We start from the raw sequence: 56720 nt of genomic DNA on the forward strand, positions 1-56720 counted from the left end.
CCGACGACGCCGACGCCGTGGCGTGGCTGCGCTCCTGCGTCTGGCCCGAGCAGACCGACCGGCTGGCCCGCTTGGACGCCGCGCTCGCGGAGGCGGCCCCGGCCGGCGTCCGGCTGGTCGCCGGCGACTCCGTCGACGCGCTGCCCGGCCTGCTCGCCGAGGTGCCCGCCGGCGCGGTGCCGGTGGTGTTCGCCTCGCATGCGCTCACCTATCTGGCGCCGTCCCGGCGGGCCGAACTCGTGGCGCTGCTGGCCGCCGAGGGCGCCCGACGCGACCTAGCCATGATCGTCAACGAGAGCGACTGCTGCGGCGTCGACCTGTTCGCCGCCACCCCGTCGACCCGGGACACGGCCGCGCGCACCTCCGCCACCCTGGCCACGGCCACCTGGCAGGCGGGCCGCCCGACAGTGACGGCGCTGGCGGTGACCGGCCCGCACGGGGCGTGGCTCGCCTGGGCACCGCGCCCGGTGCCCGCCGCCGCGGGGTTGTAGCCGGCGAAAGGCCAGTTACGTGCGGAATTGGGCGTCGGAATTCCGCAGATTTGGTCAAGAACGTCGACAGCACGGGCGGTGACCTGGCACCGGGCCGCTACTCTCGGGGACCGGACCGGGGGAGATGGGGCGCATGGACGGGATCACCACCACGTTTCTCGTCATCGGTGGCGTCGGTGTCGCCGTGCTCGCGATCTCCCTGTTCGTCGGTGACGTGCTGCACTTCGGGCACCCCGACCTCGACGGGCCGTTCTCGGTGCCGGCGGTGGCCGGTTTCGTGGGCGCGTTCGGGTTCGCCGGCGCGATCGCGGCCGACCTGGTCGGCGGGTCGGTCGGCACGCTCGGCGGCGTGCTCGCCGCCATCGTCATCGGCACACTGGCCGCGATCCCGACGGCGTGGCTGGCGATCCGGTTCGCCCGGGCCGCGAGCCGGATGCGCACCGACGCGACGCCCACGCAGGCCGACCTCGTGGGGCGGCTCGGCGTGGTCGTCACCCCCATCAACCCCGGCGGGTACGGGGAGGTGCGCGTACAGCTGGGCGGCCAGCCCGTGAAGCTGAACGCGCGCGCCGACCGCCCGCTGCCCCTGGGCGCACAGGTCTTCGTGGTCGAGACGATCAGCGACACGAGCGTCGTCGTCGAGGAGACCGCAGCCCTGCCGGGCGCCTGAATTTCCGCAGTTCCACCCCCACCTCTTCCCGGAAAGAAGGGTCGATGCAACCTCTCTTCATCGCCATCGGCGGCGGCGTTCTCCTCGTCGTACTCCTGGTGATCTTTATCCTGAGCCGGATCAAGGTCGCCGGGCCGAACGAGGCGTTCATCGTCACCGGCCGCAAGGGCAAGTCGGTGCAGAGCGCCGAGGGCGTCCGGTCCACGGACCTGTCCGGCCAGAAGGTCGTCATGGGCGCGTCCGTGTTCGTGATGCCGGTCGTGCAGAAGCTGCAGTCGCTCGACCTGTCCAGCCGCCGCATCCACGTGGAGATCCAGGGCGCGGTGACCAAGCAGGGCATCCGGGCCAACCTGCAGGGCGTGGCGATCGTCAAGGTCGGCGGCACCGAGAACGCGATCCGCGCGGCCGCGCAGCGCTTCCTCGGTCAGCAGTCCGGCATCGACCAGTTCACCTCGGAGGTCCTCGCCGGCGCGCTGCGCTCCATCGTCGGCCGGCTCACCGTCGAGGAGATCATCCGGGACCGGACGGCGTTCGCCTCGGCGGTCGCGGAGGAGGCCGAGCACTCGCTGACCAACCAGGGCCTGGTGCTGGACACGTTCCAGCTGCAGGACATCCTGGCCGAGGGCTCGTACCTGCAGGACCTGGGCCGGCCGGAGGCCGCCCGGGTGCTCAAGGAGGCCGCCATCGCCGAGGCCCGCGCCCGGCAGGCCGCCGAGCAGGAGCGGCTGCTCGCCGAGGAGGCGATCGCCGTGGCCAACCGCAACCTGGCCCTCAAGCAGGCCGCCATCCAGGCCGAGATCGACGCCGCCAAGGCGACGTCGGCCGCGGCCGGCCCGCTGGCCGAGGCCGAGCGCCAGCAGGTCATCCTCGCCGAGCAGCAGAAGGTCGCCGAGCGCAACGCGGAGCTCAAGGAGCGCCAGCTCGACACGGAGGTCCGCAAGCCCGCCGACGCCGCCCGCTACAAGGTGGAGCAGGAGGCCGAGGCGGCCCGCAACGCGGCCGTCCTGGAGGCCGACGCCCGTCGGCAGGCCACCATCGCCGCCGCGCAGGCGAAGGCCGAGCAGGACCGGCTCACGGGTGAGGGCGAGCGCGCCCGCCGCGCCGCGCTGGCCGAGGCCAACGCGATCGAGGGCGCCAAGCAGGGTGAGGCCGAGCAGAAGCGGCGTACCGCGATCGCGGAGGCCACCGAGCGCGAGGGCGCCGCGGAGGCGGCCGCCATCCTGGCCCGCGGCCAGGCGGAGGCCGAGGCGATGGGCAAGAAGGCCGAGGCCTTCGGCGAGTACGGCGAGGCCGCCATCCTGGACCTGCTCGTGAAGGTCCTGCCGCAGGTCGTGGCGGCGGCGTCGGCCCCGATGAGCTCGATCGACAAGATGACCGTCATCTCGACGGACGGCGCCTCGTCGCTCACGAAGAGCGTCTCGTCGAACGTGGCCCAGGGCCTGCAACTGGGCTCGGACCTGACCGGCATCGACCTGGCCGGCCTGCTGGCCCGCCTGGGCGGCGCGGCCGGCGAGTCGGCCGCGGCCCGCGCGGCGGCGACCAAGAACGGCGGCTCCGCCGCCATCGAAAGCTGATCCGCTAACGGGGCTGTGGCGAATGTGGACCGCGTAGCGACCCACATTCGCCACAGCCCTCTTGGGGTCTGGCTCGGCCGATTGGGGTCGGGACCGATAGCGCCTGGCAGGCGGCCTTGGTGGCCGTCGGGATGGTCACCAGGCCGCCGATCAGCCGGAACGTCCGCCTATTGGCGCCATCGCCATGGAATGCGGGCGCGGAATCCATGGCTGTGGCGCCGTTAGCCGGTTCACGCCCGCTGCCACGGCGATCAGCCGGGTGGGGCCGAGGAGTCGCGGACGATCAGGGTCGGGGCGAAGCGGATCTCCGTGTGGCGGTGGCCGTCCGCGGCCTCGTCGAGGAGCATGCCGGCCGCCGCGCGGCCCAGCTCGCGGACCGGGGTGCGCACGCTCGTCAGCGCCGGGTGCAGCAGCGCGGCGAAGTCCAGGTCGTCGTAGCCGACCACCGACACGTCCTCCGGCACGCGCCGGCCGCGCCGGGCGAGCCCGCGCATGACGCCCAGCGCGGCCAGGTCGTTGACACAGGCGATCGCGGTGGGCGGGTCGCGCCGGTCGAGGATCTCGTCGACGATCCGGTCGGCGTCCTCGACCAGCCGCGACGCGGGCGATATGCGCACCTCGACCAGCGCCTCCGCCGGGTCGAGACCGCTGGTCCGCAGCGCCGCGTGGAGGCCGGCCAACCGGTCGGTCGCCGGCACGACCTCGGGCGTGGCCCGCACGTAGGCGAGGCGGCGGTGGCCGAGGCCGGCCAGGTGCGCACCGACCAGCTCGCCGCCCAGGCGGTGGTCGACCGTGACGGCGCACGCGCCCGCACAGCCGTGCGGGCCGTCGACCAGCACGACCGGGGTGCCGCGCCGGCCGACCTCCAGGATGCCGGTGACGTCGTGGCTGGTCGGCGTGACGAGGATGCCGCGGACGGCCTGTTCCTCGAGGATGCGCAGGACCCGGGTCTCCTTGTCGGGGCGCACGTCGGTGCTGCAGGTGAGCGTCACGCAGCCCACCTCGGCGAGACCGTCCTCGATGCCCCGGTTGAGCGCCGCGTAGAACGGGTTGCCCTGGTCGAGCGTGACGACGCCGACCAGCTGCGAGGGCAGGCCGCGCAGTTGCCGGGCCGGGCCGCTGCGGACGAAGCCGACCCGCGCGATGACCTCCTCGACCCGGCGGCGGGTGTCCTCGGCGACCAGGCCGGGGTTGTTGAGGACGTTGGCGACGGTGCTGACCGACACGCCCGCGAGCTGCGCCACCTGCCGCATGCCGCCGCCCCGGCCCGACCGGCCCGCCCCTGTCATTGTGTGGACCTCCCCAGCGAATCCGGTCCACGATACCGACGCGGAACGCGCTTACCTATCGCACTCAGTCAATCCACAGCCGCGTGTGCTATCGTCAATTGATCATGAACGAAGGTAGCAGTACCGGGCCGGGCGGTGCCCGGCTTCCCGAGTGGGCCAGCCGCCGAAGGTGGCCCGCGCCATGTTGATCGTGGTCGGACTGCTGGCGATCGTCGCGCTGACGGTCGCTACGGGCTATTTCGTGGCCCAGGAGTTCGCCTTCGTCGCGGTGGACCGCGGCCGCCTGCGCGCGCAGGCCGAGCAGGGCGATGCCGCCGCCGCGCGGGCGCTCAAGGTCACCGCCCGGCTCTCCTTCATGCTCTCCGGCGCCCAGCTGGGCATCACCCTCACCGCGCTGCTCACCGGTTACGTCGCCGAGCCGTACCTCGGCGAGGGCCTCGCCCACCTGCTCGGCCTGGCCGGCGTGCCGCGGGCCGCCAGCCTGTCGATCGCGGTGGCCGTCGCGCTTTTGCTGGCCACCGCGATCCAGATGGTCCTCGGCGAGCTGGCCCCCAAGAACCTCGCCATCGCGCGCCCCGAGCTCCTCGCGACAAAGCTGGCGCGGTCGACGTTGATCTACCTCGCGATCGCCGGGCCGCTCATCCGGCTGTTCGACGCGACGTCCAACCGGCTGCTGCGCCGCGTCGGCATCGAGCCGATCGAGGAACTGCCGCACGGCGCGACCGCCGAGGATCTGGACCGGATCATCGACGAGTCGGTCAACCAGGGCGTCCTCGACGAGGACACGTCCAAGCTGCTGGCCCGCGGCCTGCATTTCCGCGAGCGTACGGCCGGCGAGGTCATGATCCCGCGCGTCGACGTGGTCACCATCGCCGCCCGCGAGCCGGCCACCCGGGTCGTGGACCTGCTCGACACGGGCCACAGCCGGTTCCCCGTGACGGGCACGGGCGTCGACGACGTCATCGGCATCGTCTCCATCGCCGAGGTGCGCGACCTGGCGCCCGACCGACGGACCGGCACCAGTGTCGCCGACATCGCCACGCCGCCGCTGCTCGTGCCGGAGAGCGCCGCGCTGCCCCGGGTGCTCGACCGGCTGCGCGCCGAGCGGCGCCAGATGGCCTGCGTCATGGACGAGTACGGGGGCTTCGCGGGCGTACTCACGCTTGAGGATGTTGCTGAGGAGCTCGTCGGGGACATCCGCGACGAGGATGACCTCGCCTCCCCCGCGCCCGTGCGGGACGCGGCGGGCTCGTGGCTGCTGCCGGGCCGCTGGCGGCCCGACGAGATCGAGGACACCACCGGGGTACGGCTGCCCGACAGCGACCGCTACGACACCGTGGCCGGGCTGGTGCTGGCCACGCTGGGCCGGGTCGCCGAGGTCGGGGACCAGGTGACGGTCGGCGACGCCACCCTCACGGTCGAGCAGGTGCGCCGACGGGTGCCGCACCTGGTGCGGATGGTCACGCGATGAGCGCGTGGGTCGTGCTGTTCTCCGTCGCCCTGCTGGCGCTCAACGGGTTCTTCGTGGCGGCCGAGTTCGCGCTCGTGGCCGCCAAACGGCACCGCCTGGAGCAGGCGGCCGCGACCGGCAACCGTGCCGCGCAGGCCGCGCTGGCCGGCAGCCGGGAGCTGTCCATGATGCTGGCCGGCGCGCAGCTCGGCATCACGCTGTGCACGCTGGGCCTGGGCGCGCTCGCCAAGCCGGCGGTGGCGCGCCTGCTCACGCCCGCGCTGGACGCGGCCGGGCTGCCGCACGACGTGGCGTACGCGGTGGCGTTCATCCTGGCCGTCATGGTGGTCGGCTTCCTGCACGTGGTGGTCGGCGAGATGGCGCCCAAGTCGTGGGCGATCAGCCATCCCGAGGACTCGGCGCTGATGGTGGCGCGGCCGTTCCGGGCCTTCACCCGGCTCACCCGCCCGGCCCTGACCGCGCTCAACGCCCTGGCGAACGCCTGCCTGCGGCTGGTGAAGGTAACCCCGCAGGACGAGCTGGCCCAGGCGCACGGCCCACAGGAGCTGCGCCTGCTGCTCGACTCGTCCCGCGAGCACGGCACCCTCGCCGCCGCGGAACACGAGCTGCTCACCGCGATGCTGAAGATCCAGCAGAGTACGGTCGAAAAGATCACGATCGGGCTGGCTGACGTGGTGGGGGTCCCTTCGGGTGCGTCCGCCGCCGACGTGGAACGGGTGAGCCGCGAATCCGGCCGCTCCCGGCTGTTCGTCGTCGACGCCGGTGGCGCGATCGTGGGGCTGGTCCACGTCCGGGACGCGGTTCGGGCGACGACCGCGGGGGTGCCGGCGAGCGCCGGTGACCTGGCGGCCGCGCCGTTCACGGTGCCGGCGCGCGCGCCGGTCGCGGGCGCGGTGCGGGCGATGCGCGAGGCGCGGGCGCAGCTGGCCGTGGTGGTGGACGACGCCGGGGCGCCGGTGGGCGCCATCGCGCTGGAGGACCTGATCGAACAGCTCATCGGCCAGTTCGACGACGAGACGGATCCGGTGCCGGCGGCCGCTCGGCGTCGCTGAGGACGGTTGTCCACATCGGCCGCCGGTTGTCCACAGATCGGGTGACGGGCGTGGCGGGGACCGCCGGGTCGGCCCACCGTGGGGGCATGACGTGGGTTGGCAACGCTGTGGGCGGCTACGGGGAGCGGGTCGCCGTCCGGCTCCTCATCGACGCGGGCATGGTGATCCTGGACCGCAACTGGCGCGACGGCCGGCGGGGCGAGCTGGACATCGTCGCCCGCGACGGGGAGACGATCGTCTTCTGCGAGGTGAAGACCCGCCGCGGCGCGGCGTTCGGCACCCCCGCGGAGGCGGTCACCCCGGCGAAGGTGCGCCGCCTGCGGCAGCTCGCCGCCGCCTGGCTCGCCGCCCACCCCGGCGCGGGCGGCGAGGTCCGCTTCGACCTGGTCGCCGTCCATCCGCAGCCGTCGGGCCCGGCCGTCACGGAACACCTCCGCGCCATCCTGTAGCACGTCCCGCCCGCCCCCGCGCGTTGTCCACACCACCCTCCGTCATCCACAGATCTTCGGGGTACGCCGTTCCGGCGGCGCCGCGGTGACCACTGTGGACGCCATGACTTCAACCACCTTCGGGGTGCGGTGATGGGCTACGCGCGGGTGTGCGCGGTCGGGCTCGTCGGCCTGACGGGGCACCTCGTCACCGTCGAGGCCGACCTGTCCGCCGGCCTGCCCGGTCTCACCCTGTCCGGCCTGCCCGACACGGCCCTGCACGAGGCGCGCGACCGGGTCCGCGCCGCGATCGTCAACTCCGGCGAGCCGTGGCCCAACCGGCGCATCATCGTCAACCTGCTGCCCGCCACCCTGCCCAAGTACGGTTCCTCGTTCGATCTCGCGATCGCGGTGTCGTTGCTGGTCGGCGCCGGGCGCCTGCCGCAGGCCGCGATCGACGGCGTGGTGGTCCTCGGCGAGCTGGGCCTGGACGGCACGATCCGGGCCGTGCGCGGGGTGCTGCCCGCGCTGGTCGCCGCCCGGCGCGAGGGGGTGCGCCGGTTCATCGTGCCCAGCGCCAACCTGGCCGAGGCGGCCCTGGTCCCCGACGCGACCGTGTACGGCACGGACGCCCTGCACCAGTTCATCTCGTTCATCCGTGACGGCTCGCCGCTCGTGGCGCCGTCCGCTTCCGTGGCCCCTCCGGCTGATGTCGAGGTCGACCTCGCGGACATCGCCGGGCAGTCGCGTGGCCGGCGGGCGCTGGAGGTCGCGGCGGCGGGCGGGCATCACCTGCTGCTGCTCGGGCCGCCGGGGGCGGGCAAGACGATGCTGGCCCAGCGGCTGCCCACGATCCTGCCGCCGCTCACCGACGCGGAGGCCCTGGAGGTCACCGCCGTGCGGTCGATCGCCGGGCAGCTCGCGCCGGCCGCGACGCTGATCCGCCGGCCGCCCTTCCAGGCGCCCCACCACTCGGCGTCGATGGCGGCGCTCGTCGGCGGCGGCAGCGGCCTCGCCCGGCCCGGAGCGATCACCCTCGCCCATCGCGGTGTGTTGTTCCTGGATGAGGCGCCCGAATTCTCGTCGAGGGTGCTCGACGCGTTGCGCCAGCCGCTGGAGGAGGGCCGCGTGTCGATCGCCCGCAGCCGGGGCGCTACGGCCTACCCGGCACGCGTGCAGCTCGTCCTCGCCGCGAACCCGTGCCCGTGCGCCGCGTCCGGCGCCGAGTGCACCTGCACCCGGGTGGCGAAGCGGCGCTACCTCACCCGCCTGTCCGGCCCGCTGCTGGACCGCATCGACCTGCAGATCACGCTGTACCCGGTCACGCCCGCGCAACTGTTCGCCGAGCGCGGCGAGATCGAGCCGTCGGCCACCGTGGCGCGGCGGGTCGCGCGCGCCCGGGCCGTCGCCGCGGCCCGGTGGGCGGCCGAGGGCTGGGCCACGAACAGCGAGGTGCCCGGCGCCGCGCTCCGCCGCCGTCCGTGGCGTCTGCCCGCCGCCGCCACGNGCGCCGCGCCCCGCCGCCGTCCGTGGCGTCTGCCCGCCTCCGCCACGCGCACGCTCATGGGGGCGCTCGACCGTGGGCAGCTCTCGGCGCGCGGGCACGACCGCGTGCTGCGCGCGGCCTGGACCCTCGCCGACCTGGCCGGTCTCGACTCCCCCGGCGCCGCCGAGGTCAACGAGGCGATCGACCTCCGCACGGGACAGAGGCCGGCATGAGCAACGTGAAGGGGGCCGGCACAAACACTGATCCTGATCGGTTGGCGTTTGTCGCGCTGGCCCATCTCGTCGAGCCCGGGCGGCGTGACCTGGGCGTGCTCGTGCGGCAGGTGGGCGCGACGGCCGCGCTGGAGCGGCTGCTCGCCGGCGAGGTGGACGACAACCTGCGCCAGATCGTCGAGCCGCGGCTGGTGCACATCGCGCCGCGCGGCACGGTCGCCGAGGCGCTGCTGCACGCCGCCCGGGCCACGGTGCGGGCCGACCGGCTCGGCGTGGACCTGCTCACCCCGCTCGACGACGGCTGGCCGCACCAGCTCCGCGACCTGGTCCGGCTCAGCCGGGACAACGGCAGGATCGTCGACCGGGACACCGACCCACCGCTGTGCCTGTGGGTGCGCGGCGCCGAGCCGCTGGCCGACGCCTGCGACCGCTCCGTGTCGGTGATCGGCGCCCGCGCCGCCACCGCGTACGGCGAGCACATGGCCTCCGAGTTGGCCTACGGCCTGGCGCAGCGCGGCTGGACGGTGGTCTCCGGCGGCGCGTTCGGCATCGACGCGGCGGCGCACCGGGGCGCGCTCGCGGCGGGCGGGGTGACGATCGCGATCCTCGCCTGCGGCGTCGACCGGCCGTACCCGCTGAGCCTGTCCGGGATGTTCGAGCGGATCGTCGACGGCGGCGGCCTGCTGCTCAGCGAGTGGCCGCCCGGCAGCGACCCGCACCGCGTCCGGTTCCTGGTCCGCAACCGGGTCATCGCGGCGCTCACCCGCGGCACCGTCATGGTCGAGGCGGGCAAGCGCAGCGGCGCCCGGTTCACGCTGCACCGCGCCATCCGGCTCGGGCGCCCGGCGCTCGTCGTGCCCGGGCCGGCCACATCGGAGTCGTCCGTCGGCTGCCACGAGGAGCTGCGCGCCGAAGGAACCCGGCTGGTCGCCACGGTGGCCGACATCGTCGAGGAGGTCGGCCGGATCGGCCTGGACCTGGCCGACGAGGTCCGCGCCCCGGAACGGACCCTGGACGTCCTCACCGGCCTGCAGGCGCAGGTCCTCGACGGGGTGCGGCCCCGCGCGGCCCGCACCGCCGAGGAGGTCGCGGCGGCGGCCGGCGTGGCGATCCGCGACGCGCGGGCGACCCTGCCGGCGCTGGTCGACCTCGGGTTCGTCGTCTGCCACGACGGTCGGTACCGCCTCGCTCCGGCGCCCTGACCGGTAGCGGGCCGCCCGCGGCGGCGGTAGCGTCATCGACGCACGTCCCTGCCCGGCTGGCCACACGAACGGGGGCGACTCGATGGCGGTCGCGGAGACGGTGGTGACCATCGCGGGCGGCGCCCTGTCCGTGACGGCCGGCGTGGTGGTCGGCGCGGTCCTCGCCCGCCGGGCCCAGGACCGGCACTGGCTGCGCGACCGGCAGCTCGCCGCGTACCAGGAGCTGTTGCGGCACTACGCCACGTTCGCCATGGTGCTCAGACGCGCCCACGGCGGACGGACGTCGTGGGACTACGACTGGGCGGCCTGGAGCGCGGCGCTGACGTCGGCGAGCCTGGTCGCCCCTCTCGAGGTCGCGGAGCAGATCGACGCTTTCGGGCTGGCGGTCGGGCGGTTTCTCGCCAAGGCGAGTGTGGACACGGGAGTCCACACATTGACCGATGACGAGTTCGCGCAGGCGATGGTGGCGCCCGCCGAGGCGCAGCGCGCGCTGGTGAACGCCATCCGCAGGTCGCTGGCCCACGGCCAGAAGGACCTACCGATGGCCCTCGGCGGATCCCTGACCGCCGCACGGCACCCCACCGACCCGACCGGCGACCGCGAACAGACCTGACGCCCCTCCCCGCGTGGTCGGATGGGTCAGGCGCCCGGGAGCGGCTTCAGGCGGAGGCGGGGCGGGCCCAGGAGCGAGAGCGGGTCGAGGTAGGTGTCGCCGCGGCGGGCGCCCCAGTGCAGGCACGCCGCCGCCGGACAGCCGGCGTGGCCGGCGGACACGGTCCCGATCAGGGCGCCGGCAGCTACCTCGTCGCCGACGGCGACGAGCGGATCCACCGGCTCGTACGTGGTGCGCAGACCGCCCGGATGGGCCACGCTGACGACGCCCCGCCCGGCCAGGTCACCGGCGAAGACGACAACCCCGGGCCCGGCCGCCCGGACCGGGTCGCCCGCTCGGGCCGCCAGGTCGACGCCCCGATGCCCCGGCAGCCACGGCTTGTCCGGCGGGTCGAACCCTCGGGTCACCGTCGGTGATCCGCCCAGCGGCCAGCTCAGCCACCCGGACGGCACGTCCCCGTCCGGGGCGCGGGCGGACAACGCCGGGCCGGCGGAGGCCGCCCACGACGACGCGGCGGCGCCCGACCCGATCAGGGCCAGGGCTACGACAGGAACGGCGAGCAGCGGACGGATCAGGGCCGGGCGACGGGGCTGAGCGGACGACGGAGGCATGCCCACAGCCTGGCGGGACACGCCATGGCCGCGCGCGCCCGAGGCGGCAACCTGTGGACGACGGGGCGCGCTGTGGAAAACCGGTCAGGCGCCGAAGCCGCCCTCGGTGGGCAGGGAGATGTCGGGCTTCTCCAGCTCCTCCACGTTGACGTCCTTGAAGGTCATGACGCGCACGTTCTTCACGAACCGCGCGGGACGGTACATGTCCCAGACCCAGGCGTCGTGCATCTCCACCTCGAAGTAGACCTCGCCGTCCACGTTACGGACGTGCAGCTCCACCTGGTTGGCCAGGTAGAAGCGCCGCTCGGTCTCCACGACATAGGAGAACTGCCGGACGATGTCGCGGTACTCCCGGTAGAGCTGCAGCTCCATCTCGGTCTCGTACTTTTCGAGATCTTCGGTGCTCATCGCCCTGTGCCCCTGGCCCTCATCACGAACCGTCCTTCCTACCGTCGTCATTCTCGCCCACGAGCACGCGCCCGGCGCCCGCGGCGACGGCCGCCACGCCGACCGTACCGCGACTCGCCGCGCGGCCCGCGCCCACCGCCGCCACATTCGCGTACGAGAACCGGTGGTGTTCGCAGGCACCGTGCGCATCCAGCGCCGCAGCGTGCTCGGCGGTCACGTACCCCTTGTGCACAGCAAAGCCGTACGCCGGAAATTCCCGATCCAACTCCACCATGATCCGGTCTCGGGTCACCTTCGCGAGCACGCTCGCGGCGGCGACGCAGGCCGCCACCTGATCACCCTTCCACACCGCGAGCCCCGGCACGCCCAACCCGTCCACGCGAAAACCGTCGGTGAGGACATAATCCGGGCGTACCGACAGGCCGGCAAGTGCCCGGCGCATCCCGGCGAGGTTGCACACGTGCAGGCCCCGGGTGTCGACCTCGGTCGGCGGGATCACGACCACGGCGGTGGCCAGCGCGCGGGCCATGACCTCGTCGAAGACGCGCTCGCGGGCGGCCAGGGTGAGCAGCTTCGAGTCGGCCAGGCCGGGCACCTCGCCGCGGCGGCCCTCCGGCAGGATCGCGGCGGCCACCACGAGCGGGCCCGCGCAGGCCCCCCGGCCGGCCTCGTCGGCCCCGGCCACCAGGGCGAAGCCCCGGCGCTGCAGGGCACGCTCGAGCGCGTACAGCCCGCCGTCCCGGCGGACCACCGTGCGCGACGGCGGCAGCATCACGCCTCCAGGATCTCCCGCAGCACGTCCGCCAGCTCCGTCGGGTAGCACCGCTCGGTGGTCGCCGCCAGCTCGTCAACGGACCACCAGGCGAACCCGTCGATGTACGCGGACTCGATGTCGTCGAAGCCGGCGCGGCTGAACGTCCAGTCGGACCCGGGGACCCGCGCCAGAAAGAACTCCTGCTCCTGGACGTACCACTCGCCGGCGAACGGGAACTCCGTCACCTCGCGCCACACCGGCCCCGTCAGGTCGTCCGCCGCCAACCCGAGCCCGGTCTCCTCACGCAGCTCGCGCACGGCGGCGTCGCGGTAGCTCTCCCCGTCGTCGAGGCCGCCGCCGACCGTGAACCAGTACAGATGGTCGGGCCGGTGCGGGTCGCGCCCGTGCAGCATGAGCACCCGGTCGCACCCGTCGAGCAGCAGCACGCGAGCCGCCCGACGCGACCGCGCAGCCACGCCAGGCGGTCGGGTCACATTTCGCTCGCTCACGACGGGACAGCCTAGCCCGTGCGGGTGACAACGACGGGCGTCAACCGCCCGGCGGCGCGGGGACGCCGTCGAATGTGGACGGAACCGTGAGCCAGGTCGCGCGGGTGAACGGCCAGAAGAGCACGAAGGCCCGGCCGACGACCGAGTCGACGGGGATCGTCGAGGCGGTGGCGTCGCCGTTGGTGCGCTTGAACAGCTCGTGCGAGTCGCCCGAGTGCGAGCGGTGGTCGCCCATGACCCACAGGCGTCCGGCCGGCACCACGACGTCGAACCGGGAGTCGCTCGGCTCATCGGTGCCCTGCGCGTCGGAGTACAGGTACGACGTCTCGTCGAGCGCCTTGCCGTTGACCGTGATGCGGTTCTGCGCGTCGCAGCAGACGACGTGGTCACCGGGCGTGCCGATGACGCGCTTGATGAAGTCCTTCTCGTTCGGATCGGAGCGCCACATCATCGGCGCCTCGAACACGATGATCTCGCCACGGTGCGGGTCGCGGAAGTCGTACACCAGCTTGTTGACGAGCACACGGTCGTTGATGTTGAGCGTGTTCTCCATCGACTCGGACGGGATGAAGAAGGTCTGCAGAACGAACGCGCGCACCACGATCGCGACGACGATGGCGACGCCGAGCAGGATCGGCAGCTCGCGCCAGAAGGGGGTGCGGGTCTTGGCGGGTTGCTCGTCAATCACCACAGAAGCCTACGACCTCGTCTCCGATGGATACGCACCGAACGCGCCGATATCGCCAAAGACGCGAGAATCGGCAAACCGACAACCCCCCACGCGGTCGCGTCGGCCCCCGGAAGCGGGCCGGTCGTGGCGCCGGAGGCCACCGTGGTGGGCACGTCGGCGAGGCTGTCCGGCGCCGGGAGCATCTTCCAGCGGTCCTTGGGCCACACCACGACGAAGGCGCGGCCGATCACGTCCTCCATGGGGACGGTGCCGCTGCACCGGGAGTCCAACGAGACCGACCGGTGGTCACCCATCACGAACAGCTGGCCCGGCGGGACGATCACTTCGTCGAAGTTGCGCACGAGGCACATGTGTGGCTGCGACGGGTCGACCAACGGCGCGGGGTTGTTGATGTAGGGCTCGTCGAGGGACTGGCCGTTCACGACGACCCGACCCTGGTCGTCGCAGCACTTGATGTGGTCGCCGGGCAGGCCGATGACGCGCTTGATGAAGTCCTTCTCGTTGGGCTGGCTAAGGCCGATGAGGTCGCTGAAGGTGCGCCCGAACCGGCTGAGCAGTGAGGTGGGCTTCTCGATTTTGTTGTCGGGCTCGTGCTGCCAGTTGCCTGAGCCCTTGAAGACGATGATCTCGCCGCGCTTGATGCCGCGCACCCCGTAGACGACCTTGTTGACCAGCACCCGGTCCTTGACGAGCAGGGTCTGCTCCATCGAGCTGGACGGGATGTAGAAGGCCTGCACGAGGAACGTGCGGATCAGCACCGCCAGACAGAAGGCCACCACGAGCAGCAGCGGCAGCTCCAGGAACAGCGGCATGGGCCCCCGCGCGCGCGGACGCTTGACCGGCTCACGCTTGGCGGCGTGCCGCCCGTCGTCGTCATAGTTGACCTTGCGGGCGATCCGCGAGGGCCGCCGCTCCGGCTCGTACGGCGGCCGGCCGTGCCCCGGGTGCGATGAAGCGGCCGACGGGTAGCCTCGCCCGCCGGCCGGATAGTTGCCCGAGGGCCCACCCCCCGTATGGGGTGGTCGGGGCGATCCGTAGACGGGCGCGGCGCCCGAGGGCGGGTATTCCGGGCGGCGGCCGCTGGCCGGCGGCTGGCCACGGTAGCCGGGGACGCCGTAGCCGCCCGGCGCGCCGCCGGGGTAGGCCGCGTCGTCACCGCGGTCCGAGCTGTCGAGCTTGCCGTCCATCACGGGAATCAGCGTAGTTGGCTGCGGGCCGTCACGACATCCGCCTCAGTGGTGGACGTGAGATCATTTTCCGAAACATCGCCGGTCACGGTGCCACGAACCGGTGAAAGAACCAATGCCAAAAGCCCCCGGGACACACGTCCCAGGGGCTGTGACGGAGGTGTCCGCGCTCAGGCGGGCAGCTTCTCGCGGCGCTCCTTGATCTTGGCCTTCTTGCCGCGGAGCTCGCGCAGGTAGTAGAGCTTGGCGCGGCGCACGTCACCGCGCGTCACCACCTCGATCTTGTCGAGCGAGGGGCCGTTGAGCGGGTAGGTCCGCTCGACGCCGACGCCGAAGCTGACCTTGCGGATCGTGAAGGTCTCCCGCAGACCCGAGCCCTGGCGGCGGATGACGACGCCCTGGAAGATCTGGATGCGGGAACGGTTGCCCTCGACAACCCGCACGTGCACCTTGAGCGTGTCGCCAGCGGCAAACCGGGGAATGTCGGTCCGCAGCGACTGGGCGTCGAGGGCGTCCAGGGTGTTCATCGCATGTCCTAGGGCTCACGGCGCGGCGGGACCGCGCGGAAATCGGTCTTTGTGTGTGCGCGGCGGAGCGAGCCACCTGCGGCAACCCCACTACTTTGCCACATCGACCTCGGTAACCGGAAATCCGGGTGCCTGATAACCGGCCGACGTCAGCGCCGTCACATCGTGCTTGCCCAGCTTAGCCGGGTCCAGGGCGGCCAGGAGGTCGGGTCGGCGTTCCGCCGTGCGGGTGAGCGCCGCCGCGCGCCGCCAGCGGGCGATGCGCCCGTGGTCACCGGAGCGCAGCACGTCGGGCACCTCGCGGCCGCGCCAGACGGCCGGCTTGGTGTACACCGGGGTCTCCAGCAGACCGTCGACGTGCGACTCGTCGACCAGCGACTCGGCGTTACCGAGGACGCCGGGCAGCAGCCGGGTCACCGCCTCCATGATCACGAGCACCGCGACCTCGCCGCCGAAGAGCACGTAGTCGCCGAGGGAGACCTCGCTCACCCGGCCCCGCACCGCGGCCTCGTCGAGGACCCGCTGGTCGATGCCCTCGTAGCGGCCGCACGCGAAGACCAGGTGCGACTCGGTCGCCAGCTCGTGGGCCGTGCGCTGGGTGAACAGCGCCCCGGCCGGGCTCGGCACGACCAGGTGCGCACCGGCGGGGAGCAGCGCGTCGAGTGCCTCGCCCCACGGCTCGGGCCGCATGACCATGCCGGGGCCGCCGCCGTACGGGGTGTCGTCCACGGTGCGGTGCACGTCGTGGGTCCAGTCCCGCAGGTCGTGCACGGCGATCTCGAGCAGGCCGGAGGCCCGCGCCTTGCCGATGAGCGACAGTTCGAGCGGGGCGAGGTACTCCGGGAAGATCGTCACGATGTCCGCGCGCATCCGGATTCCCCCACTAAAGATCAAATAAGCCGTCGGGCGGGGTCAGCACGACCCGCCCGGCCGCGACGTCCACCTCGGGGACGATCGCCTTCACGAACGGCACGAGGGCCGTCTTGCCGCCGGTCAGCCGCACGTGCAGCAGGTCACTGGCGGGGGCGTGCTCCACGCGGACGACCTTGCCCAACTCAACGCCCAGGTCGTCGACAGCGGCGAGGCCGACCAGCTGGTGATCGAGGAACTCGTCCGGGTCCTCCGGGTCGGGCAGGTCGGCGGTGTCGACGCAGAGCAGAACGCCGCGCAGCCCTTCGGCGATCGTGCGGTCCGCGATGCCCTCGAACGTCACCAGCAGCCAGCCCTTGTGCGGCCGCATGCTGTTGACGGTCAGCGGGCCGGCCGCCGCCGGATCAGTGATGAGCACCGACCCGGCGGCGAAGCGCGCCTCGGGTTCGTCCGTGCGCGGCTCCACGGAGAGTTCCCCGCGGATGCCGTGCGGACGCCCGACGCGCCCGACCACAACCAGCATGAGAGATCAATCAGTACGCGTCGACGATGTCGACCCGCACGCCCCGGCCACCGACCGAGGTGATCACCTGCCGAAGGGCCTTGGCGGTGCGACCGCCACGACCGATCACGGTGCCCAGGTCCTCGGGGTGCACCCGGACCTCGAGACGCTGCCCACGCCGACCATCGATCATGCGCACGCGGACGTCGTCGGGGTGGGTGACGATGCCCTTGACCAGGTGCTCCAGTGCCGGCCGGAGCGCCACGTCAGCTCTCCGCACCGGCGTCGGCAACGGCCTGCTCCTCAGCCGGGGCCTCGGCGGCCTTCTTCTTCGCCGGAGCCTCCTTCTTGACCTTGGGCGTCTCGGCGGCGAGACCGGCGGCGGCCTGCGCCTCAGCCTCGTACGTCGCGGTGCGGCTGGCCTTCTGCGGGGCGACCTTCAGCGGCTCGGCGGGGGCGGGCAGGCCCTTGAACTTCTGCCAGTCACCGGTCTTGGAGAGGATCGCCACGACCGGCTCGCTCGGCTGCGCGCCGACGGAGAGCCAGTGCTGCACCCGCTCGGAGTTGACCTCGATGCGCGAGGGGTCCTCCTTCGGGTGGTAGAGCCCGATCTGCTCGATCGCGCGACCGTCCCGCTTGGTGCGGGAGTCGGCGACGACGATGCGGTACTGCGGGTTGCGGATCTTGCCCATCCGCAGAAGCCGGATACGAACGGCCACGGTTTTTTCGCTCCTGAGTTGATAAAGCTGAGCGTGCTCCCCGCTCCCGTGGGGTTGGGCGCGGTCGGCTACTCGTGGACTGACCCGCGGCCGGGTTAGAGGGCTCGGCCGCACGTCGGATACCAGCGAACTATTCTGCCAGATCGGACGCCGCGACTCGAACGCGGGCGGCCCCGGAAGGTGGGTACGGCGTTATGGCCCTACATGTGCGCGGCGTCCTGCTCCCCGACGACCAGACCCGCGATCTCTGGCTGGTTGGCGACCGGGTCAGCCTGACCCCGGTGGCGGACGCCACGACGGTCGTGGACGGCGGGTTCATCCTGCCCGGACTGGTCGACGCCCACTGCCACATCGGCATCCGGCCCGGCGGCGCGCCGATCGGGTCCGTTGACGAGGCCCGCGCGCTCGCCACCGTCGACCGGGACGCGGGCGTGCTGGCGATCCGCGACGCCGGCTCGCCCTACCCGTACCCCGAATTGGATCATGATCCCGACGTGCCGCGACTGGCCCGGGCGGGGCGACACGTCGCGCCGCCGCGCCGCTACCTGCGCGACATCGGGGTCGAGGTAGGTGCCGACGGCGTCGACGCGGCCGTGCGCGAGCAGGCCGCCCTCGGCAACGGCTGGGTGAAGCTCGTGGGCGACTGGATCTCCCGGGAGGCCGGCGACCTGGCCCCCGCCTGGGACGCCGCCACCATGACCGGCGCGGTCGCCGCGGCGCACGCGGCCGGCGCCCGGGTGGCGGTCCACACCTTCGCCGAGGAGCCGGTGGCGGCGCTGGTGCGCGCCGGGGTGGACTCGGTCGAGCACGGCACCGGCCTGTCGGACGCGGACATCGCCGAGATGGCGGCGCGCGGCACCGCCCTCGTACCCACAATGATCAACATCATGACCTTCGGCAACATCGCCGCGCGGGCCGAGGCCAAATTCCCCGGGTACGCGAAGCACATGCTGGCCCTGCGCGACCGGCACGCGGGGGTGGTCGCCGACGCGTACGCGGCCGGGGTGCCGATCTTCGTGGGCAGCGACGCGGGCGGCGGCATCGCCCACGGCCGGGCGGCCGACGAGATGCTCATGCTGCACACCGCCGCCGGCTTGCGCCCGCTCGACGTGCTCGCCGCCGCGTCCTGGGGGGCGCGGGCCTGGCTCGGCTTCCCCGGCCTCGTCGAGGGTGGATTCGCGGACCTGGTCGCCTATCCCACCGATCCGCGCGCCGACCTCGAGGTCGTGCGCGCCCCGTCCCGGATCATCCTGCGGGGCCGCGTAATTCGATAGTCCAATATCGATAGTCCGGGCCACTGTGGCGTGACGCTCTGTGACAGCATGGTACGGGGAGGTGTGCGCCATGCCGGAATTGCGAGCACGGAAGCGACATTCAGGGCACGCCGCGTCGTGACCCGGCCCGTGATCCTCATGAACGGGCTGCCAGGGGCCGGCAAGACCACGCTCGGCCGGGCCCTGGCCAGGCTGCTGCGCCTCCCCCTGTTCAGCAAGGACGTCATCAAGGAGGCGCACGCCGACGTGCTCGGCGTCGACTCGCCCGACACGCGGCCCCAGCCGGTGTGGAACCAGGCGCTCGGGGCGGCCGCCAGCGAGACCATGTGGGCCCTGCTCACCCACGCCGCCGGCGGCGCGATCTGCGACAGCGCCTGGCTGCCCCGCACGCGCGAGATCGTCGTGCGCGGGCTGCGCCGGGCCAACGTGGCGCCGACCGACGTCCTGGAGATCTGGTGCGAGGTGCCCGCGCCGCTGGCGCGGCGCCGGTTCGAGGCCCGCGCCCCGAGCCGCCACCCGATCCACGGCCCGCAGGTCGGGCTCGACCGGCTGTGGCTCACCTGGGCGGCCGAGGCCGCGCCGCTCGCGCTCGGCGCGGTGCTGCAGGTCGACACGTCCCGCGAGGTCGACGTCGACGCGCTCGCCGCCGCGGTGCGCGACCGGGTCGTCCGCGTCAACCTCGACGGCACGTCCACATCCCGGTAGGCGGATAGACTCGCCGCTCATGACGGGGACATGGCCGGTGGGCCGACTCATACTGCGCCGGCACTTCATGCGCGACGACCTGCTCGCCCGGGTCTGGGTCGGGCGGGTGGCCGCCGACGACGAGACCGGGCTGTGGACGTGGATCGCCACCGGCAGCGCCTACCGCGACCTCGGGGCGGCCGACGGCCGCGCGTTCCGGGAGGTGCCGTTCGGCGAATGGGGCCGCACGGCCACCGCGATGAAGGAGCTGACCTGGCGCAACGACGTGCTGATGCTGCATCCGCGCGCCGGGGCGTACTCGCTGTGGTTCTTCTTCGACCCTGACGGCGGCTTCCGGCAGTGGTACGTCAACCTGGAGGAGCCCGGCGCCCGGTGGGACGACGGCGGCATCGCCGGGATCGACACCGTCGACCAGGACCTCGACATCGTCGCGACGGCCGACCGCGCCTGGCGGTGGAAGGACGAGGACGAGTTCGCCGACCACCTCGCCCACCCGGACGTCTACTGGGTCGACGACCCCGAGGCGGTGTGGGCGGAGGGCAAGCGGGTCGTCGGGCTCATCGAGTCCGGCGCGGCCCCGTTCGACGGCCGGGGCTGCGACTTCCGGCCGCCGGCCGCCTGGACACCACCTGTGGACATGCCCGCAGGGTGGCAGCGGCCGCGTCAGGCCAGCTGACGGGCGAGCTGCCGGAGCTCGTCCGGCCACTCCTGCCCGTTCGCGATGTCGGCCAGGGTGCGGTGCGCCTCGGGTGTGCCGATGGCGTAGATGGCGTAAAGGCAGCGTCGTGACGCCTCCCCGCCGAGTCGGCCGACCAGCGCGGGAACCGCTTCGGACCCGCCCAGCAGCGCCAACGTGTCGATGATCGGCACGGGGTCGGGGCACGACGGGAGCAGGTCGCACAGGACCGGCACCACGGCCCGGAGTCCGAGTCCGCCGGCTGTCTCGGCGAAGGCGACGACGTAGTCCCACTGTTGCCCGGCGGCGCAGCGTTGGACCGCGGCCGTCACCTCGGCGTCGAGCGTCTGCGGGTCCGTTCGCGTGGTGCCCAGCATCATGGCGAGCAACTGGCGACCGCCCAGCATGGGGTCACCGGCCTGTGCCGCTGCCCCGGGCCACGGATCCGCGAGCTGACCAGTGGCGATCAGCTCGCGCGACACGTAGTCGTTGCGGAAGGCGATCGGGATCACCGCCCGGGGCAGGTCCTCGCCGGTCAGGCGCGATCGCGGCAGGTCCGGACTCGTGAACGCCCGCAGTTCCGGGCCGCGCCTGATCCATTCAGACAAGGGGACTTCGGCGGGTACCGCCGATACCTCGATGCTGACCAGAATGTCGTCAGGGCTCAACACGGGACGTCCCCAGGCTGGTAGCGTCGCCGCGCATGAAAGCTGGCGATCTTGTGCTGCGGCGGTACTTCAAAGGGGATCAGCTCACCTTCATAAAGGTGGCGCGGGTCGTCTCCGATGATGACACCGGCACGCTACTGTGGCTCGCCGCCGGATCGCCCTACTGGCGACTGATCGACGCCGCTGGGCGCACGCTGCACGACGCGGCGATCGACGAACTGGTCGACGCGCGGTTGGAGGAGCTCACCTGGGAGGGCGCCAGCCTGCTGCTGTGGATCCCGCCGGCTGGGGCTTACTCGGTGTGGTGGTTCTTCAAGCCCGACTTCATCGGGTGGTATATCAACCTCGAGGCGCCATCGGTGCGCTGGTCCGGCGGGTTCGACACGGTCGACCACGCACTCGACATCTGGGTGGAGCCGGACGGCACCTGGCGGTGGAAGGACTTCGACGAGTTCGAGTCGCGGATCGGGCACCCGCTCTACTGGAATGCCACCGAGGCGGCGGAGATCCGCGCGCTGGGCGAGCACCTCGCCTCCCTCGCGGAGGCGGGCAACCACCCCTTCGACGGTACGCACCACGACTTCCAGCCCGATCCACCGTGGCCGGCGCCCGGCCCTGGCCTTCCGCCGGGCTGGGACCGGCCCCGCGCCAGATGACGGTTCACCGCTCCGGGAAGAGGCCGAGGTCGACGTACAACATGACCTCGTCGAGGGCACAGAACTCACAGGATCCGGTAAGGCGATCCAAGTTGATGGGCAGATTCCTGCCAAGGCGGTCAGCGGAATCACCGCCATCGAGAAACCGCGTCGTGTTGAATACCACGACGATCTTGTCCTCGTATTCGAATGTGAACTCCGACATAAGACGCAGTTCGGCCGTCGACCACGTCGCACTCCGCTCGCCGAAAACTGCCCAGCGACAGTTAGCGCCTCTCCCTGTCCAGCATTCCGATTTCTCGCTGACGTCAACGGTCCGCAGGCCAACGCCTGGCCCGCGATTACAACGCGATCCCGCTGCGTCGGAGGCGATGATCCGGTTGGGCCGCCATCAACCTCATGGGTCCGCATGGGTCACCCACCGAACCGGCCTTCGTCAACAGAAGTAGCGCTGACCCGAGGAGACCAGGTAGTTCTCAAACACTCACTAAGTCAACGGTTCGATGCAGGGCGCTTTACGGAACAACGGAAAGAGCTTGCGCGATCGCGACTTGATATCTCTCATCAGCCGCCACTACCAAATCACCCGCATGCAAGCATCGCGCGCGACGCCGATCATTCTTGATACGCAGCAATGCTGAATAGCACGTACCCGCAATCTGACCCATATCAGCCAGCCATTCGACACAACGGATTCCGTTGGGACATGGACCTACCTCGCGCATAAGCGCCTCCGCAAGACCCGGCCGGCGCTCGCCGCATTTCCATAGAACTCTGGCTGAACTTGCTCGAACAACCGAACTTCTGGACTCCGTCAAAAGCTTTTCAACTACGCCTATGCGCGCTTTACTCCCTAACACGGCGGGCGGAAAATCGAGATCAGCCAAGTACCTAACCGCAGCCGGCGGCGAACCTAGGCGATCCAGCATCGACGCGAGGACCGCAGCCGCCTCATCCGCTGAGGCCAATCCGCCACGAAGCAGCGCAGCCGCAGCTGCAGCGCGCCGTCCCGGTGTCGCTTCGCCCGAGCGAAGTTGATCCAACAGAAGATCCTCTACTGCAACTACCGCCGGCCCAAGTTCGGCGAGCACATCAAGAACGGCTGACTCAGCAACCTTACTCCTCAACAACGCGGCCATCTCGGGAAGGAACGGTTCCGTTCCGCTGCCCCAAGTCACAAGCCCGTCCAACACACCCGAAAGTGCACGGATGGTCTCTACACTCGCCTCCGCGTGAACGCCAGCACGCATGACGTTGGCTATATCCGTAACAACTTCGGCCGCAAAGAACCGCGCATCGGCGACTAAAGAACTTATCTGGACATTTCCATAAGGCTTCGAAAGGTAGGAACGAAGGGCTTCCAAGGCGTCTGTCCGCCCAAATGAAACGAGGGTGGCCAAAGCTTCTGCCCGAAGCAGATCCACTAGGCGCGGTTGGGCGGGTCCATTCATTCCAGCAGTCGGGTCGCGCAAAGTCTCAGACAATTCATTCAAATATTCGGCCGCCGCTTGCCCAGACCGATGCACCACACTAACGGCGGCCATGCGGACCGGCGCTTCACGATCCCGCAAACGCTCAGCGACCGCAGGCAAGACATGCGCTGGGGCATCGCGCCATGTCTCCATCAAACGCAAACATTGACCAATATTCTGGAACCGAGCCAGAGGAACGCTTGATTGGCACGATTGAACGAAGATTGAAGTCTGATCTGGCAGGCCGTCCAGCGCAATCCGAATAGCGGTACGGACATCTCCTAGTACTTCTGAGCAGGTATCACCGGGTAGCGATGACCCAGCCAAGAACTCACGAAAGAGCCGCGCCGCCGAATGAGGAAGCCCGGTTCCTGCACTCAACCGAGCCAGTGCGACAGCTGCTGCAAGCCGAAGTGGTGATCCGTCCCCGATCTCAACATAGTTCTCAAGGTGACGCCGAAAGTCGCCGTTGGGCATCGTCCGGCTTTCTGGTTCAGCCAATACACCTAACCAGTACAGAACCAGCACACTGGCACCGTGATAACCAAGATCTGACCCACTCAGATCGCGTATGGCGACGTGCTCCAAGCGCCGCAACCACGATTGGAACGGGTCGCTATCGCAACGTTCGACGGTCAGGGACTCAGTCGCAACACCTCGAACGATCTCAGCGGCAATTCGCAACGCCCTGAATCTAGTCGACGGATCATCCACCGACCATAGATCCGCGAGATCATTCAGGCGAGAAATGGACTCATCATCGGCAAGGGACCGCGGAAAGAAGACACGTTGGAGTCGCTCACCGACCTGATGCGCCTCCACATCGCCAAGCAGGGCAATAAGATTGACTAATCCGTCGTTTGTGGACAACCGTCAGCCCCCGAATATCCGGCTCAGAACACCCTTTATGCGCCCAGCGACGGCTTTATCCGCCGTAAAGCTCCAGCTATGGTCGGCATCCGACCACCTCTTGTCGACCATTCCACCACAGGGGTCACAGAAGTTTTGCTCCGAATATACCCGATGTACCGTGACCTTCTTCCCTAGATTCTGAAGGTCCTCAACGATGTCCTTGAACTGCTTTTCGGAATGCAGGTTCTGCCCGTTGCTCACGATCGGTTTCAAAGGTTGACGAACATCATCAACACTGTAATCGAAAACCCCGATGTTCCTGTCATCAGGGACTTGGTTAGCGATTCGATGGTCCAGTGCGGCTGAGCTCAGGTCGGTGGAATCGTAGGGGACCTGATTATCGACACTCTGACAGGCAAAGTTGTTATTGTGGACGAGTACAGGCGTATGACCTGCGAGTACATAGTACGTGTGAATGTCGGCGACGGTGAGGTCGCGCATCCATTGGAGGCCGGTCCAGACCTTGATGGCGGTGACGATCTGGGTCGCCTTGCCGTGATCGTCACGCAGATGGGTGCCCGGCTTGAGGTCGGCCGCGTCGGTCCACTTCTTGCTGTCCACGTTCCAGAACGGGTGGTGCCACGTGGTGTGCAGCACCGTTTCCTTGCCGGTCTTCTTGTCCTTTACCGTGACGTTCGCCAAGTCTCGGTCATGATTGAGATGGAGCTGCGTAACCGGCTTGGCCACAGTCTTTCCCGTTGCCGGATCAGTGGCCTTGACCTTGTCACCGACCCACACGTCCTTAATCGGCTTGGTGGTGCCGTCGGCCATGACAACGGGCGTGGCGGGGTCGAAGCTGTGGCACGTCTTGCCCCTAGCCGCCTTGAAGCCGGCACCAGCGCCGCCGACCATACCGGCGATGCCGCCATCCCGAGCTCCCGAGAGAGCAGCGCCGCCGAGACCCTTCCAGGAGCAGTTCTTGCCGCATGACATGCCGTAGTCGACGGCGGAGGCCGCCGCGCCCGAGGCCGCGCCACTCGCGCCACCGGTGATGGCTCCGTTGGCTGCGCCGAACAGGCCACGGGTGAGCGCACTACTGCCCTTGCTCAGGAATGTCTGCGCTAGCTTGCCACCCAGCGGGCCACCGACCGCACCACCAACGGCACCACTGATGCCACCGACCAAGCCGGCCTTGACGAACGAACCCACCGAACAGGCGCCCGGCTCCTTGCCCTCAGCGCAGGCGACGCCTTGACCGGCAAGGCTTGAGGCCGCTCCCGCCAGTGCGGCACACGCGATCGCGCCAGCACCCGCGGTCAGCGCCGTACAGCCCGCCATCACGACAACGCCGACGGCGATTTCGACGATCGCCTTCTTGTGTTCCTTGATCCACTTTCCGGTCTTCTTGAGGCCGTCGCCTATGTTCTTGAGCGTCTTGTCCTTGGCGCGTTTGGCTGCTGCCTTGATCGTATTGACGCTCTGATCGACCCTTTTCTTGGCGGTGTCCGCCTTCTTCTTGTGATGGTTCGCCGCGGCCGCGACCTTCTTGCGGCCCTTGTCGACGGACTTGGCCGCGCCCTTGAACCCCATCTTGTTGAGCCCGGAGCTGAGCAACCCCATGCCCTTTTCGGTCCAGCTGTACGTGTACTGCGCCGCACGGTTGTAGATCCACGACGTGACCGGGTTGCTGTTCGCGACCGTGGACACCACGTTCTTGACGGCCGCCGCCGTGTTCACGACCGCGCTGCCCACGCTCTTGATCGCGCTCCAGAAACCGTGACCGCTCGGGTCCGTGACCGTCAGCGGGTTGGCGTTGCCGTACTGGTAACGGTTCGCGTCGACCGAGGCCGGGATCGGGCTGTTCGATGCCGTGTCGCGGGAGTCGAACTGGCCCGTGTCCGTGTTGTACCAGCGGGCCAGCATGTTGACCCGCTTGGTGAACGCGTCGGTCCACTCCGACTGGTACCCGAGGTTGCCGATCATCGTGGTGCTCGCCAGCACCGTGCCGAGCGGGTCATACGTGGTCGAGCCCGCCAGCGTCGTACCCGTGGCGGTGAACTGGCCGACGATGTCGTCGTGCAGGTCGGTCCACGCCAACCGCTGGCTACCGCCCACCACCTCGCCGACCACATCGGCGGACGGGTCACGGACGTACGTCGCGGTGCCGTCGCCGGCCAGGTCGTTGCCCAGCCCGGTGTACGAGAAGCCGGACCGGATCGCCCGGTTCAACGCGTCGTAGCTGTACGTCTGCGTCCCGGTGTCATGGCCCTGCGAGATCACCTGGTCGAACGCGTCCGCCGCGGTCGCCGTGACGACCGTGCCGGTCGTGGTGGTCGCCAGCGAGCCGCGCGGCGTGTAGGCGTATGTCTTCACGCCGTCGCTGGTAAGCCGGTTCCGTGCGTCGTAGGTGAAGAACCGCGAACCGTTACGCGTGCGGTTGCCGGCCTTGTCGTACGTGTACTCCGTCGTCGTCGTGCCGTTGTTCCAGGTGGTCAGCCGGCCGGCGAGGTCGTACGTGTACGTGTTGGCCGTGGTCGTACCGTTGAAGTTCGTCGTGGTCTTGGACGTCTCGTTGCCGTTCGCGTCCCAGCCGTAGGCGATCTTCGCGATCGACGTGCCGCCCGACGTCTTGAGTTCGTCGCCGGTCAGCCGGTGCATGTCGTCGTAGGTGAACGTGCGGGTGTTGCCTGTCGTGCCGTAGGTCAGCTTCGAGATCGCCGACATGTCGTTGTAGGAGTAGCCGATGTCCACGCCGGCGGCGGTGTTCTTCAGGGTCGCGATCCGCCCCGCCGAGTCGTACGTGTAGTTGGTTGTGCCGGCCGCGTCCGTGCGCGTCGTCATGGACCCGTCGCTGTTGTACCCGAACGACGAGTTGCCCGACGGCCCGGTGATGGTCAGGGGCAGGTCACGGTCGTCGTACGTGATGGTGTTGCTGGCGCCCGGCACGGCGAACGACGTCATCCGGCCGGACAGGTCGTAGCCGAACGTGCGGGCCGCCGTCGTGGCCTCCGCGCCCGCCCCCGTGTGCGAGGTCAACCGGCCCATGTCGTCGTACCCGAACGTCTGGGTCACGCCCCCGGGCTGGGTCAGGGACGCGGCCCGCCCGCGCACGTTGTACGCGGTGGTGTACGTGCGGTCGGCCGCGTTGGGGTAGGCCGCCGTGGCGGGCTCGATCTGCGACTCCGGCAGGTTCCACACGTTGTACGTGGTCCAGAACGCGTTGTCGCGTCCGTCGACGAACTGGGTGCGGTTGCCCACCAGGTCGTACCCGAACGAGGTGGTGATCGAGTCGGTCGCGTTGATCGGCTGCACCTGGGTGAGCGGCATGCCGGTCGGGTCGTAGGTGAACGTGGCCGTCGTGCCGCGCTCGTCCGTGGCCGTGAGCAGATTGCCCATGGCGTCGTAAGTCTTGGACTCGGTCGACAGCAGCGTGCCGGCCGTCGAGTACGACGACGCGGACAGTTGCCGGCTCAGCATGTCGTAGGTGCTCGTGACGTACGTGAGGTCGGGCTGCTCCACCTTGACGACCCGGCCGAGGCCGTCGTACGTCATCTTGGTGATCTTCGACGCGCCGTCGGTCACCGTGAGCGCCTCGCCGGCGGCGTTGTAGGTGTACGTGGTGGTGACGTTGCCGGGCGAGGTGACCTGCCGCAGCCGGCCGGCCGTGTCGTACTCGTTGGTGGTCGTGTGGCTGGCGCTCGTCTGCCGGACCACGTTCGTCGACGTCTTCGTACGGCCCATGAAGTCGTACGTGGAGGTGGTCACCGCGCCGGTCGGGTCGGTGACCGACAGCGGGTTGCCCAGCATGTCGTACACGGTCTTAGTGACACCGCCGTCGGGCGCGGTGGCCTTCGCCACCCGGCCGAACTGGTCGTACACCAGGGTGGTGACCTTGCCGGCCGCGTCCGTCATCGTCTCGGGCTGGCCGAGGACGTCGTACGTCACCGAGGTGACCGGCGTGATCGGGGTCGAGGAGCCCGGCGGCGTGTACGCCGGCAGCCTTGTCTCGTACTCGCGGTCGGCCCGGTCGAAGACGTGGACCGTCCGGTTGCCGTCGGCAGTCCGCCCAGCGGCACGCCGATCTCGATGGCAAGCAGCATGGTCAGGACGACCGCAGCACGACTCGTGAACCGGCGCATAGTGCGCTACCCCCGTTGCGCCACCAGAACAGTCCTGCGATTGTGGCGTCGCGGAAGATCAAAGATCAAGGAACTTATATGAGTACCGCGTTACTTTCAGTTACCGGCGGTCAGAAAAAATTCGATAGCGTTGGAGATCAGCCCGCGAAGGTCATTGGCCGGCACAGCGGACACTGTGGACACATTCGCACCGCCCGACCCCTCACCCACCACCATGAAGCGTTGGTCCGGGTGGTTGGGCGCCGTCTGCGCGATGGCTTCCCTCGGCAACGGGCCGACGCCCACGATGACGGCGCAGCGGTTGAGCATCAGCGTGCCCACGAACGTCGCAGCGTTATCGACGGTCTGTGCGCCAGCGACCTGCAGGTAGCGCACCTGCCCCTTGGTGGCCAGCGAGGCCTCCTGCATGCCGGCCCACGTGGCGGCCGCCTCACTGTCGGACAGTCCACGTTGGTCGGTCAGCAGGCAGGCCGTCACATCGGCGTACTCCCGCGGCCGGGGTTCCTCCGCCGCCGGCCAGAGCAGCCACACCGCCACCGCCGCCACAACGGCCGACGCCGTTCCCACCACAATCCAGCGCGTACGCGCGCTAAAGGTCCCCCACATAGATCACGAAGGATACTGGCCGCCGACCGTCGCGGATGCCCGGGTCGGGCCGCGGCTCACCGGACATCCACCGGGCGCACGCCCACCTTGACCAGCCGCCATGCGCCGCTCGCGTCGCGGGCGGGGACCAGCACGCCGCGCGCCGCCAACGGCCGCACCTCGAAGAGCACGTTGCGCTCGTGGACGTCGCCGAACCGGACGCGGTACTCCTGGTACCGGCCGGTGAACCAGGTGCGCAGGTACGCGGTCAGCAGGTGGTCGACGAAGCGGCGCCGGTCGGGGCGCCACTGGAAGCGGGACCACTCGTAGCCGTGGACGTACTCGCGGGCCTTGATCAGGCCGGTGAAGCGGCGGCCCGGGACGGCGCCGCGTTCGGCGCCCGCGTGCCGCAGGGTCGCGAAGTACACGCCGTCGGCCAGGCGGCCGTTGAGGTAGGAACGTTCGTCGATCAGCTCGACGACGAAGACCCGCGCGTCGTGGTCGCGGACCAGGTGGGCCGCCTTCTCCTCGCCGGCGCCGAGGAACACCGACCGCCAGCGCGGGTCGGGGAAGAGCAGCGCGTCGCCGTCCGCGCCGAGCCGCATGACCTGGTTGCGGTGTTCGGGCGAGAACTGGTCCCGAGTGATCTTCTCGGCGCGCACGACCGCGTCGCCGAAGGCGACCCACATCGGCACGGGCTCAGGCGGGGCGACGGCCGAGCGTGCCGACGATCGGCGGCGGATAGCCGGCGCGGAGCTTGTCGGCGATCTCGTCACGGGTGCGCAGGGCGGCCTTCCAGCCGACCACGTCGGTCGCGAAGTACTCCTCGACGTCGCCGACAGCGCGGCTGGCCTCCACCGTCCACGGCCGGCGGAACAGCACCCGCGCCACGGCCGCCACCACGGCGAGCAGGATCACCACGACGATGTCCACGAGGAGCAGCAGGAGCGGCAGCAGCACCCACCAGAACAGCGCGATGGCCGCGATGATCCCGATGAAGACGACCGCGATGATGAGGAGCTCGTCGCCGAGGCTGCCCAGCCCGCCGCCACCGCTCCCGCCGCCCCCGGAGGGGACGGCGTTGACGAGGTCGCCCGCGTCGGCCCCGTTGACGTCGAAACCGCCATCCTCGCGGCGCCGGCGCCGCCAGCCCCCGAACCGCCGGGCGAGCGCGCGCCAGCGGGGCAACCAGGCGACCCGGACGGCCCACGTGTCGCCGCCCGGCACGGTCGCTTCGATCGTTCGCACGGGCCACAGTCTAGGGGTGCCGCGCACGCCCGCGACCGGCGGTTTTCTGGTGTCATTCCAGGTTTCCCGAGCGTATCGACGCATGTAGTTCTGTAAGTTCCACCTGCCACAGGTGGGCCTTTCGCCGCGCCGCCCTGCACAACCCGCTCGCGCCATCGCCGCGTAGGGGGCGCGACTACCCACCGCCTCGGGCGTACTCCGAGAATTTTTATGAATGCCTATCCGTTGAGGTGATCCGATGTCGACACGAGCACTGGACTCCGTCGCGCCCGTGCCGGTGCGGTGGCGCGTGAGCCACGCCAGCGTCGTCGTCGGCGCCTGGGTCGCCGTCATCGTGACCGCGGTGGTGGTGCAGCCGAGCGCGGCGCTGCGGCCGTACGCGCTGTTCGCGCACCTGATCAGCCTTGCCGTCGGGTTCGGCGCCGTGCTGTGCGTCGAGTGCTACAGCGTGGCGTGGCTGCTGCGGCGGACGACCCTGGAACGGGTTACTACGCTCGCGCTCACCCTCGACCCGCTGATCTGGATCGGCCTGGTCGGGCTCGCCGGCAGCGGCCTGCTCCTCAGCCCCCACCTCGACCGCCCGCTCACCGCGCTCAAGATGGTGCTCGTCCTGGTGGTCGGTCTTAACGGGGTACGGGCCCGGCGCCTCGGTCGCGACCTGCGTGGGTTCCTCGACCAGCATGCCTCACGGGGCCGGCACGCGGTGGACGAGTCAACCGGTCGCCACGCGGTGGTCCAGGTGAATCCGGAAGCCGCCGTGGCACTGGAGGTCGGGGCCCCGGCCGAGGCGGTCGGGACCCCGAAACTGCCGCTGCGGATCTTCCTGCGGGCGGCCAGCATCTCGGCCGTCTCGCAGGCGGCGTGGTGGGGAGCCGCGCTCATCGGCTTCCTCAACACGATGAGCCACAGCTGACTACTTGTCGCGCTTGAACTTCGAGAAGTCGAGGTTAGGCAGCTTCATGCCGGGCGGCAGGCCCTGGTTGCCGCCGAGCGCGGTCGGGTCCAGGCCCGGGGGCAGCTGCGGCATGCCGCCGGTCGGCAGCCCGCCCGGCAGCGCGCCGGCCGCCTTGCCGGGACGGCCGCCGGAGCCCTTGCCGCCCTTGCGCTTGTTCTTCGGCGACTTGGTGGCCTTGCGGCGGCCGGGCAGGCCCATCATGGGGCCCATCTGCTTCATCATCTTCTGCGCGTCGGCGAAGCGGTTGAGCAGCTGGTTGACGTCCATAACGGTGACGCCGGAGCCGTTGGCGATGCGCAGCCGGCGCGAGCCGTTGATGATCTTCGGCTCCTCGCGCTCGCCCGGGGTCATCGACCGGATGATCGCGGTGACCTTGTCGAAGTGCTTGTCGTCGAGCTCCGCGAGCTGGTCCTTCATCTGGCCCATGCCCGGCAGCATGCCGAGCAGGTTGCTGATGGGACCCATCCGGCGTACGGCGATGAGCTGGTCGAGGAAGTCGTCCAGCGTGAAGGTCTGACCGCCCATGAGCTTGGCGGCCATCTTCTCCTTCTGGTCGGCGTCGAACGCCGACTCGGCCTGCTCGATGAGCGTGAGCATGTCGCCCATGCCGAGGATCCGGCTGGCCATCCGGTCGGGGTGGAAGACGTCGAAGTCCTCCAGCTTCTCGCCGGTGGACGCGAAGAGGATCGGCGAGCCGGTCACCTCGCGGACGGACAGCGCGGCACCACCGCGCGCGTCGCCGTCGAGCTTCGACAGCACCACGCCCGTGATGCCCACGCCGTCGCGGAACGCCTCGGCCGTCGCGACCGCGTCCTGACCGACCATCGCGTCGATGACGAAGATGACCTCGTCGGGCTGCACGGCGTCGCGGATGTCCGCCGCCTGCCGCATCATCTCGGTGTCGATGCCCAGCCGGCCGGCGGTGTCGACGATGACGATGTCGCGCATGGCGCGGCGGGCGTGCTCGATCGAGTCCTTGGCGACCTGCACCGGGTCGCCGACGCCGTTGCCGGGCTGCGGCGCGTACACCTCGACGCCCGCCCGGCCGCCGAGCACCTGCAGCTGGTTGACCGCATTGGGGCGCTGCAGGTCACACGCGACCAGCAGCGGCTGGTGGCCCAGGCCCTTGAGGTGACGGGCCAGCTTGCCCGCGAGGGTCGTCTTACCGGAACCCTGCAGACCGGCCAGCATGATCACGGTAGGCGGGTGCTTGGCGAACTGCAGCCGCCGCGCCTCCCCACCGAGGACGCCGACCAGCTCCTCGTGCACGATCTTGATGACCTGCTGCGCGGGGTTGAGCGCCCCGTGCACCTCGGCACCCCGCGCGCGCTCCTTCAGCCGGGCGATGAACGCCTTGACCACGGGCAACGCGACGTCCGCCTCCAGCAACGCGAGACGGATCTCGCGCGCGGTGGCGTCGATGTCGGCGTCGGTGAGCCGGCCCTTCCCCTTGAGCTTGGCGAAGATCCCGGTAAGGCGGTCGCTCAGCGTGTCGAACACGGCAGATTATCCCCACAAGTCTGATTCGGCTCGGTCGGCGGAGCCGACCCCCTCACAGGGTAGCCGCCCCACACCCTTCCCCCCGACTCCCTACCCAAAGATCAAGATCACTACGAGTACGCCATGCCCGGAACGCAGCCCAGCCACACTCCCGCACGCCAAACCCGAATCTTGGCACCAACGGGCGGCGGACACCGACCCCCGGCGGCCTCATGATCACGACGCTGGGCCGGAAACCCCGGGTGCCCGCCGTCCGGCCCGCCACATATGCACATCTGACGTCGCCCGGCGCCTGCAGTCACGACACATGCGCACAGTTGGCGGGGTTGAGGGCGTCAAGGCCCGCCAGATGTGCGCTTCTGGCGAACTTCCAGGCGACCGGCTCACCAGAAGCGCACATCTGGTGGGCGGGGTGGCCTTCCGCCTCGCCAAAAGCTCACATCTGGCGAGCCCAGGGCGTCGCGCACCCGCCAAAAGCTCACAACTGGCGGAACCAGAGCGTCGCGCACCCGCCAAAAGCTCACAACTGGCGAACCCAGAGCGTCGCGCACCCGCCAGAAGCTCACATCTGGCGAGCCCAGGGCGTCGCGCTCCCGCCAAAAGCTCACAACTGGCGAGCCCAGGGCGTCGCACACCCGCCAAAAGGTCACATGTTGCGGCCCCGGCCCACCTCGCCCCGCCGGATGTGCCCATCCGGCGGACACGGCGCTCACGGGATCGCGACATGTGCACCAGAGGTGAGCAGATGGCGGGGTGGGGACGCCTCGCGGACGGGTGAACGTCCGACGGACGGCCGGCAGGTCGGGGAGCGTCAGCCGGGGGCGGCTGCCGCCAGGAGGGCGCGTTCGATGCGGGCCCGGGCCTCGGGGTCGCTCCAGTCGCCGTTGAGGTAGAAGGCGTCCACGATGTCCGCGCCGAGCGTCGAGATGCGCGCCGCGCGGATGTCCGCGCCGGTCTCCTCCAGCGCGCGGGCGACCCGGAACAGCAGGCCGACGTCGTCGCCGGCGCGCAGTTCGAGGATCGCCGCGTCGGTGGCGCCGTCGACCGCCCAGACGACCCGCGGCGGTGGCGGGGCGACGCCGCGGTTCGTCGAGCGCAGCCGGCTGGCCCGGGCGCGGGCGGCCAGGGCCTCGTCGACGCGCAGTTCGCCGCTGACGGCGCGGCGTACGTCGCCGACGAGGCGTTCGCGGTCGGGGCCGGCGGCGTCGCGCGGCTGCACCCGGCAGACGACGATCGCCACCTCCCGGCCGAGGCCGCCGTCCACGGGCACCGTCGAGGCGTCCACGGAGACGACGTCGAGGCGGTGCAGGGTGAGGCAGCCGGCGACGGAGGCGAGCAGGCCGGGCCGGTCGTACGCGGCGACGACGACCCGGTCGGGCGTCAGCTCCACGGCCGGCAGGGCGCCCGTGGCCAACACGGCGTAGCGGGTGTCCAGCGAGGGCGGCGCGGCGACGATGCCGCTCTCCAGGGCCGTACGCACGCGGTGGACCAGGTCGGCGACGAGGCGTTCCTTCCACGCCGACCAGGCGGCCGGGCCGGTCGCGGCGGCGTCGGCGCGGCTGAGCGCGTGGAGGAGCTCGAGGGTGTCCACGTCGCCGACGCAGTCGACGACGTGCCGGACGGTCTCCGGGTCGGCGAGGTCACGCCGGGTGGCGACCTCGGGCAGCAGCAGGTGGTGCCGGACCAGTGTGCCGATGACCGACGCGTCCTCGCGACTGATGCCGATGGAGGTGGCGAGGCGCACGGCGACGTCGACGCCGACGACGGAGTGGTCGCCGGGCAGGCCCTTGCCGATGTCGTGCAGCAGCGCGCCGAGGCTCAGCAGGTCGGGCCGGGCGACCTCGCGGGCGAAGCGCGCCGCGTGGCCGACGGTCTCGATGAGGTGCCGGTCGAGGGTGTACCGGTGCACCGGGTTGTGCTGGGGGGCGCTGCGGATCCGGGCCCACTCCGGCAGCCAGGTGCTGACCAGGCCGAACCGGTCGCACGCCTCCCAGGTCTCGACCAGCGCCGGGCCGGAGCCGAGAAGCTGGGCGAACGCGGCGCGGGCGGACGCCGGCCACGGTCGGGGCAGGGGCGGGCAGCGCCGGGCGAGCCATTCGAGCGTGCCGGGCGAGATGCGCAGCCCGTTGCGGGCGGCCGCGGCGGCCACGCGCAGCGACAGGGTCGGGTCGACCGTCGGGGTGACGGCGGCGCGGGCGAGCACGACCTCGCCGTCCTGGGCGACCACGTCGGGCGCCACGGGCACCCGTACGGTCGGGGTTGTCCTTCGCGGACCGCGACGCTGCACGGCCAGCCAGCGTTCGGCGGCGCGCAGGGCGTCGTCGACGGCGTACGCGATCGCGCGGGCGTCGTCGGTGACCCGGCGGCGTAGGGCGTCGCCCCCGCCGAGGAGCTCGAGCATGCCGCCGACCTCGGCGAGGTCCTGGGCGAAGAGGCGGTCACGGCGCCGGCCGGCGACGAGGTGCAGCGCGTCGCGCACGTCGAGCAGACGGGTGTACGCGGCCCGGACGGGCGGCCGCCACGCGTCGGCGACCTGGGCGTACCCGACGCCGCGCAGGACGCGGACGTCGCGCAGGCCGCCGCGGGCCTCCTTGATGTCACCGTCGAGGAGGAAGGCGAGCTCGCCCTGCACGCGCCAGCGGTGGGTGGTCAGCTCGCGCAGCATGGGCAGGTGGTGGCGGGCCTTCTGGCGCCACTGGGCCAGGGTGAGGTCGCGCAGTTGCGCGGTGAGCTCCGCCGAGCCGGTGAGGTGACGGGCGTCGAGCAGGCCGAGGCCGGCCTTGGTGTCCTCGGCGGCCACGCCGAGCGCCTCGTCGATGGTGCGTACGGAGTGGTCGAGGGTGAGTCCGGCGTCCCAGATGGGGTACCAGATCTTCTCCGCGACCGCGCCGATGTCGCGCAGCCCGCGGTGGATCAGCACGAGGTCGAGGTCGGCGTAGGGGGCCATCTCCAGCCGGCCCAGGCCCCCGAGCGCGACGAGGGCCACCTCGCCCGCGGCGTCGCCCGCCGCGGCTTCGAACAGATCGGAGAGCCAGACGTCGAGCGCCGCCGCACGCTGCTCGCGTGCGGCGGCGCCTACGCCGGTTCGACCGATCATGGATTTGGGGTCGGACTCCATGGGGGTTCGGGTCTCCACATCCATGATCAATAAGTGGTCAGGACTAGAGCGCGTCGAGGCCGCGCTCGCCGGTGCGGACCCGGATCACCTCTTCGACCGGGGCGACCCAGACCTTCCCGTCACCGATCTTGCCGGTGCGGGAGGCGCTGACCACGGCGTCAACGACCTTCTCCACGTCGATCTCGTCGATGAGAACCTCAACGCGGATCTTGGGAAGGAACTCCACCGTGTACTCGGCACCCCGGTACACCTCGGTGTGGCCCTTCTGCCGACCGTAACCCTGAACCTCGCTGACGGTCATGCCCGCGACGCCCATGGCGTGCAGAGCCTCCTTGACCGCATCGAGCTGGTGCGGCTTGATGACCGCGGTCACCAGCTTCATGCTCAACCCCTCCATTCGAGGACGCTCCGTCGACCTTAGCCTGCAACCTTTTCGGCGGGAGCTTCCGCCGATTTCTCCGGAGCCCCGGAGGGAGAGATGCCCGCGAGGGCGAACGCGCCGGCGCTGCTGCCGCCGCCACCGGGCGTGGTGTCGTACGCGCTCTCCGCGTGCTCGGCCACGTCGATGCCGTCGACCTCGGCCTCAGGCGAGACGCGGAACCCGATGGTGACCTTGATGATCAGCGCCAGCAGGGCCGCGATCGCGAACGAGTAGACCGTGACGACGCCGCTTGCCCGGAACTGGTTCCACAGCTGCGTCCAGCCGCCGCCGTAGAGCAGACCGTTGTTCGCGTTGAGGAACTTCTCGTCCGTGATCCAGGAGTTGATGAAGTCGTTGGCGAAGAAGCCCAGCGACAGCGAGCCGATCCAGCCACCGATGAAGTGGACCGCGACGACGTCGAGCGAGTCGTCGAAGCCGAACTTGTACTTCAGGGCGACGGCCAGCGAGCAGACCACACCGGCGACGACACCGAGGACCACCGCGTAGAACGGCGAGATGAAGCCACAGGCGGGGGTGATGGCGACCAGACCCGCGACCGCACCGGAGGAGGCGCCGACGAGGGTGGGCTTGCCGTCGCGGATCCACTCGACGAGGATCCAGCCCATCAGGGCGGCGGCGGTCGCGACCTGCGTGTTGACGAACGCGGCCGCCGCGGTCCCGTCGGCGGCCAGCTCGGAGCCGGCGTTGAAGCCGAACCAGCCGAACCACAGCAGGCCGGCGCCGAGCGCCACGAACGGCACGTTGTGCGGCTTGAAGCTCTCCTTCGGCCAGCCGACGCGCTTGCCCAGCACCAGGGCCACGGCCAGGGCCGCCGCACCGGCGTTGATGTGGACCGCCGTACCACCGGCGAAGTCCAGCGCGTGGAAGTCCGACCAGATGAAGCCGCCGCCCCAGACCCAGTGGGCCACGGGGACGTAGACCAGCGTGAACCAGCCGGTCGCGAAGACCAGCCAGCCGGCGAACTTGGTCCGGTCCGACAGCGCGCCGCTGATCAGGGCGACCGTGATGATGGCGAACATCATCTGGAAGGCCATGAACACGTACGTCGGCACGCCGGTGATGTCACCGAGCCAGAGCTCGCTGTAGATCACATCGGTCTTGTCACCCGTGTACTGGGTGAAGCTGCCGATGAACTTGTTCCACCCGCTGTCGCCGTTGACGCCGAAGGACAGCGAGAAACCGTAGATGAGCCACAGCACGGAGATGAGCCCGATGGACGAGAAGCTCATCATCATCATGTTGAGCACGCTCTTGGACCGGTTCAGGCCACCGTAGAAAAAGGCCAGCCCCGGCGTCATGAGCAGAACGAGTGCGGACGACACCAGCAACCAGGTGGTGTTACCCGGGTTGAGGGTCGGTCCTTCGACGAGCAGAGGCACGCTGCCCCTCCTTGGATTGAGAATCCTCCCTTCCGACGCTGGCAGCGATGCCGGTACGTCGGATGGCGGGAAGCGTCGCGTACCGCTGTTTCGCGCAAGGTCCCCGATAGGTTTCCAGACCGTCACCATGTGTTTCGTACGTGTGAAGGACGCCACACCTCTCCCGGTCACGGCCGTTCAACTGACCATGGAAGGGGTTTACCGGCCCCACTAGCATCGCGGTCATGCCTCGACCCCGGGTCCTCCTCACCACCGCCGTCACCCTGCTCGCCGTGCTCGCCGGGACCGCCGGCTGCGGCCCGAAGAAGGCCGCCCCGGCCAGTCTTCCGGCCGGATCTGAGCTGCTCACGAAGGCCGCCGCGAAGATGAAGGAGGTGACCGACGCCCACGTCGTCATCACCGTGGACGGCACCCTGCCGGACCTCCCGATGAAGAAGGCCGACGGCGTGATCACCCGGGCGGGCGATGCCAAGGGCACCGTTCAGCTGGAACAGTTCACCCTCCTGGTTGAGCTTTCGTTCGTGATCGTCAACAAGACCGCCTACCTCAAGGGCCCGACGGGCGGCTGGGCCACCCAGCCGATGAGCCAGCTGACCGGTGTCTTCGACCCGGCCGCCGTGCTCGACCCGAACCGCGGCGTGGCCAACGTGCTCGCTACGGCGACCAACGGCGCCACCCAGGGCAAGGAGACGGTCGACGGCAAGGAGACCTACAAGGTCTCGGCCACCTTCGCGGACGCCGCGATGGGCCAGCTCCTGCCGGGCATCGGCACGGGCATCACCGGCCAGGTGTGGCTCGACACCGTCGACTCCACCCTGCGCAAGGCGTCGTTCGTGGTGCCCGGCGCGGACAAGCCCGCGACGGTCACCCTCACCGTCGACCAGATCAACTCCGGGGTCACGATCAGTGCTCCCTGACGTAGCTGCCGCGCCACGCGCGGGGCGGCGGGCCGCGATCGGCGTCACCGGCGCCGCCGTGCTGCTCGCCGCCCTCGACGCGTACGTGGTGGTGACGATCCTCGTCACCCTCGCCAAGGACCTCAGCGTCCCCGTCAACCACCTGGAGCGGGTCACCCCGGTCGTCACGGGCTACCTGCTCGGCTACGTGGCCGGCATGCCGCTACTGGGCAGCCTGTCCGACCGCTACGGCCGCCGCCCGCTCATCCAGATCTGCCTGGCGGGCTTCGCGATCGGCTCGGCCCTGACCGCGTTCGCCCCGGGCGTCGCCCTGCTCGTCGTCGGCCGGGCGGTGCAGGGCCTCGCCGGCGGCGCGCTGCTGCCCGTGACGATGGCGCTGGTCGGGGACCTGTTCGCCGCCGCGACCCGCCCGGTGGCGCTCGGCATGGTGGGCGCCGCGCAGGAGCTGGGTAGCGTACTCGGCCCCCTCTACGGCGCGGGCATCGCGGCGTGGCTGGGCTGGCGCGGCATCTTCTGGATCAACGTGCCGCTCACGCTGATCGCGATGGTCGCGGTCCACGTCGCCCTCAAACCTTTGGCGGGTACGGCCCACAGCGCGCCGGCGCCGGCGGACTCGCCGGGCAGTGCGGAGGATCCGGGCGCGCCAACCGCCGCCGCCCCGCGCGCGGGTGTCGACGTGGTCGGCGGGCTGCTGCTCGCCGCGTGCCTCGGGCTGCTCGTCGTCGGGCTGCACAACCCCGACCCGGAGCACGCCGTGCTGCCCCCGTGGGGTCCGGTCACGCTGGCCGCCGCCGGCGGCGTTTTCCTGGCGTTCCTCGCCTGGGAGGTGTTCGCGGGCCGCACCGGCCGGGCGCGGCTGTTCGACCCGACCGGGGTGGCGCGCGGGCCGTTCCTCGCCGCGCTGGGCGCGAGCTTCGCGGCCGGCACGGCCCTCATGGTCACCCTCGTCGACGTGGAGCTCGTGGCGCAGACGGCGCTGCGGCTGGACTCCACGGGCGCGGCGCTCGTGCTGGTCCGGTTCCTCGCGGCGCTGCCCGTGGGCGCCGTCGTGGGCGGATGGCTCGCGCGGAAGGCGGGCGAGCGCTGGGTCACGTTCGCGGGCCTCGGCGCGGCCGCCGCGGCGTACTCCCTGATGTCGCGGTGGCCGACCGACGTGCTGGCCGCGCGGTACGACCTGGGGCTCGTGAGCCTGCCGCGGCTGGACACCGACCTCGTCCTGGCCGGCCTGGGGCTGGGCCTGGTGATCGCGCCGCTGTCGGCCGTGGTGCTGCGGCTCGCCCCCGCGGCCCGGCACGGCACCGCCTCGGCGGCCGTCGTGCTCGCGCGCATGATGGGCATGCTCATCGGCGTCGCCGCGCTCACCGCGTGGGGGCTGCACCGGTTCAAGGAGCTGACCGCCGACCTCGCCACGCCGCTGCCGTTCGGCGTGACCAAGGAGGAGTTCCAGCGCCAGGCCGACGCCTACGCGGTGGCGCTCAACGCGGCGCTCCGCACGGAGTACTCGGAGATCTTCGCCGTCACGGCGGCGGTGTGCGCGGTCGGCGCGCTGCTCGGCCTGCTCCTGTCGAACCGGAGGGAGCTGCGGTGACCAGTTCCGGGCCCGCCGACCCGTCCCCGGCGTATCCGCCCCCGCCGCCACCCACCTGGTGGCCGCAGCAGCCGCCGCCGACCCGCTGGCCCGCAGCGCCACCGCCGGGCCGGCCGCCGCGACGCACGGTGCTGTGGATCGTCGGCGGGGTGGTCGCCGTCCTGCTTCTCGCCATCTGTGCCGTTGGGGCCGTGGGCGTGCTCTGGTGGCTGCGTGCCGGCAACCCCGCCAGCACCGCGACACCGGCCCCGACTGAGACATTCGCGCCGGTCAACGTCGCGGTGAACGGTCTGGGGACCTACGACTGCGTCGCGGTCGACAGGCTGGACGGCGCCACCGTCGGCGAGGTCCACGCTCACGAGGTCGAGTGCACCGACGAGGACGCACGCTACCAGGTACTCGGCGTGATCACCGACGTGTCCCGCGATCGTGCGCTCAACACCGCCACATGCACGTTCACCGACTCCCTCGGCGGCATCTGGACCAGCACCGACGGCCGTACCGGCACGATGCTCTGCCTCGGCGACATCTTCTGGTCCGGGTGACGCCGGCGGTAACTGACCGGGGGTACGGCGGGAACCGGCCCTTCCAGGGGCAGGTTCCCGCCGCAACCGAGGTTAGAGGCGGGCCAGGATCGCCTTCATCGTGACGATCTCCGCCTCCTGGGCCGTGATGATCTGCTGGGCCAGGGCCTTCGCCTCGGGGTTGGACCCGTCCGCGAGCTCGGTCCTGGCCATCGTGATCGCGCCCTCGTGGTGGGCGATCATGTGCGTGGCGTACAGCTTGTCGAACTCCTTGCCGGTGGCCGCCTTCAGCTTGGCCATGTCGGCGGCGCTCACCATGCCCGCCATCCCGTGGCCCATGTCCATGGGCATGTGGGTGGGCTGGCCCCAGGCCGTCAGCCAGCCCGTCATGGTGGCGATCTCCGGCGCCTGGGCGCCCTTGATCTGCGCCGCCAGCGCGGCGACCTCGGCGTCCGCGACCCGGCCGGTGGCCAGCTCGGACATCTCCACGGCCTGCTGGTGATGCGGGATCATCATCTGCGCGAACATGATGTCCGCCTGGTTGGCGGCCGCCGTGCCCGATGCGCCGGCGCTCTGGCCGTGCGGCATGGTCGGCATGGGGTGGCCGGTCTGGTGACCGCCCGAACAGCCGGCGAGCGCGAGGACCAGGCCGACCGCGCCGACACACAGCGCCTTGCGAGCAGTGAACATATGGAGAAAACCCTTCGGTGAGAAACGACGTACGGACAGCGACCAGCCACGGAACAACCCGTGGGGGCGTCCTATACGCGCATCACCGAAACGGCCGCCAAGCGCAGCCCGTGCGCCGACCGGGGCGGTCCCCGTCCGGTCGGCGGGCCGACGCGGGAGATCCACCGGAGCGCGGACGGGCGTGACCGGGCGCCACGCAGCGCGAGCGCCAGCAGCGCGGCCAGCCCCACCGCCGCGAGGACCGCCAGGCAGACGCTCCAGAACGCCCAGTCGCCGCCGGGCTCGGCGGGCGACTCCCGGGCAGTGACGCAGGGGTCGGCACAGTCCGGCATGGCGTCGACCGGTGCGGCGTGGGCGGGCGCTGCGTGATGGCCGGCGGCCAGGTGACCCGGCCCTTCGTGGCCCATCGTGTGCATCGCCGAGACGCCGAGCGCGGTGCAGCACAGCAGCATGAAGCGGGCAAGTCGCCCGACGATCACCGCTGTCCGCCCCATAGCAACACGCTAGCCGACCGGGGCGCGCGCCCCGTCATCCGTCCCGGTGCGCCGCGGAGCTGATCTTCGCGGTCGGGTCAGCGGAGGGCCGCCTCCAGGGCGTAGCGCTCGTGGTCGATCAGGCGCAGGTCGCGCATCGGGCGCCGCAGGTGGCCCTTGTGGACGATGCGCACGAAGGCCGGCTCGCCGGCCGCGGCCATGCGGCGGATGCCCTCGACGTGGTCGATGATGCGGGCCCGGATGGCGCCGACGAGGCGGTGGCGGTCGCGCGGGATCAGGCCGTACGCGTTGGCGAACAGGCGCAGCCGGCGCGGGCGGTCGGGGCTGTGCCAGCCGAGCGTCACCGAGTCGTTGTCGGAGAACAGGGGCACCCAGGTCCACGCCGCGTACGCCACGTCGTAGATGCGCGCGCCCGGCGAGGCGAGGTCGAAGTCGATCAGGGCGATGGTGTCGTCGGGGCGCCAGATGACGTTGTGCGGGGCGGCGTCGTGGTGGCAGATGACCTCGGTGCCGGGCGGCGGCGGCCCGAACGAGCGCCACACCGCGCCGGGCGGGGTGCGGAACCCGTACTGCGCGTCGTGGAAGCGGCGCAGCATCGTGGCGACGGCGACGAGCGCCTCATCGGTGACCCAATGCGGCTGCAGTGGATACGAACCGCATTCACCCTCCAGGTACGACAGGACCTCGCGGCCGCGCTCGTCCATGCCCAGGGCCCGGGGCGCGCCGGTGAACCCGACCCGCTCCAGGTGGTGCAGCAACGCGTGCACGGCCGGCGTCCAGGGGCCGGCATTGCGCCGCACCGTGTCCCCGACCCGCACCACCGTGCTGGTGTTCCCGCCCAGCAGTGGGATCTCCTGCTGCACCAACGTCGGACGCCCCTCCCCGCGCTCGCCGCGCGGAACGCCACGCGGGTCTGACCAATCTAATCGGTACCCACTAACGGGCCGTCCGACGCATGGCCTGCGCTCACTCGGCGAGAAGCGCGTCCACGAACGCCGCGGGCTCGAAGGGCGCCAGGTCGTCCGGCCCCTCCCCGAGGCCGACCAGTTTAACCGGAATGCCGAGCTTGCGCTGTACGGCGATGACGATGCCACCTTTCGCGGTGCCGTCCAGTTTCGTGAGCGCGACGCCGGTCACGTCCACCACCTCGGTGAAAACGCGTGCCTGCTCCAGCCCGTTCTGGCCGGTGGTGGCGTCGAGGATGAGCAGCGTCTCGTCAACGGGGCCGTGGCGGCTCACCACGCGCTTGACCTTGCCCAGCTCGTCCATCAGGCCGATCTTGTTCTGCAGCCGGCCGGCCGTGTCGATGAGGACCGTGTCCACGCCGGTCTCGGTGCCGCGCTTGACCGCGTCGAAGGCGACGGCGGCCGGGTCGCCGCCCTCGGGACCGCGCACGTCCTCGGCGTCGACCCGGCCGCCCCAGGTGGCGAGCTGGTCGGCGGCGGCGGCCCGGAACGTGTCGGCCGCGCCGAGCACGACCGAGTGTCCGTCGGCGATGAGGACCCGGGCGATCTTGCCGCAGGTGGTGGTCTTGCCCGCGCCGTTGACACCCACGACGAGGACGACGGCCGGCCGGCCGTCGGTCGAGTCGTGGTGCGGCGTCGCCCTGAGGCTGCGGTCCATTGTCGGGTCGAGCGCGGCGACGAGCTGGCTGGCCAGCATGGCGCGCAGGTCGGCGGCCGACGCGGTGCCCTCGACGCGGGCCTGCTCGCGCAGCTTGCCGACGATCTCGCGGGTCGCGTCGACGCCCACGTCGGCGGTGATCAGGGTGTCCTCGATCTCGTCCCAGGTGTCGTCGTCGAGCTTGTCCCGCGACAGGAGGGCGAGCAGGCCCTTGCCCAGCGCGTTGTTCGACCGCGACAGCCGGGCGCGCAGCCGCACGAGCCGGCCGGCCGTCGGCTCGGGCTTCTCAAGAACGGGCGGCGGGGCCGGCGGGGAGACCGGGCGGGCCGGCGCCGGCACCTCGGGAGCCTCGACCGTGCCGGCCGGCGCCCCCGTCGTGATCTCCTCCTCGACCGGCGGCGCCCCGGGCAGCGTGTCCCGCTCCTGCTCGCGCAGCCGCTCGCGCCGCTGACGCCGCAGCGTGGGCAGCACGAAGGCCAGCGCCATGAGCGCCAGGAAGATCACCAGAAAGATCACGGACTGCGGTTCCATGCCTCGAATCCTGACAGACGCCCCCGACCCCCGGGCATGCGCCATCACCGCGCGGGGCGCGAATCACCCGTCACCGAGACCGGGATGTGGCGATCGGGGACACCAGGGCAGGATGGGGCCCATGTCATCCTGGACCGCTCCCGCCGTCGACCGCCGCTCCGAGCCGCTCGTCGCCGACGAACGCGCCATGCTCGAAGGCTGGCTCGCCTGGCACCGCGACACCCTGCTGTGGAAGTGTGCCGGCCTGACCGGCGAGCAGCTCGCCACCGCCTCCGTCCCGCCGTCCAACCTCACGCTGCTCGGGCTGGTCCGCCACATGGCCGAAGTGGAGCGCGTCTGGTTCCGGATCCGCAGCACCGGTCAGGACGTCGGGCGCCTGTTCATCACCCCCGACAACGACGACGCCGACCTCACCGACGGCACGCCGGACTCCGCCGAGGCCGACTTCGCCACGTTCCGGCGCGAGTGCGACCTCGCCGACGAGGCGGCCGCGGGCCTGCCGCTGGAGCACACCTTCATCTCCCCGCGCGGCAACGAGATCAGCCTGCGCTGGGTCTACGTCCACATGATCGAGGAGTACGCCCGCCACAACGGCCACGCCGACCTCATCCGGGAGGTCATCGACGGCACCACGGGCGACTGACCTCCACGGGCGGCCCCGGCCCATATGATCCTTAACCATGATCCAGTGGCACCGCGCACCGAGAAGGCTGGTCGCGACCGCCGTGGCGGGGCCCATCGTGGTGGTCGGGGTCCTCGTGGCGGCGCTGTTCACCGTCCCGCCGGCCGCCGGCACCGACGGGATGCCGCAGGCGATCGACGTGCGCGGCACCACCTACGAGCGGGCCCACCTGCTCACGTTCCGGACGGTGGTCACCGACGAGGTGACCGTGCTGGTGCCGGTCACGACGCAGTTCATCGAGGTCAGGGCGTCGTGCCGGTTCGCGATCCTGCACAACGACGGCGCCGTTTCGGCGCTGCGCCTCGACGTGCCGCAGACCTACGTCGACGGCCGCAACGTCCCGGACACGGGCAGCTCGGACGTGCTGGACTGCTACTCGGGGGGCACGGAGATGGTGACGAGCATCGACCCCGCCTGGCTGCCCCACGAGGGCGACCAGCACCTCAGACTCACCTGGCGCGAACTGGACACCCTCGCCGACGCCCCCTCGAACGCCTTCGCCGCTTGGGCGATCGCCGTCTACCTCGCCCACTAGCGGCAGGCGCCGCCGACGTTGACTCGAAAATAGGCTGCCCGCCCTGGTCAACGGCCACACACTGCCGCCATTTTCGCGCCTCCAGGGCGCCCGGCCCGGGCCCGGTGATTTGGACCGCTACGCCTGGAACCCAGCGCGAAATTACCTGCGTAACGGTCCAAACGATCCCGTGGGGGTCACGGGCGGAATACCCAGGTGCGGAGGAGGGTGAAGGGGGTCAGGGTGGCGGTCGCGTTGGCGGCGGTCCGGCAGCTCGGCCGCGATCACTGCCCCCCGGTCGGCTCGGTCAGGTCGTACATGGTGGTCCCGCCGACCGTGGTGGACTCGTAGTTCGCCGCCACCCAGGCGGAGATCTCCGAGCCGACGTCGGCGCCGCCGTTGCTGAGCCCGAACCCGCCACCGCCGACGAAGTAGTGGATCCTCCCGGCCTTCGCGTACCCCTGGAACTGGGCGAGCGTCGGGGTGGGGTCGCTGCCGTTGAAGCCGCCGATCGACATGACCGGCAGACCCGTGGCGAGCTGGTAGCCGGCCGCGTTGTTGGAGCCGACCGTGGCCACCACCCAGGTGTAGGCGTCGGCGTCGGCTGTCAGCGCGGCCACGACCTCGTCGCTCGGCCTCCCGGCGTTGAGCAGGCCGCCCATGCCGCCCCCACCGCCACGCTGCCCGCCGAACCCGCCAGCCTGACCGCCGCCGGTAGCCCGGCCACCGTTCGGGAGCCGGCCGCCGTTCGGGAGTTGGCCGCCGTCAGGGAAACCGCCAGCAGGGAAGCCGCCTCCACCATTGGCCCCGCTGTCGCGGAAGCCACCACCATCGCCGCCCCGGAACCCGCCCGGGCCGCCGCCGAAGCCGCCCCGCCCGAAACCGCCCGTCGACACGGCGGGCCCGGCCGTGACGATCGAGCCCGTGTGCGGCGTCGCGACGGTGTTCAGCGTGTACCCCAGCGGTGCCGCCAGCCCGGCGGCGACCGCCACGAGCCCAGCTGCCGGCGCGAACCGCGCCACGGCCGGCTGCCAACGGTCCGCCAGCGACGTTGCCGCCACGACAGCCGCCGCGACCAGCCCGCCGACGAGCACGACCCAGCGCAGCCACGGGTGCCAGTCGGCGCTACGGCCGAGCAGGACCCACCCCCACCACGCGGTGACGGCCACGGTCGCCGAGAGCGTCGCGGCGGCCGCCGGGTGCGTACGCCGACGCCAGAGCAGGACGCCGCCGATGCCGACGAGCGCGCCGATCGCGGGCGCGAGCGCCACCGTGTAGTACTGGTGGAAGATCCCGGCCATGAAGCTGAAGATGCCGGCCGTGACGAGCAGCCAGCCGCCCCACAGCAGCAGCCCGGCGCGGGTCCGGTCGGCGCGCGGGGCCCGCGCGGTCAGCACGACGCCGGCCACGAACAGGATCAGCGCGGCGGGCAGCAGCCAGGCGATCTGGCCGCCGATGTCGGTGCCGAACATGCGGGTGATGCCGGTCTCGCCCCACCTCCCGCCGTTGCCGCCGAACCCGCCGCCGACGCTGCCGACCTCGTCGCCGGTGAGGCGGCCCAGGCCGTTGTAGCCGAGGGTCAGCTCGATGACGCTGTTGTTCTGCGACCCACCGATGTACGGCCGGCTCGACGCCGGCACGAGCGTCACGACCGCGATCCACCACCCGGCGGACGCCACGAGCGTGAGCGCGGCGACGCCCAGCTGCCGGACCCGCTTCCACACCCCCACCGGCGCGGCGACGAGGTAGACCAGGCCGAGCACGGGCACCACGAGCAGCGCCTGCAGCATCTTGGCGAGGAAGCCGAAGCCGACGAACGCGCCGGCGAGCGCGAGCCACCAGGTCGAGCCGCGCTCCAGCGCGCGCACGGTCGCCCAGACGGCCGCCACGAGCAGCAGGACCAGCAGCGCGTCCGGGTTGTTGAACCGGAACATGAGCGCGGCGACCGGCGTCAGCGCCATGACGGCCCCGGCGAGCAGGCCGGCCGCCGGCCCGTACCAGCGCCGTACCGTCGCGTGGAGCAGCCCGACGGTGGCCACGCCGAGCAGCGCCTGCGGCGCCAGCATGGCCCACGGGTTGACGCCGGAGATCCGCGCGGACAGCGCCATGACCCATAGCGACGCGGGCGTCTTGTCCACCGTGATGAAGTTCGACGCGTCGAACGAGCCGAAGAAGAACGCCTTCCAGCTCGTCGCGCCGGCCTGCACCGCCGCCGAGTAGAACGCGTTGGTCCAGCCGGAGTCGCCGAGCCGCCACAGGTAGAGCACGGCGGTGCCGACGAGCAGCGCGAGCAGCCCGGGCCGGGCCCACGCCGGGTCCTCGGGTCGGCCGCGCAGCAGGCGCGCCGCTACCGACCGCCGCGCGGGAGAGTCGCCCACCGGCGGATCGGCCACCGCGTCAGGGGCGGGCATCGGTTCGGAGACTGCTGTCATGCCGTCGATGGTGCGTTCGGCACCTCGACAGCCGGTCCGCCGAAGCTCGGAGCCAACTGTGAGATCTCCCCGACAGGTGGGGACGGTACTTTCGCTGGATGACCCCGCGCGATCCCGAGGAACTGGCCGTGGCGTTCGCCGGACAGCGGCCGCGCCTCCTACGGATCGCCTACGCGACCACGGGCTCGCTCGCGGAGGCCGAGGACTGCGTGCAGGAGGCGTGGCTGCGGCTGCGCGGCGTGGCCGACCCGGCCCAGATCCGCGACCTGGGCGCGTGGCTGGCCACGACGGTGGGCCGGCTGGCGCTGGACGCGCTGGGCTCCGCGCGGGTTCGGCGGGAGTGCTACGTGGGCACCTGGCTGCCCGAACCGCTGGTGGAGCACGACGCCGACCCGGCCGACCGGGTCACGCTCGACGAGTCGGTGAGCATGGCGCTCATGGTGGTGCTGGAGAGATTGACCCCGGCCCAGCGCACCGCGTTCGTGCTGCACGACGTGTTCGGGGTGCCGTTCGACGAGGTGGCCGGGATCGTCGGGCGCACGCCCGCGGCGGTGCGGCAGCTCGCGGCCCGCGCCCTGCAGGTCGTGGCGGCCGGCCGGCCCCGGGTGCCCGCGACGTACGCCGCGCAGGGCGACCTGGTCGTCGCGTTCGCGGCCGCGTGCGCCGAGGGTGACCTGGACGGCCTGCTCTCCCTGCTCGACCCGGACGTGACGCTGCGCGGCGACGGCGGCGGGAAGGTGACGGCGCTGCCCCACCCCGTGACCGGGTCGCGGCGGGTGGCGGCGATCCTGCTGGCGATCGCCCAGCCCGCGCCGACCGAGGTGCGGCTGGTGACGGTCAACGGCGCGCCGGGGCTGGTGATCCGCGACCACACCGGTCGGCCGTCCGTGATGGCCTTCACCGTCGACCAGGGCCGGGTGACCGCGATCGACAGTGTGCGCAACCCGGAGAAGCTGGCCTTCCTACAGGCCGAGGGCGGCGCGTAGGTAGGGCAGGTCCGCGTCGCTGGTCCAGCGGTAGGCCGACAGGCCGGCGGCCCGGGCGCCGCGCACGTTGCGGTCGTCGTCGTCGACGAACAGGCAGCGCTCGGCGGGCCGCCGCAGCGCGTCGCAGACGACCTTGAAGTACTCCCTGGTGGGCTTGTGCACGCCCACCACCGAGGAGTTCACCACCACGTCGAAGGCGTCGGCGAGGCCGAGGAGCCTGAGGTCCGCGTCGAGCCGCGTGGTCGCGTTGGTCGCCAACGCCACGGGTACGCCGGCCGCGCGCACCTCCGCCACGAACGCGAGCGCGGTCGGGTCGACCTCGCCCCGGTAGGACATCCACTGGTCGACGAGCGCGTGCGCCGCGACGGGCGCGAGCCCGTGCTTGTCCACGAGGCCCTCGGCGATGCCCTGGGCCCACTGGTCGTGCGAGTGCTGGCCGATGAGCGCCGGCTGCAGCAGGTGCCGCTCGAAGGCGACGGCGTGGACGGCGCCCGCGTCGAGCCCGGCCGCCGCCTCCTGCGGCGCGCGTACGTCCGGGTCGAAGTGGCGGATCACGCCGTCCAGGTCGATGACGAGCGCGTCGGGCTGGGTCTTCACGGCGTCTCTTCGTCCTCGCGCAGCCGCTGGCTGATCACCTGGGTGACGCCGGCCTTCATCGTCACGCCGTACAGCGCGTCGGCGATCTCCATCGTGCGCTTCTGGTGCGTGATGATGATGAGCTGGCTCTTCTCCCGGAGCTGGGCGAGGAGCGTGATGAGGCGACCGAGGTTGACGTCGTCGAGCGCCGCCTCCACCTCGTCCATGATGTAGAACGGGCTGGGCCGCGCCCGGAAGATCGCGACGAGCAGCGCCACGGCGGTCAGCGAGCGCTCGCCGCCGGACAGCAGCGACAGCCGCTTGATCTTCTTGCCGGGCGGGCGGGCCTCGACCTCGACGCCCGTGGTCAGCAGGTTCTCCGGGTCGGTGAGGATGATCCGGCCCTCGCCGCCCGGGAACAGCACCGGGAAGACCTGCTCGAACTCCCGCGACGTGTCGGCGAACGCGGAGGCGAACACCTCCAGGATGCGGTCGTCCACGTCCTTGACGACGGTGAGCAGGTCGCGCCGGGTCGCCTTCAGGTCCTCCAGCTGGTCGGACAGGAACTTGAAACGCTCCTCCAGCGCCGCGAACTCCTCCAGCGCCAGCGGGTTCACCTTGCCCAGCAGGGCCAGCTCCCGGTCGGCCTTGGCGGCCCGCTTCTCCTGCGTGGCCCGGTCGAACGGGATCGGCTCCGGGGCGGGCTTGCCGGCCGCCTCGGCGGTCGCCAGGTCGTGCGGGGTCGGCGGGACGAGCTGCTCCGGCCCGTACTCGGCGACGAGGGTCTCGGCGTCCAGGCCGTACTCCTCGGCGGCGCGGGCCTCCAGGGCCTCGATGCGCAGCCGCTGCTCGGCGCGGGCGACCTCGTCGCGGTGCACCTTGGAGGTCAGCTTCTCCAGCTCGCTGGCGTGGGTGCGCGCGGCCGCGCGTACCCCCGTGAGTTCGTTCTCGCGGCCGGACCTTTCCTGCGCGAGGGCATCGCGGTGCCCGGCGGCCGCCGCCAACGCCCGGCCCGCCTGCCGCAGCGCCACGTCGGCGCCGAGCACCACGGCCTTCGCGATCAGCGCGCCACGGGCGCGGGCGGCGCGACGGGCCGCGGTGCGCTCGCGGGCCTGGCGCTCGTTGTGCGCCTGACGGATCAGCGCGTCGGCGCGGCCGGTGATCGCGGCGACCCGCTCCTCGGCGGTGCGCACCGCGAGGCGGACCTCGATCTCGGTCTGGCGGGCGGCCGGCACGGCGGCGGACAGCTCGTCGCGCTCGTGCGTGGACGGGTCCTCGTCGGTCGGGGTGTCCTCGGCGATGCGCAGCCGCTCCTCCAGCTCGGCGAGGCCGGCGAGGTCGCGGTCGCGGGCCTCCTCGGCCTTCTGCCGGGCCTGGACGATGCGGTCGGCCTCGGCCTGCGCGCTGCGCGCGGCGGCGCCCAGCTCGGCGAGGTGGCGGGCGGCGACGTTGCGCTCGCCCTCGGCGGCCCGCTTCGCGGCGGCGGCCCGGGCGACCGCGTCCTTGGCGGCGGCGGCCTCCTCGCGCACCTCGGCGAGCTGCTCCTTCAGCTCGGCCTGCCGCTGCTCGGACTCGGCGCGCCGCTGGCGGGCCTCCTCCACGGCGGCCTGCACCTCGATGAAGCTCTGCTGGCGACCCGACCCACCGACGACCTCGTGCACCCCGAGCACGTCTCCCTCGGCGGTCACCGCGCGCAGGTTCGGCGCATAGCCCAGGAGAGTACGGGCGGCGGGCACGTCCGGGGTGAAGACGACGTCGCCCAGCAGGCGGGTGACAGCGGGGCGCAGCGTGCCCGGCGCGCGGACGACGTCGAGGGCCCAGCGCGACCCCTCGGGCAGCGCCATGTCCGGCCGCGACCACTCGGCGCTCGCCCCGGCACCGGCGACCAGCATCGCGGCGCGGCCGGCGTCGTCGGTCTTGAGCAGCTCGACGGCGCTCTGCGCGCCGTCCAGGGTGGACACCGCGACGGCGTCGGCGAGCAGGCCGAGCGCGGCGGCCAGCGCCGCCTCGTGGCCGGGCTCGACCGTGAGCAGGGCGGCGACGCTGCCGAGCAGGCCGGGGACCTTCTCGGCCCGGGCGAGCAGGGCGCCGGCGCCGTCCTTGCGCTTGAGGCCGATCGCGAGGGCCTCCTCGCGGGCCTTCCACTGGGTCGCGTCCTTCTCGGCCGCGCGCTCCTCGTCCGACAGCCGCCGGATCCGGTTGTTGATCTCGTCAGCTTGTCGCTGCGCTTCGGCGTGGGCGTTGTCGAGCGCCACGTCGCCCCGGTCGGCCTCCGAGGCGCCCTCCTGCGCCACCTCGTACGCCTCCTGGGCGGCCTCGGCGCGCTCCATCGCCTCGCCCAGCGACGCGGTGAACCGGGCGATCTCGTCGGCCGCCGCGTGCGAGCGGGTGCGCATCGCGTTGACCTGGCCGGCCAGCCTCGCCAGGCCCTCGCGCTTGTCCGCGATCGCCTTCACGGCCACGACCAGGGCCTTCTCGGCCTCGGACAGCCGGCGCTCCAACTGCTGGCGCCTGGACACGGCGTCGTCGAGCCGCTCCTGGTGCGTCTCCAGCGCGGCGCGCAGCTCCTCCTCCTGCTCGCGGGCCTCCTCGGCCTCGGCGAGCAGCTGCTCCGGGTCGCGGCCCGGGCGCTCGTCGTCGACGGCGGCGCTGAGGTTGCGCAGCCGCTCGTCGGCCAGTTGGTGCGTGGCGCGCAGCCGCTCCTGCAGCGTGGCCAGCTGGAAGTGGGTGTCCTGCGCCTTCGCGAGGATCGGCGCGTCCTCGGCGAGGGCGGCCTCCAGCTCGGCGAGGCGCTCCTGCACCTCGGCGTGGGCGGCCTCGACCTCCTCGCGGCGCGTCCGCAGTGCGGCCTCATCGGCGACCTCCCGGTCGACCGTCGTGCGCAGGGTCGTGTAGTCGTCGGCGAGCAGGCGCAGCTTGGCGTCGCGCAGGTCGGCCTGGATGCCGGCCGCGCGCCTGGCCACCTCGGCCTGCCGGCCCAGCGGCTTGAGCTGACGGCGCAGCTCGGCGGTCAGGTCGGTCAACCGGTTGAGGTTGGTCTGCATCGCGTCGAGCTTGCGCAGCGCCTTTTCCTTGCGCTTGCGGTGCTTGAGGACGCCCGCCGCCTCCTCGATGAAGGCGCGCCGGTCCTCCGGCTTGGCGTGCAGGACCGCGTCGAGCTGGCCCTGGCCCACGATGACGTGCATCTCCCGGCCGATGCCGGAGTCGGAGAGCAGCTCCTGGATGTCGAGCAGGCGGCACGCGTTGCCGTTGATCTCGTACTCGCTCTCGCCGGAGCGGAACATCCGGCGGGTGATCGAGACCTCGGTGTAGTCGATGGGCAGCGCGCCGTCGGTGTTGTCGATCGTGAGCGTGACCTCGGCGCGACCGAGCGGGGCGCGGCCGGACGTGCCGGCGAAGATCACGTCCTCCATCTTGCCGCCGCGCAGCGCCTTGGCCCCCTGCTCACCCAGCACCCAGGAGATCGCATCGACGACGTTGGACTTGCCGGAGCCGTTGGGGCCCACCACGCAGGTGATGCCCGGCTCCAGCTTCAGCGTCGTCGCGGAGGCGAAGGATTTGAAACCCTTCACCGTCAGGCTCTTGAGATGCACTGGTCTCCGTGGGTGGTAGCTGTCTGGCCTTTCGGCAGAGTACCCCGGCGGGGGCAAAAGGAAGCGCGCCGACATCGGGGTCGGCGCGCAATCTTCAGCGTGTCCTAGCTGGGGCTAACTGCCTGTCAACGAGGTGGTGACGCTCAGGCGAGCGCCGGTTCCTCGATCCGCAGCAGGCTGTCGGTATCGACCGAGGCCACGAGGCGATCATTTTCCGCCCGCAACCGCAGCACCTCGAACTCAAGCTCCCGCACACGGGCACGCAACTTCGTGACCTCGTCGAGCATGCGCCGGTCGGGCGCACCGCCCACGTGGCCGTAGAGGGCCTTCGCCATATGTCGTCTCCTTGTCAGCGCCACCGGAACCCACCGGTCAACGCGCGCCCCTCGTCGGGAGCCATCACGCAGCAATGTGCGCGCATGGCAGGGCGCGTCTGGCGACAATTCCATAGTCCGCCCGAGCACCGACCCCAGTCAAGTTCCGCGCCCGGGCACGCCGCCGGACCTCTCCCGCCCTCGATGTCCGTTTGCTGACAAAGCCGCGTACGGGGGACAATCGCTCGTTGCGACCTATATGACCGTGTCCCTGGCTCCGCTCCTGCCGTTGTGCACGCACCCCGACAACGACCCCGCCACCTGGTCAGCGGCCCGGCTGACCGCCCCGGCCATGGGCGCTGTCGTCGCGGTCCGGCTCCCTCTCGCCGAGGCGACCCCGTCCCTCGGGCCGGCCGTCACGGGTCTCGTCCGGGCGGGCTGCGCCGTCCTCGGGTACGTGAGCCTCGCGTTCGCCACCCGGCCAGTGGCGGAACTCACGGACGAGATAGCCACCTGGTCGCGGCTGGGCGCCACGGGCATCTTCCTCGACCACGCGCCGGCCGGCCGGTCCCACGTCGGCACCCTGCGCCTGGCCCATCGCGCGGCGCTGCGCGCCGGCCTGCGCCGGGTGGTGTTCAACACGGCCGGGCCGGCCGACCCGCTCTGCCGCGACCTCGACGCGGTGATCTGCAGCTTCGAGGGCTCCTGGGCGGAGTACCGGGAGTGGGACGGCTACGGGTCCCTACCCGGTGACGGGCACCTCGTCTACGGCGTACCGGCGCTCGAGCGGGCCAAGGCGGTCACGCTGATGCGTCGCCGGGGCGCCGGCCTGGGGCTGGTCACGGAGCTCGGCTGGCCGAGCGGCGTCCAGTCCCTGCTCACCGCCGCCGCCCTCCCCTAACGCCGCCTCGCCGCCGCACTGCGACCCCTTGGCGGGCTGGCACGCTCCCCAACCCCGCTGACGGCGACCCTTTGACAGGTGGAGGACGCCATGCCGCCGACGACAGCGACGCGTTGGTGGTCCGCGATGGGCACGTCGCCAGAAGCTCACATCTGACTTGTCCGCGCGCAGCGGTCACCCCGCCACATGCGCACTTTTTGCGGGTCGGAGGCGCGGTGAACTCGCCAAATGCTCACATCTGGCGAGTGAGGTGGGCGGTCGCCCGCCAGATGTTCACAGTTGGCGGGGCTGGGCGCCGTCCGCCCCGCCAGATGTGAGCAACTGGCGAAGCGCGAGTGGGGATGGCCGCCAGATGTGCGCAGTTGGTGGGGCGACCCGGGGAAGGTCAGGGCGTGCGGGGGCGGGGACGGGGCTGGCACTTCGGGCAGGAGTACGACGAACGGTTCATGAACGCCTCGCGGCGGATCGGGACGCCGCAGCGTCGGCACGGCTCCCCCTCGCGGCCGTAGACGTTGAGCGACCGTTCGAAGTACCCGCTCTCGCCGTTGACGTTGACGTACAGGGCGTCGAAGCTCGTCCCGCCGACCTTGAGCGCCTCGCTCATCACATCCGTGACATGCCCGAGCAGCCGGGCCGCCGCCGGTCGGGTCAGCGCGTCGGTGGGCCGCGCGCCGTGCAGGCCGGCCCGCCACAGGGCCTCGTCGGCGTAGATGTTGCCCACCCCGGAGATCATCGACTGGTCCAGCAGCGCGCGCTTGACCTCGGTGCGGCGCCGGCGCATCGACGCGACCACGGACGCCGCGTCGAAGAGCGGGTCGAACGGGTCGCGGGCGATGTGCGCGATCTCCGCGGGAAGCTCGGCGCCGCCGATGGAGACGGCCAGGCCGCCGAACGTGCGCTGGTCGACGAAGCGCAGCTGCGGGCCGTCGTCGGCGAAGGCGAACCGGATCCGCAGGTGCGGCCCGTCGGGGGCGTCGGCCGGCAGCAGGAGCATCTGGCCGGACATCCCGAGGTGCCCGACGATGGCGTCGCCGCTGCTCAGGGGCAGCCACAGGTACTTGCCGCGACGGCGTACCCCGGTAATGGTCTGGTCTTCCAGGACGGCGGCGAAGTCGGCGTCGCCGGTGACGTGGCGGCGGACGGCCCGGGGGTGCAACACCTCGACCTTCGCGATCGTGCGGCCCGACACCCACCGGTCGAGGCCCTCCCGGACCGTTTCGACCTCGGGCAGCTCAGGCATCGGGCTCACCCTCCACATCGGACGTACTCTCCAGATTGAGCGCGAGCCACGCGGCCTCCGCGGCCCGCTGCTCCGCTTCTTTCTTTGTACGCCCCTGCGCGCCGCCGTGGCGGGCGCCGGCCACCACGGCCCAGGCGGTGAACGTCTTGGCGTGGTCGGGGCCGGTCTCCTCGACGTGGTAGTCGGGCACGCCCAGGCCCCGGGCGGCGGTCAGCTCCTGCAGGCTGGTCTTCCAGTCCAGGCCGGCGCCGAGGCGGCCGGCCTGCGCCATCACCGGGCCGAACAGCCGGTGGATCACGACGCTGGCGACGGGCAGGCCGTGCTCCAGGTAGACGGCGCCGAGCAGGGCCTCCAGAGTGTCGGCGAGGATGCTCTCCTTGTCGCGCCCGCCGGTGGCCTCCTCGCCCTTGCCGAGCAGCAGGTACGGCCCGAGGCCGTAGCTGCTCAGCCCTCGGGCGACCTCGGCGAGCGCGCGCGAGTTGACGACGCTGGCCCGCAGCTTGGCCAGCCGGCCCTCGGCCAGGTCGGGGTTGTCCTGGTAGAGCGCGGTCGTGACGACGAGGCCCAGCACCGAGTCGCCGAGGAACTCCAGGCGCTCGTTGGTGGGCAGGCCACCGTTCTCGTACGCGTACGACCGGTGGGTGAGCGCCCGTTGCAGCAGCTCCTCGGAGATGCCGACGCCGAGCGCGGCCTCCAGATGCGTGGTGGACGGGCGCACGCGCCGCTCGTCGGGGGCGGAACGGGACTTCACCAGGGCACCTCCGCAGGCTTGGCCGAGCCGCTGACCGCCGCGATCCGGCGCGGCATGTCCGCGCGGACGAGGTGGGCGGCGAGCGCGATGCCCGAGGCGATGTCTCCGCCGTCGGCCGCGCCGTGACAGACGACGACCGTGCCGGCCACCCCGAGCAGGGCGGCGCCGCGAGGGGCGTCGGAGGAACTGGGCGTACTGGCGTGCCGACCGGCGCCGCCACCCGCCGCGATGGCGGCTTCGACGCCCTTGAGCAGCACGTTCCCGGTGAAGCCGTCGGTGACGACGACGTCCGCCCGCGCGCCCGAGATGACCTCGTCGCCCTCGACCAGCCCGACGTAGCGGGACTGGGCCGGCAACGGGTATGTGCGCAGGGTGCGTTCGGTGGCGCGGCGCAGCCGGTCGCCCTTGCCGGGCTCGCTGCCCACGGAGAGCAGGCCGACGCGGGGCTGGGTGACCTTGAGGATGGCGCGGGCGTAGCCGACGCCGAGGACGGCGTGCTGCACGAGGTCGACCGGGCGGACCTCCATGCCGGCGCCGACGTCGAGGAGCAGGACCGGGCTGGTCCCGCCGGGCAGCTCGGCCGCGAGCGCCGGGCGCCGGAAGCCCGAGGTGCGGCCGATGCCGATGACGGCGGCGGTGACCGTGGCGCCGCTCGCGCCCGCGGAGACGAGCCCCTGGGCCCGGCCGGCGGCCACGGCGGAGGCCGCGGCGGCGATGGTGGTGGCGTGGTCGGCGCCGCGCGCGGCCGCGTCGGCCATGGCGACGAACTGGTCAGCCACGAGAACCTCCACCCGCTCGCGGGTGGAGGTGTCGAGGGCAGCCGTCACCTCGTCGGCCACCCGGCGGGGGCCGACGAGGAGAAGCTGGAGTTCCGGATCGGCTTGGCAGGCTCGCAGAGCGCCGTCAACCACGACGGCGGGGGCATCGTCCCCGCCGAGGAGGTCGACGGCGATCCGCGTCCCGGCAGACCGCCCGGGCGCAGGTCGCGTCACCCGTGTCCCGGGCTCAGACCTCGATGACCTGGCGACCGTTGTACGTGCCGCAGACCGTGCAGACCGCGTGCGGCAGCTTCGGCGAGCGGCACTGCGGGCAGGCGACGGTGGCGACAGGGGTGGTCTTCCACTGCGCCCGGCGCGACCGGGTGTTGCTGCGCGACATCTTGCGCTTGGGAACGGCCACGGTTCTAACTCCTAGGTCAAGGCCCGCTGGTCAGCGGGTCAGGTCATTCAGTTTGGCCCAACGCGGGTCGACCGCCTGGTGGCTGTGGTCGGCCGGCAGGGTGTCCCAGGGCTCGCCGCACTCGACGCACAGCCCCGGGCAGTCCTCCCGGCACAGCGGGTTGGCCGGCAGTGCGAGCACCGCCGCGTCCCGCAGGGTCGGCTCCAGGTCGATCAGGTCGCCCTGCATC

Annotated in this window: 57 protein-coding genes (1 of these 57 only partly in view); 21 read left to right on the forward strand and 36 right to left on the reverse strand. The window is 71.5% G+C overall.

Annotated elements, in window-relative coordinates:
• The 3 genes from ABD211_RS13340 to ABD211_RS13350 form a co-directional block, all read left to right on the forward strand.
• The coding region (locus ABD211_RS13340) for a DUF2332 family protein (RefSeq protein ID WP_344130194.1) at window positions 1–491 on the forward strand (491 nt) is incomplete at its 5' end.
• A 133-nt stretch (window positions 492–624) separates the two neighbouring features.
• The gene (locus ABD211_RS13345; RefSeq protein ID WP_344130196.1) at window positions 625–1161 is read left to right on the forward strand and encodes an NfeD family protein; all 537 of its coding nucleotides are present in this window, start codon (window positions 625–627) and stop codon (window positions 1159–1161) included.
• Between the two features lie 44 nt (window positions 1162–1205).
• Window positions 1206–2735, forward strand: a complete 1530-nt coding sequence (locus tag ABD211_RS13350) for a flotillin family protein (RefSeq protein WP_344130199.1) — start codon at window positions 1206–1208, stop codon at window positions 2733–2735.
• Window positions 2736–2986: 251 nt separating this feature from the next.
• Here ABD211_RS13350 and ABD211_RS13355 read toward each other — a convergent pair whose 3' ends face one another.
• The gene (locus ABD211_RS13355) at window positions 2987–4024 is read right to left on the reverse strand and encodes a LacI family DNA-binding transcriptional regulator (protein ID WP_344130202.1); all 1038 of its coding nucleotides are present in this window, start codon (window positions 4022–4024) and stop codon (window positions 2987–2989) included.
• Window positions 4025–4205: 181 nt separating this feature from the next.
• On the opposite strand from ABD211_RS13355, the gene ABD211_RS13360 reads away from it, so the two are divergent.
• The 6 genes from ABD211_RS13360 to ABD211_RS13385 all read left to right on the forward strand — a co-directional run bounded on the left by ABD211_RS13360 (window position 4206) and on the right by ABD211_RS13385 (window position 10509).
• A complete protein-coding gene (locus ABD211_RS13360; RefSeq protein WP_344130205.1) occupies window positions 4206–5495 on the forward strand; it encodes a hemolysin family protein in 1290 nt (429 codons plus the stop codon).
• The gene (locus tag ABD211_RS13365) at window positions 5492–6547 is read left to right on the forward strand and encodes a hemolysin family protein (RefSeq protein WP_344130208.1); all 1056 of its coding nucleotides are present in this window, start codon (window positions 5492–5494) and stop codon (window positions 6545–6547) included. Before ABD211_RS13360 ends, ABD211_RS13365 begins: the two co-directional genes overlap by 4 nt.
• Window positions 6548–6633: 86 nt before the next feature.
• Complete coding sequence (locus ABD211_RS13370; protein ID WP_344130211.1) at window positions 6634–6996, forward strand: YraN family protein; 363 nt, start codon at window positions 6634–6636, stop codon at window positions 6994–6996.
• Between the two features lie 132 nt (window positions 6997–7128).
• A complete protein-coding gene (locus ABD211_RS13375) occupies window positions 7129–8694 on the forward strand; it encodes a YifB family Mg chelatase-like AAA ATPase (protein ID WP_344130214.1) in 1566 nt (521 codons plus the stop codon).
• Between the two features lie 41 nt (window positions 8695–8735).
• Window positions 8736–9896, forward strand: a complete 1161-nt coding sequence (dprA, locus tag ABD211_RS13380) for a DNA-processing protein DprA (protein WP_425560404.1) — start codon at window positions 8736–8738, stop codon at window positions 9894–9896.
• Between the two features lie 82 nt (window positions 9897–9978).
• Window positions 9979–10509 carry a hypothetical protein gene (locus tag ABD211_RS13385; protein ID WP_344130219.1) on the forward strand — a complete coding sequence of 177 codons (531 nt, stop codon included), beginning with the start codon at window positions 9979–9981 and terminating at the stop codon, window positions 10507–10509.
• 26 nt (window positions 10510–10535) lie between these two features.
• On the opposite strand, the gene ABD211_RS13390 is transcribed toward ABD211_RS13385, so the two are convergent.
• The 11 genes from ABD211_RS13390 to rpsP all read right to left on the reverse strand — a co-directional run bounded on the left by ABD211_RS13390 (window position 10536) and on the right by rpsP (window position 17287).
• Window positions 10536–11120: a M23 family metallopeptidase gene (locus ABD211_RS13390; RefSeq protein WP_344130221.1), complete on the reverse strand. Its 585-nt coding sequence runs from the start codon at window positions 11118–11120 to the stop codon at window positions 10536–10538.
• An 84-nt stretch (window positions 11121–11204) separates the two neighbouring features.
• On the reverse strand, window positions 11205–11528 hold the full coding sequence (locus ABD211_RS13395; protein ID WP_344130223.1) for a DUF2469 domain-containing protein: 324 nt from the start codon (window positions 11526–11528) through the stop codon (window positions 11205–11207).
• A 22-nt stretch (window positions 11529–11550) separates the two neighbouring features.
• Window positions 11551–12300, reverse strand: a complete 750-nt coding sequence (locus tag ABD211_RS13400; protein WP_344130358.1) for a ribonuclease HII — start codon at window positions 12298–12300, stop codon at window positions 11551–11553.
• Window positions 12300–12791, reverse strand: a complete 492-nt coding sequence (locus ABD211_RS13405) for an NUDIX hydrolase (protein ID WP_344130226.1) — start codon at window positions 12789–12791, stop codon at window positions 12300–12302. The genes ABD211_RS13400 and ABD211_RS13405 overlap by 1 nt, the downstream gene beginning before the upstream one ends.
• Window positions 12792–12831: 40 nt before the next feature.
• On the reverse strand, window positions 12832–13479 hold the full coding sequence (gene lepB, locus ABD211_RS13410; protein ID WP_344130229.1) for a signal peptidase I: 648 nt from the start codon (window positions 13477–13479) through the stop codon (window positions 12832–12834).
• The gene (gene lepB / locus ABD211_RS13415) at window positions 13476–14378 is read right to left on the reverse strand and encodes a signal peptidase I (protein ID WP_344130360.1); all 903 of its coding nucleotides are present in this window, start codon (window positions 14376–14378) and stop codon (window positions 13476–13478) included. The genes lepB (ABD211_RS13410) and lepB (ABD211_RS13415) overlap by 4 nt, the downstream gene beginning before the upstream one ends.
• 461 nt (window positions 14379–14839) lie before the next feature.
• The gene (gene rplS / locus ABD211_RS13420; protein WP_344130232.1) at window positions 14840–15196 is read right to left on the reverse strand and encodes a 50S ribosomal protein L19; all 357 of its coding nucleotides are present in this window, start codon (window positions 15194–15196) and stop codon (window positions 14840–14842) included.
• A gap of 90 nt (window positions 15197–15286) precedes the next feature.
• Window positions 15287–16066 carry a tRNA (guanosine(37)-N1)-methyltransferase TrmD gene (gene trmD, locus ABD211_RS13425; RefSeq protein WP_344130235.1) on the reverse strand — a complete coding sequence of 260 codons (780 nt, stop codon included), beginning with the start codon at window positions 16064–16066 and terminating at the stop codon, window positions 15287–15289.
• Window positions 16067–16079: 13 nt separating this feature from the next.
• Window positions 16080–16586 carry a ribosome maturation factor RimM gene (rimM, locus tag ABD211_RS13430; RefSeq protein ID WP_344130363.1) on the reverse strand — a complete coding sequence of 169 codons (507 nt, stop codon included), beginning with the start codon at window positions 16584–16586 and terminating at the stop codon, window positions 16080–16082.
• 13 nt (window positions 16587–16599) lie between these two features.
• Window positions 16600–16833: an RNA-binding protein gene (locus ABD211_RS13435; protein ID WP_344082261.1), complete on the reverse strand. Its 234-nt coding sequence runs from the start codon at window positions 16831–16833 to the stop codon at window positions 16600–16602.
• A gap of 1 nt (window position 16834) precedes the next feature.
• A complete protein-coding gene (gene rpsP, locus ABD211_RS13440; RefSeq protein WP_344130238.1) occupies window positions 16835–17287 on the reverse strand; it encodes a 30S ribosomal protein S16 in 453 nt (150 codons plus the stop codon).
• 194 nt (window positions 17288–17481) lie between these two features.
• On the opposite strand from rpsP, the gene ABD211_RS13445 reads away from it, so the two are divergent.
• From ABD211_RS13445 to ABD211_RS13455, 3 genes are all read left to right on the forward strand, one after another.
• On the forward strand, window positions 17482–18561 hold the full coding sequence (locus ABD211_RS13445; RefSeq protein WP_344130241.1) for an amidohydrolase family protein: 1080 nt from the start codon (window positions 17482–17484) through the stop codon (window positions 18559–18561).
• Between the two features lie 138 nt (window positions 18562–18699).
• Window positions 18700–19266: an AAA family ATPase gene (locus ABD211_RS13450; protein ID WP_344130244.1), complete on the forward strand. Its 567-nt coding sequence runs from the start codon at window positions 18700–18702 to the stop codon at window positions 19264–19266.
• A gap of 19 nt (window positions 19267–19285) precedes the next feature.
• On the forward strand, window positions 19286–19942 hold the full coding sequence (locus ABD211_RS13455) for a ribonuclease FAU-1 family protein (protein WP_344130247.1): 657 nt from the start codon (window positions 19286–19288) through the stop codon (window positions 19940–19942).
• Here ABD211_RS13455 and ABD211_RS13460 read toward each other — a convergent pair.
• Complete coding sequence (locus ABD211_RS13460; RefSeq protein WP_344130251.1) at window positions 19930–20613, reverse strand: hypothetical protein; 684 nt, start codon at window positions 20611–20613, stop codon at window positions 19930–19932. The two genes, ABD211_RS13455 and ABD211_RS13460, sit on opposite strands and share 13 nt — an antisense overlap.
• Window positions 20614–20645: 32 nt before the next feature.
• Between ABD211_RS13460 and ABD211_RS13465 the strand changes: the two genes are divergently transcribed.
• Complete coding sequence (locus ABD211_RS13465) at window positions 20646–21266, forward strand: ribonuclease FAU-1 family protein (RefSeq protein WP_344130253.1); 621 nt, start codon at window positions 20646–20648, stop codon at window positions 21264–21266.
• Between the two features lie 4 nt (window positions 21267–21270).
• Here ABD211_RS13465 and ABD211_RS13470 read toward each other — a convergent pair whose 3' ends face one another.
• From ABD211_RS13470 to ABD211_RS13495, 6 genes are all read right to left on the reverse strand, one after another.
• Entirely contained in the window at window positions 21271–21471 is a 201-nt protein-coding gene (locus tag ABD211_RS13470) for a hypothetical protein (protein ID WP_344130256.1), read from the reverse strand.
• Between the two features lie 310 nt (window positions 21472–21781).
• A complete protein-coding gene (locus ABD211_RS13475) occupies window positions 21782–23608 on the reverse strand; it encodes a hypothetical protein (RefSeq protein WP_344130259.1) in 1827 nt (608 codons plus the stop codon).
• Between the two features lie 3 nt (window positions 23609–23611).
• Entirely contained in the window at window positions 23612–27535 is a 3924-nt protein-coding gene (locus tag ABD211_RS13480; RefSeq protein WP_344130262.1) for a polymorphic toxin-type HINT domain-containing protein, read from the reverse strand.
• 290 nt (window positions 27536–27825) lie between these two features.
• Window positions 27826–28299, reverse strand: coding sequence for a type 1 periplasmic-binding domain-containing protein (locus ABD211_RS13485; protein ID WP_344130265.1), 474 nt, complete (start codon window positions 28297–28299; stop codon window positions 27826–27828).
• Window positions 28300–28391: 92 nt separating this feature from the next.
• A complete protein-coding gene (locus tag ABD211_RS13490) occupies window positions 28392–29009 on the reverse strand; it encodes a hypothetical protein (RefSeq protein ID WP_344130267.1) in 618 nt (205 codons plus the stop codon).
• Window positions 29010–29013: 4 nt separating this feature from the next.
• Window positions 29014–29562, reverse strand: a complete 549-nt coding sequence (locus ABD211_RS13495) for a hypothetical protein (protein ID WP_344130269.1) — start codon at window positions 29560–29562, stop codon at window positions 29014–29016.
• A gap of 238 nt (window positions 29563–29800) precedes the next feature.
• Here ABD211_RS13495 and ABD211_RS13500 point away from each other — a divergent pair, with 238 nt between their 5' ends.
• The gene (locus ABD211_RS13500) at window positions 29801–30475 is read left to right on the forward strand and encodes a hypothetical protein (protein WP_344130273.1); all 675 of its coding nucleotides are present in this window, start codon (window positions 29801–29803) and stop codon (window positions 30473–30475) included.
• Here the strand turns inward: ABD211_RS13500 and ffh are convergent, their stop codons facing one another.
• From ffh to ABD211_RS13520, 4 genes are all read right to left on the reverse strand, one after another.
• Entirely contained in the window at window positions 30476–32017 is a 1542-nt protein-coding gene (gene ffh, locus ABD211_RS13505) for a signal recognition particle protein (RefSeq protein ID WP_344130276.1), read from the reverse strand.
• Window positions 32018–32828: 811 nt separating this feature from the next.
• Window positions 32829–35114, reverse strand: coding sequence for a [protein-PII] uridylyltransferase (locus ABD211_RS13510; protein ID WP_344130279.1), 2286 nt, complete (start codon window positions 35112–35114; stop codon window positions 32829–32831).
• 64 nt (window positions 35115–35178) lie between these two features.
• Window positions 35179–35517 carry a P-II family nitrogen regulator gene (locus ABD211_RS13515; protein ID WP_344130282.1) on the reverse strand — a complete coding sequence of 113 codons (339 nt, stop codon included), beginning with the start codon at window positions 35515–35517 and terminating at the stop codon, window positions 35179–35181.
• A 35-nt stretch (window positions 35518–35552) separates the two neighbouring features.
• Window positions 35553–36956: an ammonium transporter gene (locus ABD211_RS13520; RefSeq protein ID WP_344130285.1), complete on the reverse strand. Its 1404-nt coding sequence runs from the start codon at window positions 36954–36956 to the stop codon at window positions 35553–35555.
• A gap of 224 nt (window positions 36957–37180) precedes the next feature.
• Here ABD211_RS13520 and ABD211_RS13525 point away from each other — a divergent pair, with 224 nt between their 5' ends.
• The 3 genes from ABD211_RS13525 to ABD211_RS13535 are packed head-to-tail and all read left to right on the forward strand — an operon-like array spanning window position 37181 to window position 40006.
• Entirely contained in the window at window positions 37181–37873 is a 693-nt protein-coding gene (locus ABD211_RS13525; RefSeq protein WP_344130288.1) for an LppX_LprAFG lipoprotein, read from the forward strand.
• A complete protein-coding gene (locus ABD211_RS13530; protein ID WP_344130291.1) occupies window positions 37863–39461 on the forward strand; it encodes an MFS transporter in 1599 nt (532 codons plus the stop codon). Before ABD211_RS13525 ends, ABD211_RS13530 begins: the two co-directional genes overlap by 11 nt.
• Complete coding sequence (locus ABD211_RS13535) at window positions 39458–40006, forward strand: LppU/SCO3897 family protein (RefSeq protein ID WP_344130294.1); 549 nt, start codon at window positions 39458–39460, stop codon at window positions 40004–40006. The genes ABD211_RS13530 and ABD211_RS13535 overlap by 4 nt, the downstream gene beginning before the upstream one ends.
• 72 nt (window positions 40007–40078) lie before the next feature.
• Here ABD211_RS13535 and ABD211_RS13540 read toward each other — a convergent pair whose 3' ends face one another.
• The 4 genes from ABD211_RS13540 to ftsY all read right to left on the reverse strand — a co-directional run bounded on the left by ABD211_RS13540 (window position 40079) and on the right by ftsY (window position 43323).
• On the reverse strand, window positions 40079–40675 hold the full coding sequence (locus ABD211_RS13540) for a DUF305 domain-containing protein (RefSeq protein WP_344130296.1): 597 nt from the start codon (window positions 40673–40675) through the stop codon (window positions 40079–40081).
• Between the two features lie 71 nt (window positions 40676–40746).
• On the reverse strand, window positions 40747–41169 hold the full coding sequence (locus ABD211_RS13545) for a hypothetical protein (RefSeq protein ID WP_344130299.1): 423 nt from the start codon (window positions 41167–41169) through the stop codon (window positions 40747–40749).
• Window positions 41170–41246: 77 nt separating this feature from the next.
• The gene (locus ABD211_RS13550; protein ID WP_344130302.1) at window positions 41247–42035 is read right to left on the reverse strand and encodes an aminoglycoside phosphotransferase family protein; all 789 of its coding nucleotides are present in this window, start codon (window positions 42033–42035) and stop codon (window positions 41247–41249) included.
• A gap of 100 nt (window positions 42036–42135) precedes the next feature.
• Window positions 42136–43323 (reverse strand): signal recognition particle-docking protein FtsY, encoded by a 1188-nt coding sequence (gene ftsY / locus ABD211_RS13555; RefSeq protein WP_344130304.1) that lies wholly within the window; start codon window positions 43321–43323, stop codon window positions 42136–42138.
• Window positions 43324–43444: 121 nt separating this feature from the next.
• On the opposite strand from ftsY, the gene ABD211_RS13560 reads away from it, so the two are divergent.
• Both ABD211_RS13560 and ABD211_RS13565 read left to right on the forward strand, forming a co-directional pair.
• Window positions 43445–43966 carry a DinB family protein gene (locus tag ABD211_RS13560; RefSeq protein WP_344130307.1) on the forward strand — a complete coding sequence of 174 codons (522 nt, stop codon included), beginning with the start codon at window positions 43445–43447 and terminating at the stop codon, window positions 43964–43966.
• A gap of 37 nt (window positions 43967–44003) precedes the next feature.
• Complete coding sequence (locus tag ABD211_RS13565; protein WP_344130310.1) at window positions 44004–44540, forward strand: hypothetical protein; 537 nt, start codon at window positions 44004–44006, stop codon at window positions 44538–44540.
• 263 nt (window positions 44541–44803) lie between these two features.
• Here ABD211_RS13565 and ABD211_RS13570 read toward each other — a convergent pair whose 3' ends face one another.
• Entirely contained in the window at window positions 44804–46951 is a 2148-nt protein-coding gene (locus tag ABD211_RS13570; RefSeq protein ID WP_344130313.1) for an ArnT family glycosyltransferase, read from the reverse strand.
• A gap of 98 nt (window positions 46952–47049) precedes the next feature.
• Between ABD211_RS13570 and sigJ the strand changes: the two genes are divergently transcribed.
• Window positions 47050–47937: an RNA polymerase sigma factor SigJ gene (gene sigJ / locus ABD211_RS13575; protein WP_344130315.1), complete on the forward strand. Its 888-nt coding sequence runs from the start codon at window positions 47050–47052 to the stop codon at window positions 47935–47937.
• Here the strand turns inward: sigJ and ABD211_RS13580 are convergent.
• The 3 genes from ABD211_RS13580 to ABD211_RS13590 form a co-directional block, all read right to left on the reverse strand.
• Window positions 47914–48534, reverse strand: coding sequence for an HAD family hydrolase (locus ABD211_RS13580; protein ID WP_344130323.1), 621 nt, complete (start codon window positions 48532–48534; stop codon window positions 47914–47916). The genes sigJ and ABD211_RS13580 overlap by 24 nt on opposite strands.
• Entirely contained in the window at window positions 48531–52106 is a 3576-nt protein-coding gene (smc, locus tag ABD211_RS13585) for a chromosome segregation protein SMC (protein ID WP_344130326.1), read from the reverse strand. Before smc ends, ABD211_RS13580 begins: the two co-directional genes overlap by 4 nt.
• Before the next feature lie 143 nt (window positions 52107–52249).
• Window positions 52250–52441, reverse strand: a complete 192-nt coding sequence (locus ABD211_RS13590; RefSeq protein WP_344082220.1) for a hypothetical protein — start codon at window positions 52439–52441, stop codon at window positions 52250–52252.
• Window positions 52442–52685: 244 nt separating this feature from the next.
• On the opposite strand from ABD211_RS13590, the gene ABD211_RS13595 reads away from it, so the two are divergent.
• Window positions 52686–53321: a spherulation-specific family 4 protein gene (locus tag ABD211_RS13595; RefSeq protein WP_344130329.1), complete on the forward strand. Its 636-nt coding sequence runs from the start codon at window positions 52686–52688 to the stop codon at window positions 53319–53321.
• Window positions 53322–53706: 385 nt separating this feature from the next.
• Here ABD211_RS13595 and mutM read toward each other — a convergent pair whose 3' ends face one another.
• The 5 genes in view from mutM to ABD211_RS13620 are tightly spaced (at most 30 nt apart) and all read right to left on the reverse strand, a layout consistent with a single transcriptional unit that may run on beyond the window.
• Window positions 53707–54561, reverse strand: coding sequence for a bifunctional DNA-formamidopyrimidine glycosylase/DNA-(apurinic or apyrimidinic site) lyase (gene mutM, locus ABD211_RS13600; protein WP_344130332.1), 855 nt, complete (start codon window positions 54559–54561; stop codon window positions 53707–53709).
• On the reverse strand, window positions 54554–55312 hold the full coding sequence (rnc, locus tag ABD211_RS13605; protein WP_344130335.1) for a ribonuclease III: 759 nt from the start codon (window positions 55310–55312) through the stop codon (window positions 54554–54556). The genes mutM and rnc overlap by 8 nt, the downstream gene beginning before the upstream one ends.
• Complete coding sequence (locus ABD211_RS13610; protein WP_344130338.1) at window positions 55309–56304, reverse strand: phosphate acyltransferase PlsX; 996 nt, start codon at window positions 56302–56304, stop codon at window positions 55309–55311. The genes rnc and ABD211_RS13610 overlap by 4 nt, the downstream gene beginning before the upstream one ends.
• A gap of 13 nt (window positions 56305–56317) precedes the next feature.
• Window positions 56318–56491 carry a 50S ribosomal protein L32 gene (rpmF, locus tag ABD211_RS13615; protein WP_344082210.1) on the reverse strand — a complete coding sequence of 58 codons (174 nt, stop codon included), beginning with the start codon at window positions 56489–56491 and terminating at the stop codon, window positions 56318–56320.
• 30 nt (window positions 56492–56521) lie between these two features.
• On the reverse strand, window positions 56522–56720 hold the 3' portion of the coding sequence (locus ABD211_RS13620) for a YceD family protein (RefSeq protein WP_344130341.1). Its footprint extends 356 nt past the window's final position; 199 of the gene's 555 nt are visible here — the last part of the coding sequence; its start codon lies beyond the right edge, outside the window — the gene reads right to left on this strand; it ends in the stop codon at window positions 56522–56524.

The sequence above is a fragment of the Luedemannella flava genome, assembly GCF_039528515.1.
Classification (GTDB): Bacteria; Actinomycetota; Actinomycetes; order Mycobacteriales; family Micromonosporaceae; genus Luedemannella; species Luedemannella flava.

What these genes read in the sequence shown, in the direction of transcription:
- ABD211_RS13590 (WP_344082220.1), bottom strand. Translation starts at nt 52,441, where the DNA reads ATGGCGAAGGCCCTCTACGGCCACGTGGGCGGTGCGCCCGACCGGCGC.
- ABD211_RS13565 (WP_344130310.1), top strand. Translation starts at nt 44,004, where the DNA reads ATGATCCAGTGGCACCGCGCACCGAGAAGGCTGGTCGCGACCGCCGTG.
- ABD211_RS13515 (WP_344130282.1), bottom strand. Translation starts at nt 35,517, where the DNA reads ATGAAGCTGGTGACCGCGGTCATCAAGCCGCACCAGCTCGATGCGGTC.
- ABD211_RS13345 (WP_344130196.1), top strand. Translation starts at nt 625, where the DNA reads ATGGACGGGATCACCACCACGTTTCTCGTCATCGGTGGCGTCGGTGTC.
- ABD211_RS13525 (WP_344130288.1), top strand. Translation starts at nt 37,181, where the DNA reads ATGCCTCGACCCCGGGTCCTCCTCACCACCGCCGTCACCCTGCTCGCC.
- ABD211_RS13445 (WP_344130241.1), top strand. Translation starts at nt 17,482, where the DNA reads ATGGCCCTACATGTGCGCGGCGTCCTGCTCCCCGACGACCAGACCCGC.
- ABD211_RS13365 (WP_344130208.1), top strand. Translation starts at nt 5,492, where the DNA reads ATGAGCGCGTGGGTCGTGCTGTTCTCCGTCGCCCTGCTGGCGCTCAAC.
- ABD211_RS13465 (WP_344130253.1), top strand. Translation starts at nt 20,646, where the DNA reads ATGAAAGCTGGCGATCTTGTGCTGCGGCGGTACTTCAAAGGGGATCAG.
- ABD211_RS13355 (WP_344130202.1), bottom strand. Translation starts at nt 4,024, where the DNA reads ATGACAGGGGCGGGCCGGTCGGGCCGGGGCGGCGGCATGCGGCAGGTG.
- ABD211_RS13510 (WP_344130279.1), bottom strand. Translation starts at nt 35,114, where the DNA reads ATGATCGGTCGAACCGGCGTAGGCGCCGCCGCACGCGAGCAGCGTGCG.
- ABD211_RS13470 (WP_344130256.1), bottom strand. Translation starts at nt 21,471, where the DNA reads ATGTCGGAGTTCACATTCGAATACGAGGACAAGATCGTCGTGGTATTC.
- ABD211_RS13500 (WP_344130273.1), top strand. Translation starts at nt 29,801, where the DNA reads ATGTCGACACGAGCACTGGACTCCGTCGCGCCCGTGCCGGTGCGGTGG.
- ABD211_RS13350 (WP_344130199.1), top strand. Translation starts at nt 1,206, where the DNA reads ATGCAACCTCTCTTCATCGCCATCGGCGGCGGCGTTCTCCTCGTCGTA.
- rplS (WP_344130232.1), bottom strand. Translation starts at nt 15,196, where the DNA reads ATGAACACCCTGGACGCCCTCGACGCCCAGTCGCTGCGGACCGACATT.
- ABD211_RS13400 (WP_344130358.1), bottom strand. Translation starts at nt 12,300, where the DNA reads ATGCTGCCGCCGTCGCGCACGGTGGTCCGCCGGGACGGCGGGCTGTAC.
- ABD211_RS13540 (WP_344130296.1), bottom strand. Translation starts at nt 40,675, where the DNA reads ATGTTCACTGCTCGCAAGGCGCTGTGTGTCGGCGCGGTCGGCCTGGTC.
- ABD211_RS13455 (WP_344130247.1), top strand. Translation starts at nt 19,286, where the DNA reads ATGACGGGGACATGGCCGGTGGGCCGACTCATACTGCGCCGGCACTTC.
- ABD211_RS13570 (WP_344130313.1), bottom strand. Translation starts at nt 46,951, where the DNA reads ATGACAGCAGTCTCCGAACCGATGCCCGCCCCTGACGCGGTGGCCGAT.
- ftsY (WP_344130304.1), bottom strand. Translation starts at nt 43,323, where the DNA reads ATGGAACCGCAGTCCGTGATCTTTCTGGTGATCTTCCTGGCGCTCATG.
- ABD211_RS13450 (WP_344130244.1), top strand. Translation starts at nt 18,700, where the DNA reads ATGAACGGGCTGCCAGGGGCCGGCAAGACCACGCTCGGCCGGGCCCTG.
- ABD211_RS13360 (WP_344130205.1), top strand. Translation starts at nt 4,206, where the DNA reads ATGTTGATCGTGGTCGGACTGCTGGCGATCGTCGCGCTGACGGTCGCT.
- ABD211_RS13385 (WP_344130219.1), top strand. Translation starts at nt 9,979, where the DNA reads ATGGCGGTCGCGGAGACGGTGGTGACCATCGCGGGCGGCGCCCTGTCC.
- sigJ (WP_344130315.1), top strand. Translation starts at nt 47,050, where the DNA reads ATGACCCCGCGCGATCCCGAGGAACTGGCCGTGGCGTTCGCCGGACAG.
- ABD211_RS13395 (WP_344130223.1), bottom strand. Translation starts at nt 11,528, where the DNA reads ATGAGCACCGAAGATCTCGAAAAGTACGAGACCGAGATGGAGCTGCAG.
- ABD211_RS13390 (WP_344130221.1), bottom strand. Translation starts at nt 11,120, where the DNA reads ATGCCTCCGTCGTCCGCTCAGCCCCGTCGCCCGGCCCTGATCCGTCCG.
- mutM (WP_344130332.1), bottom strand. Translation starts at nt 54,561, where the DNA reads ATGCCTGAGCTGCCCGAGGTCGAAACGGTCCGGGAGGGCCTCGACCGG.
- ABD211_RS13560 (WP_344130307.1), top strand. Translation starts at nt 43,445, where the DNA reads ATGTCATCCTGGACCGCTCCCGCCGTCGACCGCCGCTCCGAGCCGCTC.
- ABD211_RS13370 (WP_344130211.1), top strand. Translation starts at nt 6,634, where the DNA reads ATGACGTGGGTTGGCAACGCTGTGGGCGGCTACGGGGAGCGGGTCGCC.
- ABD211_RS13545 (WP_344130299.1), bottom strand. Translation starts at nt 41,169, where the DNA reads ATGGGGCGGACAGCGGTGATCGTCGGGCGACTTGCCCGCTTCATGCTG.
- trmD (WP_344130235.1), bottom strand. Translation starts at nt 16,066, where the DNA reads ATGCGCGCGGACATCGTGACGATCTTCCCGGAGTACCTCGCCCCGCTC.